The 57152-nt window shown below is 71.4% G+C and carries 55 protein-coding genes and 1 other RNA gene (2 of these 56 only partly in view); 22 read left to right on the top strand and 34 right to left on the bottom strand.

The features are described 5' to 3' along the window. The 6 genes in view from JI751_RS12950 to JI751_RS12925 are tightly spaced (at most 23 nt apart) and all read right to left on the bottom strand, a layout consistent with a single transcriptional unit that may run on beyond the window. A protein-coding gene (locus tag JI751_RS12950) for a DUF4910 domain-containing protein (protein ID WP_307814174.1) crosses the window boundary here: on the bottom strand, positions 1-287 show its 5' end (the start). Its footprint begins 1126 nt before the window's first position; the window shows 287 of its 1413 coding nt (coding positions 1-287); the start codon lies at positions 285-287; its stop codon lies beyond the left edge, outside the window. Next, positions 284-919: a PIG-L deacetylase family protein gene (locus tag JI751_RS12945; RefSeq protein ID WP_201936911.1), complete on the bottom strand. Its 636-nt coding sequence runs from the start codon at positions 917-919 to the stop codon at positions 284-286. The genes JI751_RS12950 and JI751_RS12945 overlap by 4 nt, the downstream gene beginning before the upstream one ends. Positions 920-930: 11 nt before the next feature. Then, positions 931-1764 carry a sugar phosphate nucleotidyltransferase gene (locus JI751_RS12940; protein ID WP_201936902.1) on the bottom strand — a complete coding sequence of 278 codons (834 nt, stop codon included), beginning with the start codon at positions 1762-1764 and terminating at the stop codon, positions 931-933. 23 nt (positions 1765-1787) lie between these two features. Continuing rightward, complete coding sequence (locus JI751_RS12935; protein WP_307814171.1) at positions 1788-3017, bottom strand: class I SAM-dependent methyltransferase; 1230 nt, start codon at positions 3015-3017, stop codon at positions 1788-1790. Next, positions 3014-4981: a thioesterase domain-containing protein gene (locus JI751_RS12930; protein ID WP_201936900.1), complete on the bottom strand. Its 1968-nt coding sequence runs from the start codon at positions 4979-4981 to the stop codon at positions 3014-3016. The genes JI751_RS12935 and JI751_RS12930 overlap by 4 nt, the downstream gene beginning before the upstream one ends. Then, positions 4978-6186 carry an NAD(P)-binding domain-containing protein gene (locus JI751_RS12925; RefSeq protein WP_201936898.1) on the bottom strand — a complete coding sequence of 403 codons (1209 nt, stop codon included), beginning with the start codon at positions 6184-6186 and terminating at the stop codon, positions 4978-4980. Before JI751_RS12925 ends, JI751_RS12930 begins: the two co-directional genes overlap by 4 nt. A 205-nt stretch (positions 6187-6391) precedes the next feature. Between JI751_RS12925 and JI751_RS21890 the strand changes: the two genes are divergently transcribed. Then, positions 6392-7591, top strand: coding sequence for a glycosyltransferase (locus tag JI751_RS21890; RefSeq protein ID WP_201936882.1), 1200 nt, complete (start codon positions 6392-6394; stop codon positions 7589-7591). A 16-nt stretch (positions 7592-7607) separates the two neighbouring features. Here the strand turns inward: JI751_RS21890 and JI751_RS12915 are convergent, their stop codons facing one another. Beyond that, positions 7608-8537: a DUF6492 family protein gene (locus JI751_RS12915; RefSeq protein WP_201936880.1), complete on the bottom strand. Its 930-nt coding sequence runs from the start codon at positions 8535-8537 to the stop codon at positions 7608-7610. A gap of 102 nt (positions 8538-8639) precedes the next feature. Beyond that, positions 8640-9425, bottom strand: a complete 786-nt coding sequence (locus tag JI751_RS12910; RefSeq protein WP_201936878.1) for an SDR family NAD(P)-dependent oxidoreductase — start codon at positions 9423-9425, stop codon at positions 8640-8642. A gap of 128 nt (positions 9426-9553) precedes the next feature. Here JI751_RS12910 and JI751_RS12905 point away from each other — a divergent pair, with 128 nt between their 5' ends. Both JI751_RS12905 and JI751_RS21075 read left to right on the top strand, forming a co-directional pair. Next, complete coding sequence (locus tag JI751_RS12905; RefSeq protein WP_201936876.1) at positions 9554-10591, top strand: NAD-dependent epimerase/dehydratase family protein; 1038 nt, start codon at positions 9554-9556, stop codon at positions 10589-10591. After that, positions 10588-11565 (top strand): glycosyltransferase family 2 protein, encoded by a 978-nt coding sequence (locus JI751_RS21075; RefSeq protein WP_201936874.1) that lies wholly within the window; start codon positions 10588-10590, stop codon positions 11563-11565. The genes JI751_RS12905 and JI751_RS21075 overlap by 4 nt, the downstream gene beginning before the upstream one ends. A 628-nt stretch (positions 11566-12193) precedes the next feature. On the opposite strand, the gene JI751_RS12895 is transcribed toward JI751_RS21075, so the two are convergent. The 3 genes from JI751_RS12895 to JI751_RS12885 are packed head-to-tail and all read right to left on the bottom strand — an operon-like array spanning position 12194 to position 15159. Continuing rightward, positions 12194-13567, bottom strand: coding sequence for an O-antigen ligase family protein (locus tag JI751_RS12895; RefSeq protein WP_201936873.1), 1374 nt, complete (start codon positions 13565-13567; stop codon positions 12194-12196). Then, positions 13564-14274 (bottom strand): hypothetical protein, encoded by a 711-nt coding sequence (locus JI751_RS12890; protein WP_201936872.1) that lies wholly within the window; start codon positions 14272-14274, stop codon positions 13564-13566. The genes JI751_RS12895 and JI751_RS12890 overlap by 4 nt, the downstream gene beginning before the upstream one ends. A 9-nt stretch (positions 14275-14283) precedes the next feature. Next, entirely contained in the window at positions 14284-15159 is an 876-nt protein-coding gene (locus JI751_RS12885) for a hypothetical protein (RefSeq protein WP_201936871.1), read from the bottom strand. Positions 15160-15315: 156 nt separating this feature from the next. On the opposite strand from JI751_RS12885, the gene JI751_RS12880 reads away from it, so the two are divergent. From JI751_RS12880 to JI751_RS12860, 5 genes are all read left to right on the top strand, one after another. Next, positions 15316-16350, top strand: a complete 1035-nt coding sequence (locus tag JI751_RS12880; protein WP_201936870.1) for a hypothetical protein — start codon at positions 15316-15318, stop codon at positions 16348-16350. Continuing rightward, entirely contained in the window at positions 16343-17248 is a 906-nt protein-coding gene (locus JI751_RS21885) for a glycosyltransferase family 2 protein (RefSeq protein WP_201936868.1), read from the top strand. The genes JI751_RS12880 and JI751_RS21885 overlap by 8 nt, the downstream gene beginning before the upstream one ends. After that, a complete protein-coding gene (locus JI751_RS12870) occupies positions 17245-18723 on the top strand; it encodes an oligosaccharide flippase family protein (RefSeq protein ID WP_201936866.1) in 1479 nt (492 codons plus the stop codon). Before JI751_RS21885 ends, JI751_RS12870 begins: the two co-directional genes overlap by 4 nt. Before the next feature lie 3 nt (positions 18724-18726). Next, a complete protein-coding gene (locus JI751_RS21880; RefSeq protein ID WP_201936864.1) occupies positions 18727-19854 on the top strand; it encodes a glycosyltransferase in 1128 nt (375 codons plus the stop codon). A gap of 73 nt (positions 19855-19927) precedes the next feature. Further along, entirely contained in the window at positions 19928-20965 is a 1038-nt protein-coding gene (locus JI751_RS12860; RefSeq protein WP_201936863.1) for a hypothetical protein, read from the top strand. Here the strand turns inward: JI751_RS12860 and JI751_RS21875 are convergent. The 7 genes from JI751_RS21875 to JI751_RS12825 form a co-directional block, all read right to left on the bottom strand. Continuing rightward, a complete protein-coding gene (locus JI751_RS21875) occupies positions 20924-22219 on the bottom strand; it encodes a glycosyltransferase family 4 protein (RefSeq protein WP_201936861.1) in 1296 nt (431 codons plus the stop codon). The genes JI751_RS12860 and JI751_RS21875 overlap by 42 nt on opposite strands. Continuing rightward, entirely contained in the window at positions 22216-23559 is a 1344-nt protein-coding gene (locus JI751_RS12850; RefSeq protein WP_201936858.1) for a nucleotide sugar dehydrogenase, read from the bottom strand. Before JI751_RS12850 ends, JI751_RS21875 begins: the two co-directional genes overlap by 4 nt. Positions 23560-23613: 54 nt before the next feature. Then, on the bottom strand, positions 23614-24189 hold the full coding sequence (locus tag JI751_RS12845; protein ID WP_201936857.1) for a dTDP-4-dehydrorhamnose 3,5-epimerase family protein: 576 nt from the start codon (positions 24187-24189) through the stop codon (positions 23614-23616). Positions 24190-24222: 33 nt separating this feature from the next. Beyond that, positions 24223-25701 carry an exopolysaccharide biosynthesis polyprenyl glycosylphosphotransferase gene (locus JI751_RS12840; protein WP_201936855.1) on the bottom strand — a complete coding sequence of 493 codons (1479 nt, stop codon included), beginning with the start codon at positions 25699-25701 and terminating at the stop codon, positions 24223-24225. A 372-nt stretch (positions 25702-26073) separates the two neighbouring features. Beyond that, positions 26074-27963, bottom strand: coding sequence for an asparagine synthase (glutamine-hydrolyzing) (asnB, locus tag JI751_RS12835; RefSeq protein WP_201936847.1), 1890 nt, complete (start codon positions 27961-27963; stop codon positions 26074-26076). Between the two features lie 43 nt (positions 27964-28006). Further along, positions 28007-28693, bottom strand: a complete 687-nt coding sequence (locus JI751_RS12830) for a LuxR C-terminal-related transcriptional regulator (protein WP_201936845.1) — start codon at positions 28691-28693, stop codon at positions 28007-28009. Continuing rightward, positions 28668-30080 (bottom strand): sensor histidine kinase, encoded by a 1413-nt coding sequence (locus tag JI751_RS12825; RefSeq protein ID WP_201936842.1) that lies wholly within the window; start codon positions 30078-30080, stop codon positions 28668-28670. Before JI751_RS12825 ends, JI751_RS12830 begins: the two co-directional genes overlap by 26 nt. A gap of 433 nt (positions 30081-30513) precedes the next feature. Between JI751_RS12825 and JI751_RS21870 the strand changes: the two genes are divergently transcribed. Both JI751_RS21870 and JI751_RS12815 read left to right on the top strand, forming a co-directional pair. Then, complete coding sequence (locus tag JI751_RS21870; protein ID WP_201936840.1) at positions 30514-31230, top strand: helix-turn-helix transcriptional regulator; 717 nt, start codon at positions 30514-30516, stop codon at positions 31228-31230. Between the two features lie 65 nt (positions 31231-31295). Next, complete coding sequence (locus JI751_RS12815; RefSeq protein ID WP_201936838.1) at positions 31296-32369, top strand: acyltransferase family protein; 1074 nt, start codon at positions 31296-31298, stop codon at positions 32367-32369. A gap of 91 nt (positions 32370-32460) precedes the next feature. Here the strand turns inward: JI751_RS12815 and JI751_RS12810 are convergent, their stop codons facing one another. Further along, positions 32461-33054 (bottom strand): hypothetical protein, encoded by a 594-nt coding sequence (locus tag JI751_RS12810; RefSeq protein ID WP_201936837.1) that lies wholly within the window; start codon positions 33052-33054, stop codon positions 32461-32463. Positions 33055-33375: 321 nt separating this feature from the next. On the opposite strand from JI751_RS12810, the gene JI751_RS12805 reads away from it, so the two are divergent. The 3 genes from JI751_RS12805 (at position 33376) to JI751_RS12795 (ending at position 36024) form a co-directional block, all read left to right on the top strand. Next, entirely contained in the window at positions 33376-33873 is a 498-nt protein-coding gene (locus tag JI751_RS12805; protein WP_201936835.1) for a hypothetical protein, read from the top strand. A gap of 125 nt (positions 33874-33998) precedes the next feature. Then, positions 33999-34325 carry a nucleotide pyrophosphohydrolase gene (locus JI751_RS12800; protein ID WP_201936833.1) on the top strand — a complete coding sequence of 109 codons (327 nt, stop codon included), beginning with the start codon at positions 33999-34001 and terminating at the stop codon, positions 34323-34325. Next, on the top strand, positions 34306-36024 hold the full coding sequence (locus tag JI751_RS12795) for a DNA/RNA helicase domain-containing protein (RefSeq protein ID WP_201936831.1): 1719 nt from the start codon (positions 34306-34308) through the stop codon (positions 36022-36024). Before JI751_RS12800 ends, JI751_RS12795 begins: the two co-directional genes overlap by 20 nt. Positions 36025-36143: 119 nt before the next feature. On the opposite strand, the gene JI751_RS12790 is transcribed toward JI751_RS12795, so the two are convergent. Next, positions 36144-36299 (bottom strand): hypothetical protein, encoded by a 156-nt coding sequence (locus tag JI751_RS12790; RefSeq protein WP_201936829.1) that lies wholly within the window; start codon positions 36297-36299, stop codon positions 36144-36146. Between JI751_RS12790 and JI751_RS12785 the strand changes: the two genes are divergently transcribed. After that, entirely contained in the window at positions 36298-36921 is a 624-nt protein-coding gene (locus JI751_RS12785) for a tyrosine-type recombinase/integrase (RefSeq protein ID WP_201936827.1), read from the top strand. The two genes, JI751_RS12790 and JI751_RS12785, sit on opposite strands and share 2 nt — an antisense overlap. Before the next feature lie 44 nt (positions 36922-36965). Further along, complete coding sequence (locus tag JI751_RS12780) at positions 36966-37433, top strand: tyrosine-type recombinase/integrase (protein WP_201936825.1); 468 nt, start codon at positions 36966-36968, stop codon at positions 37431-37433. A 153-nt stretch (positions 37434-37586) separates the two neighbouring features. Here the strand turns inward: JI751_RS12780 and JI751_RS12775 are convergent, their stop codons facing one another. The 4 genes from JI751_RS12775 to map all read right to left on the bottom strand — a co-directional run bounded on the left by JI751_RS12775 (position 37587) and on the right by map (position 43026). Next, positions 37587-40253 carry an outer membrane protein assembly factor BamB family protein gene (locus JI751_RS12775; RefSeq protein WP_201936823.1) on the bottom strand — a complete coding sequence of 889 codons (2667 nt, stop codon included), beginning with the start codon at positions 40251-40253 and terminating at the stop codon, positions 37587-37589. Positions 40254-40723: 470 nt separating this feature from the next. Beyond that, positions 40724-41641 (bottom strand): nuclease-related domain-containing protein, encoded by a 918-nt coding sequence (locus JI751_RS21865; RefSeq protein WP_201936821.1) that lies wholly within the window; start codon positions 41639-41641, stop codon positions 40724-40726. Between the two features lie 148 nt (positions 41642-41789). Then, positions 41790-42164, bottom strand: an RNA gene (rnpB, locus tag JI751_RS12765) — RNase P RNA component class A. 13 nt (positions 42165-42177) lie between these two features. Next, positions 42178-43026, bottom strand: coding sequence for a type I methionyl aminopeptidase (gene map, locus JI751_RS12760; protein ID WP_201936819.1), 849 nt, complete (start codon positions 43024-43026; stop codon positions 42178-42180). 22 nt (positions 43027-43048) lie between these two features. On the opposite strand from map, the gene JI751_RS12755 reads away from it, so the two are divergent. Next, entirely contained in the window at positions 43049-43273 is a 225-nt protein-coding gene (locus JI751_RS12755; protein ID WP_201936817.1) for a hypothetical protein, read from the top strand. On the opposite strand, the gene JI751_RS12750 is transcribed toward JI751_RS12755, so the two are convergent. Beyond that, a complete protein-coding gene (locus tag JI751_RS12750) occupies positions 43274-43795 on the bottom strand; it encodes a hypothetical protein (protein WP_201936816.1) in 522 nt (173 codons plus the stop codon). Positions 43796-43867: 72 nt separating this feature from the next. On the opposite strand from JI751_RS12750, the gene JI751_RS12745 reads away from it, so the two are divergent. Next, positions 43868-44161, top strand: coding sequence for a hypothetical protein (locus JI751_RS12745; RefSeq protein WP_201936813.1), 294 nt, complete (start codon positions 43868-43870; stop codon positions 44159-44161). A gap of 4 nt (positions 44162-44165) precedes the next feature. Here the strand turns inward: JI751_RS12745 and panB are convergent, their stop codons facing one another. From panB to JI751_RS12710, 7 genes are all read right to left on the bottom strand, one after another. After that, the gene (gene panB, locus JI751_RS12740) at positions 44166-45023 is read right to left on the bottom strand and encodes a 3-methyl-2-oxobutanoate hydroxymethyltransferase (protein ID WP_201936811.1); all 858 of its coding nucleotides are present in this window, start codon (positions 45021-45023) and stop codon (positions 44166-44168) included. A gap of 65 nt (positions 45024-45088) precedes the next feature. After that, positions 45089-45598 carry a hypothetical protein gene (locus JI751_RS12735; RefSeq protein WP_201936809.1) on the bottom strand — a complete coding sequence of 170 codons (510 nt, stop codon included), beginning with the start codon at positions 45596-45598 and terminating at the stop codon, positions 45089-45091. A gap of 17 nt (positions 45599-45615) precedes the next feature. Beyond that, positions 45616-47604, bottom strand: coding sequence for an alpha/beta hydrolase (locus JI751_RS21860; RefSeq protein ID WP_201936807.1), 1989 nt, complete (start codon positions 47602-47604; stop codon positions 45616-45618). Continuing rightward, positions 47601-47930 (bottom strand): hypothetical protein, encoded by a 330-nt coding sequence (locus JI751_RS12725; protein WP_201936805.1) that lies wholly within the window; start codon positions 47928-47930, stop codon positions 47601-47603. Before JI751_RS12725 ends, JI751_RS21860 begins: the two co-directional genes overlap by 4 nt. Beyond that, positions 47927-48442 carry a hypothetical protein gene (locus JI751_RS12720; RefSeq protein WP_201936803.1) on the bottom strand — a complete coding sequence of 172 codons (516 nt, stop codon included), beginning with the start codon at positions 48440-48442 and terminating at the stop codon, positions 47927-47929. The genes JI751_RS12725 and JI751_RS12720 overlap by 4 nt, the downstream gene beginning before the upstream one ends. A 45-nt stretch (positions 48443-48487) precedes the next feature. Continuing rightward, entirely contained in the window at positions 48488-49660 is a 1173-nt protein-coding gene (locus tag JI751_RS12715) for a PQQ-dependent sugar dehydrogenase (protein ID WP_201936800.1), read from the bottom strand. A 40-nt stretch (positions 49661-49700) separates the two neighbouring features. Next, positions 49701-50585 carry a GNAT family N-acetyltransferase gene (locus JI751_RS12710; RefSeq protein WP_201936797.1) on the bottom strand — a complete coding sequence of 295 codons (885 nt, stop codon included), beginning with the start codon at positions 50583-50585 and terminating at the stop codon, positions 49701-49703. 155 nt (positions 50586-50740) lie between these two features. Here JI751_RS12710 and JI751_RS12705 point away from each other — a divergent pair, with 155 nt between their 5' ends. The 5 genes from JI751_RS12705 to JI751_RS12685 all read left to right on the top strand — a co-directional run bounded on the left by JI751_RS12705 (position 50741) and on the right by JI751_RS12685 (position 55577). Continuing rightward, positions 50741-51226: a SigE family RNA polymerase sigma factor gene (locus JI751_RS12705; RefSeq protein WP_201936794.1), complete on the top strand. Its 486-nt coding sequence runs from the start codon at positions 50741-50743 to the stop codon at positions 51224-51226. After that, positions 51223-52452, top strand: coding sequence for a hypothetical protein (locus JI751_RS12700; RefSeq protein ID WP_201936791.1), 1230 nt, complete (start codon positions 51223-51225; stop codon positions 52450-52452). The genes JI751_RS12705 and JI751_RS12700 overlap by 4 nt, the downstream gene beginning before the upstream one ends. Positions 52453-52461: 9 nt before the next feature. Continuing rightward, positions 52462-54501, top strand: coding sequence for an NAD(+) synthase (locus JI751_RS12695; RefSeq protein ID WP_201936788.1), 2040 nt, complete (start codon positions 52462-52464; stop codon positions 54499-54501). Positions 54502-54764: 263 nt separating this feature from the next. Continuing rightward, positions 54765-55151: a hypothetical protein gene (locus JI751_RS12690; RefSeq protein WP_201936786.1), complete on the top strand. Its 387-nt coding sequence runs from the start codon at positions 54765-54767 to the stop codon at positions 55149-55151. A 48-nt stretch (positions 55152-55199) separates the two neighbouring features. Then, entirely contained in the window at positions 55200-55577 is a 378-nt protein-coding gene (locus JI751_RS12685) for a hypothetical protein (RefSeq protein WP_201936783.1), read from the top strand. Between the two features lie 33 nt (positions 55578-55610). Here the strand turns inward: JI751_RS12685 and JI751_RS12680 are convergent, their stop codons facing one another. Further along, positions 55611-56906 carry a sensor histidine kinase gene (locus JI751_RS12680; RefSeq protein ID WP_201936781.1) on the bottom strand — a complete coding sequence of 432 codons (1296 nt, stop codon included), beginning with the start codon at positions 56904-56906 and terminating at the stop codon, positions 55611-55613. A gap of 1 nt (position 56907) precedes the next feature. Further along, positions 56908-57152, bottom strand: the 3' end of a protein-coding gene (locus tag JI751_RS12675; protein ID WP_201936779.1) for a response regulator transcription factor. The gene runs 457 nt beyond the window's last position; only the last 245 of its 702 coding nucleotides appear in the window; its start codon lies off the right edge, out of view; the stop codon is at positions 56908-56910.

Genomic DNA, 57152 nt, shown 5'->3' with positions numbered 1-57152 from the left:
TCGGCGAGGTCGACGACCCGTTGCCCGTCCGGGCCGCGCACCCACGCCTCGCGGACGTTCCACTCGTCGGCAATGGTCCAGTCGAAGACCTGTGTCCCCGACGGGACCCCGGTCCGCTCCAGCGTGGCTCCGTCCGGCAGCACGTCGGCGAGCAGGTCGAGCGTGCCGCGTACGCCGTCGCCGGAGATGCTGCGGCAGATCGGGTAGGCCGCGGTCATCCAGGCCCGCATGCGCTCGGCCGGGGTGGATCCGCCGGTGGGCGACGGGGCGGTCGCCGTCGCGGTCACGGCGCGAGCCCGAGCAGCAGCTTGGAGCAGTAGAACGCCTCGGCGTAGCGGGACCGGCACTCGACGCCGCGCAGCCGCATGAGTCCGAGGAAGACCTCGTCGTCCCACCAGTCGCGACCGAGCTGGCTGTCGAAGCACGCGTCCAGCACCTCGACCTTGCGCCGGGCGACGTCGTCGGTCAGGGCGACGTAGGTGGTGGGCGAGCCCATGTCGCCGTCCCACTTGGCCACCTCGTAGTGGAGCACGACGGCGTCGCGCCACACGGTGCCGACGAGACCCCCGAGGAGCGCGTGGTCCTGGTGGGCGTCGTCACGGCGCGGGGCCAGCACGACGTCGGGCCGGCAGGTGCGGGCGAGGTCCTCGAGCGCCTGCTTCACCTCCGACCAGCACGCGGGCAGCCGGCCGTCGTCGAGGTGGGCGAAGTGGGCCGTCACGCCCGGCGCGAGGAGGTCCAAGGCGAGGCGGGACTCCTTCTCCCGCACCTCGTCCCCGGTCATGACGATGGCCGTGAACGTCGTCGACGCACAAGCCGCGAGGGTGAGCAGGGTCCCGCCGCACCCGATCTCGATGTCGTCGGGGTGCGCCCCGACGCACAGGACGTGGAGCGGCTGGTCGGCGGTGAAGGCGATCACGGCGCGCCGGCTCAGTGCCGGGCGGGCGCGGCGTCGGCGACGACGGGGACGGGGGAGTGCGCTCCGGTGGGAGTCCGCCACAGCGCCCACGGGCTGATGCCGCGGCTGTACATCCCCTCCAGCGCGGCACGCTCCTTGAGCGTGTCCATCGGGGCCCAGAACCCGTCGTGGGGCACGGCCCGCACGAGCCCGTCGCGGGCCGCCTTCACACACCCGTCCATCACGAGGTCGTCGCCCTCGTCGAGGTAGTCGAAGATCGCCTGACGCAGGACGAAGTAGCCCCCGTTGATGCACATGTCCATGTCGGCGACCGGGACCAGCCCGGAGACCCTGCCCGCATCGTCGTACTGCACGACGTGGAAGGAGTCCTGCGGCCTGACCGCGATGAACTGCGCGACGCACCCGGAGTCCACGAACGCGTCCACCATGTCGTTCATCGGCGCGTCCGTGAGGACGTCGCCGTAGTTGGCGAGGAAGAGCTCGTCGCCCTCGAGGTGGGGCCGCACGCGCCGCAGCCGCTCGCCGATCGCGGTGTCCATGCCGGTGTCGATGAAGCTGATCGTCCAGTCGCTGATGTCGGTGCTGAGCATCTCGACGTGGCTGCCGCCCTTGGTGATCACGAAGTCGTTGGACGCGGTCTCGCGGTAGTCGAGGAAGTAGTCCTTCACCGCCTGCCCGCCGTAGCCGAGGCACAGCACGAACTCGGTGTGCCCGAAGTGCGCGTAGTAGCGCATGACGTGCCACAGCACCGGGCGCGAGCCGATCGGCATCATCGGCTTGGGCAGTGACTGGTTGTCGGCACGCATCCGCATCCCGAGCCCGCCGCAGAACAGCACGACCTTCATGGGTGTCCCTTCCTCCCGTCGCCTCAGAAGACCTCGAGGTGGGGGAGGGCGACGACCAGCCTCGCCCCCCACTCGCGGGTGTACTCGAGCTGGTGGGTGATCTCCGTACGCAGGTTCCACGGCATCACCACGATCGTGTCCGGCCGCTCGTCGGCCAGCCGCTCCACGGGGCTGATCGGGATGTGCGTGCCGGGCAGGAAACGCCCGTGCTTGTGCGGGTTGCGGTCGACCGCGAAGGAGATCAGGTCGCCGCGGACGCCGCAGTGGTTGAGCAGGGTGTTGCCCTTGCCGGGTGCGCCGTAGGCGGCCACCCGACGACCGGCGCGGCGCTCGCCGACGAGGAACTCGACGAAGTCGTCGCGGGCCCGGCTCACGCGCTCGGCGAAGCCCGCGTGGCCGTCCACCGTGTCGAGCCCGGCGGCCGCCTCGTCCGCGAGCACCTTCGCCACCGCACCGGTGGGCGCGCCGGCGCGCTCGGTCGGGGCGGACCAGGTTCGCAGCGACCCGCCGTGGCTGCTCAGCTCCTGCACGTCGACGACCGTGAGACCGGCCTCGGCCAGGACCCTCTGCGTCGTCAGCAGGGAGAGGTAGGAGAAGTGCTCGTGGTAGATCGTGTCGTACTCGTTGCCCTCGATCAGCCGGAGCAGGTGCGGGATCTCGATGGTGACGTGCCCGTCCTCGGCCACCAGCGCGCGGAGCCCGCGGGCGAAGTCGACGATGTCCGGCACATGGGCGAACACGTTGTTGGCGACGACGAGGTCGGCACGGCCGTGGATCTCGGCGACCTTGCGGCCGGTCTCCTCGCCGAGGAACAGCACCTCGGTGGGCACGCCGCGGGCGACGGCCGCCTCGGCGACGTTGGCCGCGGGCTCGATCCCGAGCGACCGGATCCCCTTCGCCACGCTGTGCTGCAGCAGGTAGCCGTCGTTGCTGGCCACCTCCACGACGAACGAGTCCCGGTCCAGGCCGAGCCGGGCCTGGGCGAGGTCGACGAAGTCGCGGGCGTGACGCACCCACGAGTCGGAGTAGGAGGAGAAGTAGGCGTAGTCGCTGAAGATGTCCTCGGCCGACACGTGGACCGGGAGCTGGACGAGCAGGCACTGCTCGCACACCCGTACGTGGAGGGGGTAGAAGGTCTCGCCGGCATCGAGCTGGTCCGCGGCGAGGTAGCTCTCGCACGGCGGCGACATCCCCAGGTCGACGAAGGTCCGGCGCAGCTCCGCCGAGCAGAGGCGGCACAGCGGTGCGGTCACGAGCTCCCCCTGGTGGTCACGACGGTGGAGCCATCACCCTCGCCAATGGACGTTGCCACGCGCGGGAGTCGGGGGGAGGGTAGCCAGAAGTGGGTACGACGCCGGGCAGCCGGCGCGTCCGTCGGTGCGGGGCTCGTCAGGGAGACGACGAGGTCGCCCGGGCGGGGCGACTCCCGCTGCAAGGGGAGCTCGTGCCCGAGCGCGGCGCGCAGGGCGGACAGGGGATCCGCGCCGTCGGCACCGACCAGGTGCGCCGTCGGTGTCGCCCGTGGGTTGAGCTCCAGCAGGTGGGCCGTGCCGGCCCGGTCGACCACGAAGTCGAGGCCACACAGGCCGGACAGCCGCAGCGCCGCGACCACCGACTTCGCCGCGTAGGTCATGTCGGCGTGCTCGACGAGCCGCACCCGCGTGGCCGGCCCCGTCGGCCCGACGCTCTCCAGCACCTCCACGTGCACGGCTGCGAGGACCGTCCCCTCGTGGCACGCCACCGCCGAGTTGGCCGGCCGTCCCTCGACCATCGGCTGGATCGAGACGACGGGTCGGGCGCCGAGCAGCAGGGCCCGCAACGCCCACGGATCCCGCTCGGCGACGAGGCGCTTGAGTGCCCGGTGGAGCGGCGGTGGCCGGCTCATCGTCCGCCACGCCCGGCGTGCCTCCGACACACCGGGGGCCATCGTGACGCCACGCCCTCCCCAGCTCCCGTCGGTCTTGAGGACGCCCGGCCCCGGGTGGGTGGCGAACCAGTCCTCGACCTCGGACTCGGACCGCACCACGACCGTCTCCGGGCAGGGGATCCCGGCTGCGGCGGCGACCTCCATGAGCCGTGCGCGTGAGTACACAGATCCGACGTCACCCGGCGCCCCGAGCGAGCGGTCCAGCACCGCGCGCAGCCGCGATCCGGCGGCGGTGCCCGGATCCGCGGCCGTCCGCGCGCGCTCGAGGGCCTGCCGGGTCCGGTCGTCGAAGGGCACGACGAGGTCCGGACGCGAGGCCTCCACGGCGGCGGCCAGGCTCCGCAGCGGTGCCGTGAGCGACAGCCGGTGGACGCGCTCGAGCGACCCGAGGCCGTGGACGGGACTGGTGCGCGGGGCGACCGCCTGCACCGTGCAGCCGGTGGCGACCAGCTGCTCGGCCAGCCGGGCGGCGCCCGGCCATCCGAAGGTCGTCGCCACGAGCACCCGGAGCGGTCGGGGTGCGGTCCCGAGCGCCGCGTCGATCTCGTCGGCGAGCTGTGCGACGGAGGCCGGACTGCTGAGGAGGGTCCGGTGGTCCGCCGCCACCCGGCGGACCGCGAGGTCGGGGAGCCACGGCCGCCACAGCTCGTCGAGGTCGCAGCCGAAGTCGGCGTCCGAGGCGGTGAAGAGCGTGGTCGGTCCGGCGAAGGTGTGCGGCTCCCACTGGGCCATCACGGCGACGTTCGCGTCCTGCACCGACAGCTCACCTGCGTCCGCGGCACGCGCCGACGGCGTCGGGCGCACCCGGCGCACCACGCGCGCCCCGAGCCGTACGGCGCGGTCACCGACCTCGCGCGCCGCGACGCCCGGAGGGCCGGCGAGGGCGGAGCGCAGGTGCACGGACGTACGGCGTGCGGACGCTCGCACGAAGAGCGACGCGGGCCAGAAGCGCTGGTCGAAGAACGTGTCGACGAGACCCACCAGCTCGACCTCGTGGCGGTCCTCGCGCAGCAGCCGGCCGACCTCGAGGGCCACCAGGCCGCCGAAGGAGTACCCGATGAGCCGGTAGGGCCCGGTCGGCTGCGTCGCACGGACGTGCGCGGCGGCGGTGGTCGCCATGGCGCCGACCGACCCGACGGCCGCCGCCCCGCGGACCGGCACGTGGGCGACCACGGTCGGGTCGCCCGCGAGCGCGGCGACCAGCGCGGACAGCTCGTCGGCGTCGCCGCCCGCGCCGGCGAACAGGTGCAGCACCGGACCGCCGCCGCGGCGGACCCCGGTCACCTTCACCGTGCGGCCTCGCGCAGGGCGCGGACGAGTCGGCGCGACGCGAACGCGTCGCCGTACATGAACCGCATGAGCGGGCCGAAGGACACCGCTGCCGGGAGCCCCAGGAAGTAGAGGCCCGGCACCGAGCTCTCGAAGGACCGTGACAGGGACGGCGAGGCACCGACCGTGCGCAGGCCGGCGAGCACGCCCGGCGCGAGGAAGGGCAGCCGGTGCACGTCCGCGCGGTAGCCCGTGGCGCAGATGACGTGGTCGGCGTGCACGACGGTGCCGCACCCGGACGGGTCGTCCCGGTGCCGGCTGAGGGCCAGCCGTACGCCGGTGCCCACCTCGTCGGCGTCGAGCAGGACGCGTCCGGTCAGCACGTCGACGGTCGCCTCGAAGTCCTCCCGCAGGTGCCAGGCCGAGCTCGGGCCGAGATGGCGGCGCACGATCTCGGGTCGCCAGCGCGAGGGGATCACGCGGAACAGGTCCGGTGCGTCGCAGCTCACGCGTGACCGCCAGCCGGGACCGAGCCCGGAGCCGGGTTGGCGCAGGCGCGCCGCGACGGACCGCGGACCACCCGGTGCGCCGCTGAAGCGCACGACCGGTGACCGGGCGACGAGCGTGGGCCGGGCGCCGGCACGGGCGAGGTTCACCGCCACCACGACGGCGGACGCCCCGGCGCCGACCACGGTGACGCGCTGGCCGGCGAAGCGCGAGAGGTCGTGGTGCGCGCTGGCGTGCGTCACGAGATCGGTCGGCAGGTGGGCGAGCTGACGGGGCATCGAGGCGAAGTGGGTGATGCCGGTCGCGACGACGACCCGCCTGGCCACCAGCTCCTCGCCCGAGACCAGCGAGATCCGGAACCGCCGGTCGTCGTGCTCGACGGTGCGCACGTCGGTCTGCTCGAGGTCGGGGACGTGGCGGCGCTGGAAGTCCATGCCGTAGTCGACGAACCGCGCGAGCGGCACCGGCAGGTCGGTCGGGTGGTAGGGCAGGCCGCGGTCGGTGCAGTAGTCGGCCAGCGTCGACCCGGCTCCCGGTGCCGACAGGTTGGAGGCGAAGCCGTCCGACTTGAGGTGCATCCCCCGCGGCATCGCGGTGCGCCACGTGTCGAGCGGTCGACCGAAGATGCGGAAGTCCGCCCCTGTTGCCTGCAGATGCGCGCCGAGGGACAACCCGTAGGGTCCCGCCCCGATGACGGCGACGCTGCTCACGCTCGTCACGTCCTGCTCCTCCCATGGGACGCTGCCACCGCGTCCTACCCCTGAGGGTGGGGGTGCAGGCGGCGCGCGGGCCGCGTACGTCGTCCGGAACACCGACATTTCGGTACGCCGTCGCGGGACGTCCCGAGAACTGGGTACGCGCGGTCGCGCCGTGCGTGGGTGCCCGCCGCGCACCGGCACGATCGTCCGGAGCAGAGGAGGGCCAGTGATCGGACGTGCCAGGGACCGGCGGCGGCCCGGCCGGTCGGAGCGGCCGGGCTTCGTGTGGTTCGCCGCGCAGGACTGGTGGTACCACAACCAGGCCCACTCGGACTTCCAGCTGATGCGCGAGATGGCCCGGCACCGCCCGGTGCTGGTGGTCAACAGCCTCGGCCTGCGCCTGCCCACACCCGGCACGACCAGCCACGCCGGCCGCCGCATCGTCCGCAAGCTGCGCAGCATGGCCAAGCTCGTCCGGCGACCGGTGCCCGACCTTCCGGGCTTCCACGTGATGACGCCCGTCATGCTCCCGCTGTACGGCGACACGGCGGGGGCGCGGTTCAACGCCTGGCTGGTCCGTCAGCAGGTCCGCCTCGTCGCCCGGCTCGTCGGCGTCGGCCGGGCGCCGCACGTGGGCGTCACGATCCCCACGGGCTGGCCCGTCGCGCGGTCGATGCGACGCTCCTCGCTCATCTTCAACCGCTCGGACCTCCACTCGGCGTTCCCGGGTGCGGACGGCGCCTGGGTGTCGGGGCTGGAGGACGCCCTGCTCCGTCACAGCGACCGCGTGCTCTACGTGAGCCACGAGCTGATGAAGCTGGACGTCGACGTGGTCGGGGCTCGCGGGGCCTTCCTCGACCACGGCGTCGACCTAACGCACTTCTCGCCCGACGGGGGAGTGCACCCCGAGCTGGCGGACGTCCCCGCGCCGGTGCTGGGCTTCTTCGGCGGGCTCGACGACTACGTCGTGGACGTGGAGCTGCTGCGTCGTACGGCCGCGGAGAACCCGGACGTCAGCGTGGTGCTGGTGGGCGACGCGACGTGCGACATGGCGCCACTGACGGCCCTGCCCAACGTGCGCTGGCTCGGCTACCGGCCCTACGCGGAGATCCCGTCGCTCGGCCGGGGCTTCGACGTCGCCCTGATGCCGTGGCTCGACAACGAGTGGATCCGGTTCGCCAACCCGGTGAAGCTCAAGGAGTACCTCGCGCTCGGCCTGCACGTGGTGAGCACGTCCTACCCCGAGGTGGAGGCCTACCGCGACCGCATCACCGTCGCCGCCGACCGGGAGCGGTTCCCCGAGCTCGCCCGGCAGGCCCTCGAGGCGCGTCGCGACGGCGCGGCCCTGCGCGCCTCCGTGACCGACTGCTCGTGGTCGGAGCGGGCCGCGGACCTCGCGCGGCTCGCCGACGGCACCGCGGACTGAGCGCGTCCGGGGGGGATCAGGCGTCCGCGCGGGCGCGACGGTCCGCCGACTCCATCACCCAGGCGCGGACCTCGTCGGAGGTGTGCGAGGCCGACTGCACGTGCACCGCGAGGTCGCTCGGCCCGATGGAGTCGACGAAGTCGCGGGCGCGCTCCTCGTCGAGCGGCCAGGTCTCCCACCACGACCGGCAGCGGGAGTCGGACGAGGTGAAGGCCCGGTCGGTCTCCGGGCCGAGGTTCTCCACGAAGCAGCCGTAGAGCATGAACTCGGAGACGTGCAGCTCGCGGGCGACGGCGTCGATCCACGGCAACCCCGTCGCTGCCTCGATGCGACGCTGGAGGCCGCGGACGACGGCGGGGTCCCACGCGATGAAGGGCGCGATGTAGTCGCGGTGGTCCGGTGGCCCGGGAGGCAGCCCCAGCAGCCGTCGCGACACGCGCTGCCAGGCGAGGTGGCGCGCCATGTCGGTGGTGATCGCCTCCGCGCCGCAGTAGAAGCGGACGGAGCCGTCGCGCACGAAGTCGTCGGCCCGCGTCGGCCTGATCAGCCGGACGTCGGAGTCGACCACCAGCACCACGTCGACGTCGAGCCGGGAGACGAGCTCGAGCTTGAGCACCTGCTGCATCACCCAGCCCCGGACCGGCGGCCACGGATGACGGAGGTTGACCGCCTGCACACCGGGCAGCGCGCGGCCCAGACCGGGCAGGCGACGCACGGCGCGCACACCGGCGTACGTCGACACGAAGCGCCGCGGGAGCAGGGTGCGCGTGGTCACGACGCGCAGCCGCGGATCGTCGGGCGCCGCGAACAGGTCCGCGTCCCTGTGCGGCACGACGACGTGGTGCACGACGTCGTCCGGCGTGCACCGGAGCACCGAGGCGTGGAGCTCGCGGTAGAGGTCGACGTCGTCGCGGAACGACGGCGTCAGGACCGCCATGGTCGACATCGGGTGCACCCCCACTTCGGGTCGTCCCAGTGTCGGCACGCCCGCGACGGGCCGATCCGGGGAGGTCGCGCTTCACCCCAGAATTGGGGAGGCCGCCCGGCGTCAGGGGAAGACCGGCCTGTCGGTCGAGCGGTCCTGCGCGCGGTCGACGGGGACGTGGGCGCCGTTGATGCCCGAGGCGCGTGGGCTGAGCAGGAAGCAGGCGGCGTCGGCCACCTCGTCCAGGGTGACCATGCGGCCGCCAGGGAGGTTGTCGGCGACGAAGCGCTCGTGCGCCTCGGGATCGGCGTCCCGGGTCCGCTGCCAGCGGCCGCCCTCGACGAGGACGGCGCCCGGGCTCAGCGTGTTGACCCGGACGCGCTCCGCGGCGAGCTCCGCCGCGAGGGTCGGCGCGAGGTGGATCTCGGCCGCCTTGGCGACCGAGTACGACGACACGGACCGCGGCTTCCAGCCACTGACCGAGGCGATGACCAGTGCGGCACCCTCACCGGAGGCGGACAGCCACGGCAGCGCCGCGCGGATGGCGGTCGCGGCGTGGACGACGTTGAGACCGAGGGTGTGCACCCAGTCCTCCGGGGTCGACGTCTGCAGTCCGCCGCCGCGGGACCCGCCGGCGTTGGCGACGACCAGGTCGAGCCCGCCGCGGTCCTCGGCGCACCGGGCGACGACGTCCGCGAGCGCCGCCTGGTCCGTGACGTCGACCGGGTAGGCGTGGACCACGTGCCCCTCGCGCGCCATCCGGTCGGTGGCCTCGGCGAGGCCCTCCCGGGAGCGGGCGGCGAGGGAGACGACCGCGCCCTCGCGGGCCAGGGCCCGGGCGATGGCCAGCCCGATGCCTCGGCTGCCGCCGGTGACGAACGCGCGCCGGCCCGCGAGCTGGAGGTCCACCTCCCCACTATGGCCGCGCACCGCGTCCACCCGGCTCCCCAAAGTGGGGTAACGGACCCCGGCGGCGGGTGGGCAGACCGCTCGGTCGGGTGTGATCGGACCAACGATCGACGTCGAGGGGGACAGGCATGCGGATTCTGGTGGCAGGCGACCGGGGCTACGTCGGAGCCGTGCTGGTCCCCCTGCTGATCGAGGCGGGGCACGACGTCGTCGGCCTCGACGCCGGCTGGTACGACGGCTGCGACTTCGGGCCACCCGTCGACGGCTACCACTCGCGCACGGGGGACATCCGCGACCAGCGCCCCGAGGAGCTCGAGGGCCTCGACGCGGTCGTCAACCTCGCCGCCGTCTCCAACGACCCGGTCGGGTACCTCAACGCCGACGCCACGTTCTCGGTCAACGCCCGTGGGGCCGCGCACCTCGCCCGCGTCGCCCGCGAGGCCGGTGTGGGTCGCTACGTCTTCTCGTCCTCGTGCAGCCTCTACGGCGCGGCCGGGGACGAGGCGGTGACCGAGGAGAGCTCGTTCAACCCGGTCACGCCCTACGGCGAGAGCAAGGTGCTCGCCGAGGAGCTCATCCGCCCGCTCGCCGACGACAGCTTCAGCCCGACCTACCTGCGCAACGCCACGGCGTACGGGTCCAGCCCGCGCCTGCGGGCCGACATCGTGGTCAACAACCTGACCGGTGCGGCCCACACCACCGGCGAGGTCCGGCTCCAGAGCGACGGCACGGCGTGGCGACCGCTCGTGCACGTCGAGGACATCGCGCGCGCCTTCCTGGCCGTCCTCGAGGCCGACCGCGAGACCGTGCACGACCAGGCGTTCAACGTCGGTCGCGACGAGGACGTCGTGCAGGTGCGGACGATCGCCGAGGCGGTCGCCGAGCACACCGGGGCTCCGGTGACCTTCGCCGCCGGCTCGTCCGCGGACACCCGCGACTACCGGGTCGACTTCGCCAAGATCGGCAGGCTGCTCCCGCAGTTCGCCCCGTCGTGGACGGTCACGACCGGGATCCGGCAGCTGGCCGACGACATGGAGCGCCACGCGCTGACCCGCGAGCAGTTCGAGCGGACCTTCGTCCGGCTGGTGCAGATCCAGCGGCAGCTGGGCGACGGGACCCTCGACGACCTGCTGCGTGTCCGCGACCTGGTGCCTCGATCGGCGTGAGCGAGGTGTCGGTTCCCGGGACCGGCGTACGACCGCGGGTGGCGGTCGTGGTCGTGACCTACAACAGCGCCGACGTGCTGGAGTCCTGCCTGGCCTCGGTCCGTCACGCGGGTGCCGCCGAGGTCGTCCTGACCGAGGTGGTGGTCGTCGACAACGACTCGCGGGACGAGACCCTCGCGCTCGCGGACGGCATCGCGGACCTCCCGGTGCGGGTCGTCCGCCTCGGCGCCAACCTGGGCTACGCGGCGGGCATCAACGCGGGAGTGGCCGCCCTGTCCGCACCCCACCCGGACGCCGTGCTGGTGCTCAACCCCGACTGCCGCCTGCTGCCGGGAGCCCTCGAGACGCTGGCCCGCGGGCTCGTACGTCCCGGCGTCGGGGTCGTGGCCCCCCGGCTGGTCAACCTCGACGGCTCGCTCCAGCCGACGCTGCGGCGCCGCCCCAGCCTCACCGGCGCCGTCGTGGAGTCGCTGCTCGGTGGCCACCTCGCCGACCGCCTCGGCGTGGGCGAGATGGTGTTCCGCGAGGCGCCGCACCGACGCGCGGCCCGCGCCAGCTGGGTCACCGGTGCGGCCCTGCTCGTGTCGTGGCGACTGGTCGAGGCAGCCGGCCCGTGGGACGAGGCGTTCCTCCTCTACAGCGAGGAGACCGAGTACCTGCTGCGCGCCGCCGACCTGGGATGGACCACGTGGTACGAACCGCACGCGGTGATCGAGCACCGGGGCGGTGACTACGACGTCCGCCCGGACATGGCCGCCCTGCTGTCGGTCAACAAGGTCACCCTGTTCCAGCGTCGGCACGGCGTGGTCCGAGGTCTCGCCTACCGGCTCGCGCTCGTGGCCGGCCTCTCGATCCGCTCCCTCGCCGGTGTCGCCACGGCCCGGCCCGCCTGCGCCGCACTGCTCCTGCCGTCGCGGCGGGTCACCTCGCTGCCCCAGGCGCCGCGGCTCAGCGCGAAGCTCTCGAAGCCGTAGGCGGCGGCGAGGCTGGCCAGCACCGCGAGCGCGCCGCCGAGGGCTGCGGCGCGGAGCGGCCCGTCGGACAGCGCTTCCGCGCGCGTCGGGGCCAGGACGAGGTGCACCTCGATCTGCGTGCGCAACGGCGCCTGGAGCTCGGTCTGCCGGTCGGCGAGCACGGTCCGGGCAGCCTCCGAGACCCGCCGGGCGATGTCCTCGGCGTCCCCGGGCGTCGCCCCCAGGCCGCGGACGAAGATGAACGGTCCGTTGCCGAACGCCTGCGGCGTGGCACTGCCGTTGCCCACCTCGTAGGTCGTCGGGCCGCCAGCGGTGACCCCCAGTCGCTCGGCCGTCGAGGCCGTGTTGATCTCGCGGATGACGATGCCGGCAGTGAGGTTGAGGGTGCGGTCGAAGTTGGCCAGCGGGTTGGACACCCACCCCTTGTGCAGGAGCGCCGTCTGGGTCCCGCCGTCGCGCGGGGTCGTGAGGGCGAGCACCGCGCGGGACTCGTACTGCACGGGGACGGTCGCCCAGGCGACGCCGGCCAGTCCCAGGCCGAGGACGAGCACCGGCACCGCGACGTACCAGCGCCTGACGAGCACGGCGACGGCGTTCCAGACGTCCATCGGTCTCCTCCCTCCCGGCCTCAGCCGACCGCGTGCTCGTCGACGGGGTCGCCCGCGACCTCGGTCGCGACCACCCTCAGCAGCGCCCCCGACACGCCCACCACGAGGTACATCAGCGAGTTGACGGTCGAGAAGGCCGCGAAGTCGAAGGTGGCGTAGGTCGGGAGGATGGCGGCCAGGGAGGCACCGAGGGACAGCGCGAGGTCGCGGTCGCGGCTCGTGGTGCCCACCGGTGCGGGCGACACCCGGCTCAGCACGACGACCCGCCGGACGCAGTACATCGCGGCGAACACCATGCCGAGCACGGCCGCCAGCCCGATGATGCCGCTGTCGACGAGGGTGAGCAGGTACTGGTTGTCGAAGACGACCCGCTTGGGGGAGTACCAGGTCCCGATGCCGCGACCCAGCAGCGGATTGGCGGAGATCGCCTCGCGCGCCGTGTCGTAGTCGTGGGTGCGGTAGCGCACGCTGTCGTCGTTGCCCGCGTTGCGGAACAGGCTGACGAGCGCGCCGAGCAGGCCGGGGGAGATCAGCTTGATGAAGACGAGGAACACCAGCCCTGCCGCGACCGTCCACAGACGTCGACGTGCCGTCCACCCGAAGGACAGCACGATGCCGGTGCAGGCGAGCGCCAGGATCGCCGAGCGGGAGGCGGAGAACATCAGGCCGGTCGCGATCAGGGCGACGCAGCCCCACCAGGCGCCGCGCCACCGGCGCCCGCGCGTCTCGGTGAACGCGACGTGCAGCGCGAGCGGCAGCATCATCGCGCTGAAGACCCCGAACTCGATGGGGTGCTGGGTCGTGCCCGACACCCGCGGCAGGCCCTCGCGCACCAGCACGAGGTCGTAGCGCTCACCGAACTGCATGCCGGGGAGCTGGAGGTAGCCGGTGATGTCGAAGAGGAACAGGTACTGCACGATCCCGACGAACGAGACCCAGCAGGCTCCGACGACCATCACGCGCAGCAGGAAGCCGATCCGCTCCCGGCTGCGGACGCCGTCGCAGATCGCCAGGGCCAGGCAGATCATCGACAGCACGATGACCATCGCGTGGTCGCCGCTCGCCCGTTCGTCCCCGTCGAGGTAGGTGAAGCTCGACTTGCCGTAGACGGCCAGCACCACGCAGGCGTAGACGAAGACGGCGGTCCGGACGGGGTTGCTGCCCTTCGCCGCGCCGAGCGTGGTGGTCATCTGCGTGCAGAACCACAGCACGCCGAGGCCGAGCGCCACGATGGTCGAGGCCCGCAACGCCATCGGCAGGTGGTCGAGCACCAGCGTCGCGGGCAGGCCGAACTGGAGGACGACGAAGAGGGCGATGAGGGTGGTGGCGTCGGCCGTGCGGGGCGCACGCGGCCGGACGTGCTCGTCGGTGGACGGCTCGCGGAGCGTCGTCATCGCGCCCCCTCGGGAAGCGGCGTGGCCAGGACCGGGGCGCTGACCGTCCTCGTCGTCGCGCTGCGACGACGTGCCGCTGCCAGGCGGTCGAAGCCGAGGGCTGCCGCCAGCCCGGCCGCGGCCGCCAGGGCACCGGTCGCCACGACGGCCCGGCTCGGGCTCCGGGTCAGCCGGAGGCCCGCGGTGGGGGGCACGATCTCGCTCGTGCGGAGGTAGGTCGACGGTGGGGCCTCGAGGTCGCGCTGTCGTCGTTCGAGCAGGAGCGCCGCCATCGCGTCGACCCGCTCGGTGATGCTCCGCGCGGCCTCGGGCGTCGGGCCGTTGCCCTGCACGAACAGGAGCGGACCCGACTGGAGGAGCTCGGCGTTGGTGTTGCCGTCACTCACGACGTACGTCGTCGTCGAGCCGGCGGGTGCCCCGAGCGCCTCGGCCACCCCCGGGCTGTTGAGCTGCTCGATGAGGATCGCCGTCGAGAGGTTGACGTCGTTCTCGAAGTTGAGCAGCGGGTTGGTGAGGTCGGGCTCCTGGCTCGGCGGCTCCTCGCTGCGCCCGGTGAGCGACGTGGTCACCACCATCACGCTGCCCGTCTGGTACTGCGCGGGGAGCGAGGCGTAGACGAGCGCGGACACCCCGATCGTGGCCAGGAACGCCCCCAGCGTGACGTACCAGCGGCGCACCAGGAGCACCGCGACCTGCCAGGACCCCATCGCGCGTCGTCACCTGCCCCCGCGGGTGCGCCTGGCCGTGCCCTTCTTCTTCCAGGGGGAGGGACTGAGCGCGGGCGTCCCGGTCGGGTCGTCCTCCGCGCGGGGGACGTCCGGCACCAGCACCCGGTCGCGGCCGCGACGGGGCTCGGGCTCGGGATCGGGCTCGGGATCGGGCTCCGGGTCGACGTCGGGCTCCCACGTGGCGAGGCTCTCGAGGGTGAGCTCCTCGTCGCCCTCCTCGGCCCGCCGGCGGGACCGGAGCTGGTGGGCGAAGTAGGCGATGACGATGCTCGACGCGCCACCGAGCACGGTGGCGAGGGCGGCCGTCTTGACCTGCCCGCCGCGGTCGATCTCGGGCGCACCGGGGGGCACCACGTCCACGAGCCGGATGTAGGTGGACTGCGGTGCGTCGAGCTCGACCTGCCAGTCCTCGAGCTTCTCGCGCATGAGCGCCTGCGCCTCCTGCGCCACGCGGGCGGCCGTCGAGCGCGACTCGCTGTCGACCCGGATGTGCAGGAACGGCCCGTTGAGGCCGAGCAGGTCGGGGTTCGAGCGACCGTCGTCGACGACGAGGTGGGTGGAACCCGTCGCGTCGAGCTGCTCGGCGACGTCCTCGATGTTCATCGCGTTGATGAGGATGGCCGACGTCGTGGTGAGGCTGTCGTTGAAGTTGAGCATCGGGTTGGTGAGGTCGGTCGGCACCTTGGGGTCGCGTGACTCCGAGCCACCGAACGGCGTCAGGGTCAGCACCATCGTGGTGCGGGCGACGTACGTCGGCGGGGTGAGCGCGTAGGCGAGCGCGCCGAGCGTGATCGCGACGGCCAGGGCGCGGATGACCACCCGCTTGCGGCGCACGATGCCGGCGAGCGTGACCCAGAACTCCATACGACCTACCTGCCCCCGTCTGCCTTCCTGCGCTCCTCCCGTGAAGTCTCGGTTCGGAGGTCGGGCGGGCAGGGGGTGCGGCCGACTGATCCCCCATTTAGGGGAGGCCCGTCCGGGCGCGTGAGGGGGCGCCGGGAGCCGATCTAGCGTCGCGGCATGCAGACCGTGGACACACTGCGGAGGAACCGGACGAGCCTGCGGGTGGGCGACGTCGTGGAGGTGCTCAGCGCCGAGGAGATCCTCGCCACGCTGGACGAGGCGGGCGAGCTCGACGGCCTCCCGTTCATGCCCGAGATGACGGCCTGGTGCGGCCGGCGGATGACGGTCCACAAGGTGGCCCTCAAGGCGTGCGACTACATCGGCCACTCGGGGATGCGCCGGATGTCCCGCGCGGTGCACCTGACGGCGTGCCGGTGCGACGGGTCCGCCCACGGCGGCTGCCAGACCCGGTGCCAGCTGTACTGGAAGGACGCCTGGGTCAGGCGGGTCGACCCGGCGGACGCCGCCGCCGAGCCGGACCCGGAGCCGGAGCCGGACGGTCCCGGTCATCGCAGGCTCCTGCCGCTGCTGGAGGCCAACACGACGCGGGAGCCGTTCGAGGACGGCGCGACCCGCTGGTCCTGCCAGGGCACCGAGATGCTGCGCGCCACCCCCGAGGCGCTCCCGCTCAAGCGCCTCGGCCAGTACGCCGACGACGTCGCCTCCGGCAACGCGAGCGCACCGGAGGTCACCAAGGCGTTCGCGGTGGCCGTGTTCAACCGCTACCAGGGGGTCAGCACCCGGGTGCTGCCGCCCTACCTGCGCATCCGGAAGGGGCTCCAGTGGCGGTTCCTGGAGGGCGGGGTCACCCACGGCCGCACCCCGACCGAGGAGCTCGGCCTGCGGCCCGGTGAGCTCGTGCGCATCAAGTCGCGCGAGGAGATCATGGCGACGCTCGACGGGGACCTGCTCAACCGCGGGATGGGCTTCGAGGCCGAGATGTCGCGGTTCTGCGGACGGACGGCGCGGGTGAAGGCGCGGGCGACGCAGTGCATCGACGAGCGCTCCGGGCGGATGCTGGTCATGAAGTCGCCGTGCATCATCCTCGAGGACATCGTCTGCGAGGGTGCCTTCACCGCGAACTGCCCCCGGGAGTACGTCTGCTGGTGGCGCGAGATCTGGCTCGAGCGGGTCGAGGAACCCGGTGCGTGACGACCGCCCCCTCGTCACCATCGCCTGTCCCGTCCGCAACGGTGCCGGGACCCTCGGCCCGGTGCTGGAGTCGGCGCTCGCCCAGGACTACCCGCACCTCGAGGTGGTGATCGGCGACAACGCCTCGACGGACGGCACCGAGGAGCTGTGCCGCGGCCTCGCCCGCCGGGACCCGCGTGTGTCCTACCTCAGGCATCCCGCCAACGTCGGGCTGCTCAACAACTTCCGGGGTGTCGCCGAGGCGTCGAACGGCGCCTTCGTGCGGTGGCTGGGCGACGCGGACGCGCTGGAGCCGGACTACGTGTCGCGGACCCTCGCCGCCTTCGCCGAGGACCGGCGCCGGGTGCTCGTCACGACCCAGATGACGTACGTCGACGAGGCCGGCGTCGTCACCACCTCGACGGCTTACGACCCGACGCCCCTGGACTCGCCGGACCCGGTCACCCGGTTCGCCGAGATGCTGCGACTGCTGACCAGCGGCTTCGCCCTCCTCGACCCGCTCTACGCGATGATGCGACGGGAGGTCGCGGTGCTGCCGCGGCGCAACATCCTGCGCGAGGACGAGGTGTTCGCTGCGCGCCTCGCGCTGGCCGGACCGTGGGGCCACGTCGCTGCACCCCTCGCGCGACGCGAGCGGACGGAGGTGGACCCGGCCGGGTTGACCAGGCTGCTGGGTGTCCCGGCGTGGCACCAGCACGCCGCTGACCTGATCCAGGCACGCGAGCTCCTCGACTGGGTCGGTCGCTCCACCCTCGACCCCGGCCAGCGCCGCAGGGCGCGGCAGGAGGTCCTGCGCCTCTACGCCCGACGCAAGAGGAACAAGATCCGGCGCGGCACGGCGAAGCTCCAGCGGACGGTCGGTGGACCGGTCGGCCTGCGGACCTCCGGGGCACAGTGACGCCGTCGACCGGTGTCCGCACCGGGAGCAACAGCCTCGGCGGGCGCGTGGTGCGCGGCGCGATGTGGAGCTCCGCCGGGGTCGTCGTCCTGCGGGCAGGCGGACTCGTCTCGGGCATCGTGGCCGCGCGGTTGCTCGTGCCCGAGCACTTCGGCGTCTACGCCGTGGCCATCGTCGTGCTCACCCTGATCGGGCAGGTCGCCGAGCTCGGGATCCACTCCGCGTTGCTGCGGGCGTCGAAGCAGGACTTCGACTGCGTGGCCCCGACGGCGCTCACGCTGGCGCTCACCAGCTACTCGATCCTCGCGCTCGCGCTCTTCCTCCTCGCGGCGCCGATCGCCTCCGCGTTCGGCACCCCGCAGGCCGATGGCGCGATGCGCGTCCTGGCACTGTGCGTGCTGCTCGGCGCCCCGGCCTGCATCCCCACCGCCCAGCTGCGGCGGGACTTCCGGATGGCCGTGCAGTCGGCGATCGAGCTCGTCGCCTTCGCCGTGTCGACGGGGGTGATGGTCTGGCTGGCGCTGGAGGGACACGGCGCGATGGCACTCGTCTGGTCGCGGGTGGTCGGCCAGGTCGTGGTGGTGGTCGGGCTGCAGCTCGTGGTGACCCGGCGCTACCTGCCGGGGTTCCGGGCCGACGTCGCGAGGGACATCGTGCGCCTGGGCCTTCCGCTGGTGGGCGCGACGCTCGTCGGCACCGTGGTCGCGGGCGTCAACGTCTTCTTCATCGGTCGGTCGGTCGGCGCGAGCGGGGTGGGCCTGTTCACGTTGGGTGAGAACGTCGCGGCCTGGCCGGTGGGGCTGTTCCTGCCCGTCCTGCTCAACGTCGGGCTGCCGCTCTTCGCGCAGATCAGGGACGACCCGCCGTTGGTGCGGCAGGTCTTCGCCCGGTGCGTCGAGCTCATGATGTGGGCGTTCCTGCCGGTCTGCGTGCTGCTCGCCGTCCTCGCGCCGTCGCTCGTGGAGACGCTCTACGGCAGCCGGTGGGCGGGCGCGGTGGTCGTCCTCCAGGTCCTCACCTTCTGCAAGCTGGGGGAGATCCTCTGCAAGCTCTGCGTCGACGTGGCGGTCGCGGGTGGCCTGACCCGGCGCTACCTGCTCGTGCAGGTGGCCTGGCTCGCGGTGCAGGTGCCGGCCGTGTGGTGGGCCTCGGGGCAGGACGTGCGCGCCGTCGTGGTCGCCAACCTCGCGGTCATGCTCGTCGTCGTGGTGCCGGCGCACCTCGCGCTCGTACGTCCGCTGGTGGGGGAGCGCGCCGGTCGTGTGTTCCTGACGTCGGCACTCCCCGCGGCCGCGGCCGTGGCCGCCGGGCTGGTGGCGGTGGCCGCCGGAGGAATGGGCACCCGGCCGTGGACCACCCTGGTGGCGGGCGGGCTGGCCGGCGGTGTCGCCTACCTCCTGCTGACCGCGCGCTGGGTCCGGTCCGCGCTCGTCCGGGCCCGGAGCCTGCGCGACATGCAGGGCTCCTGGGGGTAGGCCGTGGGCGACAGCGTGGTGGCCGTGCTGACGTACCGGACGTGGGCCGACGGGCACGCCGACGGGCACTTCAGGTCCGGGCAGGCGATCGTCAAACGACTCGTCGACGACGTCGAGGTCGAGTCGGTGACCGTCGTCGACCCGTTCCGCAACTGGCTCCGGACGCTGGCGCCTCACCCCGACCTCGACGGGTGCTTCCCTCCGGGAGTCGCGCGCCGGCTGACCCGGCCGGGCCGATGGTCGCGGGGCGACCCGGTCGGTCCGGACATGCTGCCCGCCTACCGGCGCCTCGAGCGACGGATCCGCCGCACCGCACCGCCGGGCTCGGTGCTGGTCGCGTGCCATCCCGTGCTCGCGGCGGTCGCTGATCCGGCGGCCTGGCGCGACGTCGTCTACTTCGGCTGGGACGACTGGGCCACCGAGGACGACGGGCTCTTCGCCGCGGCCGGCGGAGCGATCCGGTGGAGCTACGACGAGATGGCCCGGCGCGACGTGAACGTCATCACCGTCTCGCGCACGATCGCCGACCGCATCGGCGCCGGACGGTCGACCGTGGTGCCCAACGGGGTGGACGTCTCGCAGCTCGACGACGACACCCCCGCCCCCGACTGGTTCCGCGCCCTGGAAGGTCCGGTCGCGCTGTGGGTCGGCTCGCTCGAGCGTCGCGTCGACACCGCCGCCCTCGCGGCCTGTGCACGCGAGCTCGGGCGGGAGTGGACGATCGTCCTGGTGGGTCCGGTCGCCGATCCCGGCGTCGTCGACGAGCTCGCCCCGCTGGACAACGTGGTGGTGCGCGGATGGCACCCGCGGGGCGAGGTGCTGGCGATGATCCGTGCGTCGCGCGTGTGCCTGCTCCCGCACGTCAGGTCGCCGCTGACCGAGGCGATGAGCCCGCTGAAGCTCTACGAGTACCTCGCCGCCGGCAGGCCGACCGTGTCCACCGACCTCCCGCCGGTGCGTGGCGTCTCCGACCGGGTCCTGCTCGTGCCGCCCGGCGGTCCCTACGCCCCGGCGGTGCGCGCCGCGTCCGAGATGCCGGAGCCGAGCGCCGAGGAGCTCGACGCGTTCCGCGCCGAGCACGACTGGAGCGCTCGCTACGAGCGGTTCAAGACCGCCGTGCTGAGCGGGTGAGCGGGTGTTTTTACCTCATTTGGGGGCGCCCGCCCGGGTTGTCGACCACGTCCGGGGCGACCACGATGGACGGATGGCACTTCTGGTGAAGGCTGCCCTGTCCGTCGTCCTCCTGCTCGGTCTGTCGCCGTCGGTGGGCCTGCCGGGCGACGGTCCGCAGCCGGGCGCGCAGGCGTCCGCCGCGGTCGGGGCAGGCTCAGCGGGCCAGTCCCGCTCGGCCGCCCGGGCCTGCACGGGCCCTCGGGGGGAGCCGGGAGGCCCTGATGCATGGGGCGGCTGCTGGCCGGGACCGGCCTCGACCGGCGTACCGTCCGGCACGGCGCTGACCAGCTACTCCGGCGACCGGACGGTGTCCACCCGCGGTGCCGTGGTCGACGGCTGGGACGTCAGCGGCTGCATCGTCGTCACCGCCCTCGACGTCACCATCCAGAACTCGCGTGCGGGCTGCGTGCACATCGAGGGCCAGGCCCGCTACTGCCGCACGAGCGAGTCCTCGACCGAGCGGTCGTTGACCGGCTGCACGGCGGTGCCGAGCCTCGGCAGGAGCCGGGCGGGCCGCTGGCCGCGCACCCTCGTCAAGGACAGCGAGATCCGGTGCCCCAACGGCCCCGGCGAGTCCGGGTTCGGCGACCGCAACCTGCGCATCCTGCGCGTCGAGGTCACCCACTGCGAGAACGGCTTCAGCCTGGACAGCTTCGTCACCGTGAAGGACAGCTACGTCCACGACCTCTACAACGCGATCGAGGGTGACCCGCACACCGACGGCACCCAGGTGCTCGTGGGGCGCAGCGTGCGGCTGAAGCACAACGTCTTCCACGCCTTCTCGCCGGGCTGCTCCTACCCGAGCGACGCGAACTGCAACGGCAGCTCCGCGGTGACCTTCGGCGGCCAGCCCGACTACACGTCGGTCATCCACAGCTCGGTCCAGCGCAACCTGCTCGCCGGCGGGTCCTACACGCTCTACTGCCCGATCGCCCGGCCGCGGAACTTCTCGGTCGTGGACAACCGGTTCAGCGAGGTCTACGGGCCCAAGGTCGGGGAGTACGGACCCTCCGACGGCTGCCACCGCTCAGGCGTCACCTGGCGAGGCAACAAGCGCATCGACTACTGAGGCGTCGGCCGCCGCCCGCGGCGCCGGGATCACCACCGGGGTGCGCTCGATCCCGACGAGCCGGTCGAACACGCCGACGTACGGCGCCTCCTGGTGCTTCCACGCGAGCTCGTCCAGCACGCGCCGACGACCTGCCCGGCCCATCCGGGACCGCGCCTCCGGGTCGTCGAGCAGGGCCACGAGCGCGTGCGCGTAGGACACCACGTCGTCGCCGTCGGCGTAGACCGCGGACTCCCCGGCCGAGACCCGGGTCTCCACGAGGTCGAAGGCCACCACGGGCAGCTCGAAGGCCATGTACTCCATGGTCTTGTTCATCGTCGACACCTCGTTGAGCGGGTTGCGCGGGTCCGGGCTCAGCCCCACGTCGGCCGACGACAGCACCGACAGGACCGTCTCGTCGGGGACGCGACCGGTCATCACGACGTGGTCGCGCAGCCCCAGCCGGTCCCGTCGCTGCACGAGCTCCTCGAAGCAGTCGCCGCCCCCCATGAGGACGAAGGTGACGTCGTCGCGACCCATCTCGTGCACGACGTGCGCCGCGGCGTCGATCGCCAGGTCGACCCCGTCCTGCGGTCCCATCACCCCGAGGTAGGCCACCAGGTGCGTGCGCCCGCCGCGCCACGCGGGGTCCTCCGGACCTCGGCGCAGCCGCTCCGGGTCGGGGCCCGTACGGACGACGGTCACGGCCTCCGACGGCTTCCCACCACGCTCAGTGGCGACGCGGGCGTAGGACGCATTGGTCGAGGTGACCGCGTCGGCGGTCCGGAACGTCGCCCGCTCGAGCGCCATCAGGCCGCGCAGGGCCGGGCCGTCGGTCCCGTTGAAGCGCGAGCGGAACAGCTCGGGGCACAGGTCGTGGTGGTCGAAGACGAAGCGGGTCCCGTCGCGCATCCGCAGCCACCGGGCTATCGGCCAGAAGATGTCCGGCGGGTTGCAGGCCTGCAGCACGTCGATGCGGCCGCGGCGCCGGGCCTTCGCCACCAGGCGGGCGGTGGCCAGGAACGAGTGGGCGTACTCCACGACGTAGCCCCGCGCGCCCCCGGACGACGGCCGTGATCGGTAGGTGTGGACCTCGACCCCGTCGATGACCTCGAACGGGCGCGAGTCAGGCCCCGCCGGGCAGACCACGGTGACGTCGTAGCCGGCCCGCCGCAGCGACTGGCACTCGAGCCACACGCGCCGGTCGAAGGGCACGTGCAGGTTCTGGATGATGATGAGCACACGGGGTGCCCGGTCGGCCGGGGCGGCCGTCACCACGCGATCCCCTCGTAGCCCGGGAGGGCCTCGACCTCCGCGCCGAGCCGGCCGTTGAGGTCGAGCACGGCCCGTGGCGCGGCCGCGACCAGCGCGCTCGCGAGCTCCGGGTCCGAGTGCGCGACCAGCACGACCTCCGCGCCGTCGAGCGCGGCCTCGGGGGTGCAGGCGAGCAGCCGGTCGAGGTGGGGGAGCCGGGCCTGCACGTGCCGGCGGTTGGCGCCGACCAGCCGGTCGGGGTTGATGATCGGGTCGTAGACGGTCAGGTCGAAGCCCTTGCCGATCAGCCGCTCGGCGAGCTCGACGTTGGGGCTCTCCCGCAGGTCGTCGGTGTCGCTCTTGAAGCTGAGGCCCAGCAGGGCCACGCGCCGGCAGTCCTGCGCGATCACCCAGTCGACGACCTGCCGGATGACCAGCTCGTTGGTCTGCTCGGTGCCGAGGAGCAGCGGGACGTCCCGGCCCTCGAAGCGGGCCAGGTGCTGCAGCGAGCGCAGGTCCTTGGGCAGGCACGAGCCGCCGTACGCGAAACCGGGACGCAGGTAGGCGGGCGAGAGGTTGAGCTTGCGGTCCTCACAGAACACGGCCATCACCTCGCGCACGTCGACGCCGTGGGGCGAGAGCACGCGGCCCATCTCGTTGGCGAACGAGATCTTCGCGGCGTGGAAGGCGTTGCACGCGTACTTCAGGCCCTCGGCCGTCCCGACGGCGACCGGCCGGGTCCGGACGTCGAGGAAGGCGAAGAGGTCGGCCATGGCGGCCAGGGTGGGTGCGCTGTCGGTGCCCACCACGACGAACGGGGGGTCGTAGAAGTCGTCGACGCCGGTGCCCTCACGCAGGAACTCCGGCACCATCGCGGTGCCGACCGACCAGCCCCGCGGGAGCGGGCCCGAGAAGTGGGGCGCGACCACCTCGCTGACCGTGCCGGGCGGCACGGTGCTGCGGACCACGACCGAGTGGTGGCCCGAGGCCGGGGGCGTCGCGACGTCCATCGCAGCGCGTACGTCGTCCACGGCACGTCGGACGTAGGTGAGGTCGGTCTCGCCGTGGGCACCCGACGGCGTACCGACGCACAGGAGCGAGACGTCGGCGCGCTCCATCGCCTCGACCGGGTAGGTGGTCGCGGTCAGCAGCCCGCGCGCGACGGCGTCGGTGAGCAGCTCCTCCACCCCTCGCTCGACGACGGGACTGCGACCGGCGCGGACCTGCTCCACCTTGTGTGGATCGACGTCGACGCCGACGACGCGGTGGCCGCTCGCGGCGAGTCCAGCGGCGGTCACCGTCCCGACGTAGCCGAGACCGAAGACCGCGACGGTCAGGGAGGTCGCGTCCTGCGAAGTCATGGGTCCATCACACGTGCTGTGCCGTGCGGACGGGACGGCACGGACGGCACCTACTCAATGTTGGTGACCGGTCCAGGGACGGATCTCGCCGAGGCGATCGCGCACGTCCGCGAGCCGGGGGGCGTCGCGGTCTGCGTCGGACTGGAGCGTGACCGGCAGCCGCCAGGGGATCGCCAGCCCGGGGTCGTCGTGGGCGATCGTGAGGTCGTCCGCCGGGTCGTGCGGGCGGTCGATCCGGTAGCTGGTGTCGGCAGGCTCGCTGAGCGCCTGGAAGCCGTGGGCGCACCCCGCGGGCACGTAGACGGACACCTGGTTGTCGCCGGTGAGGTCGAAGGTCTCCCAGCGCAGGTAGGACGGCGAGCCCGGTCGCAGGTCCACCACCACGTCGAGGACGGCGCCGGACGAGCACCGCACCAGCTTGTTCTCGCCGTCACCGACCCGGACGTGCAGACCTCGGACGACGCCCCGGTGGGAGCGCGAGAGGCTGTCCTGCACGAACGCGTGCGGGTCGATGCCGGCACCCGACGCCACCTCGGCGTCGAAGGTCCGCGAGAACATCCCGCGGGGGTCCGGGTGCGGGCTGGGCGTGAACACGAGGAGGCCGGGGATCCCGGTGCGGGTCACCTCCATTGCTTGACCTCGACCTCGACGTCGACCTCGATGTCAGTAGGCACCGCGGTGCCCCAGGACTGCCCGGACCGTGCGCAGGAGGATCTGCGCGTCGAGTCGCAACGACCAGTTGTCGACGTACCTGACGTCGAGCCGGACCGCCTGGGCCCACGACAGGTCCGAGCGCCCGGAGACCTGCCACAGCCCCGTGAGACCCGGCTTGACCACCAGGCGGCGCGTCGGGTCGACGTCGTAGCGCGCCACCTCCTCGGGCAGCGCCGGCCGCGGTCCGACGAGCGACATGTCACCTCGCACGACGTTCCAGAGCTGGGGGAGCTCGTCGATGCTCCACCGTCGCAGCCATCGGCCGAGCGAGGTCACGCGCGGGTCCTCGTACATCTTGAAGAGCACGCCGTCGACGTCGTTGGCGCACGCGAGCGAGGTGCGCTCGTGCTCCGCCGAGACCGTCATGGACCGGAACTTGTACATCGTGAAGACCTGGCCGTCGCGTCCGACGCGCACCTGCCGGTAGAGCGCGGGCCCCGGCGACTGGAGGCGTACCGCCGCCCCGACCGCCAGCAGCGCGGGCAGGGCCAGGGCGAGGCCCACGGTGGCGGCGCACCGCTCGACCACCTCCTTCACCCAGCGCCGTGGCCCGCGGAGCGCGGCCGGAGCCACGTGCACGAGGTGGAGCCCGCCCGTGGTCAGGAAACGGGTCCGGTCGGGGGTCACGTCGAGGAGCCCGGTGCTGACGCAGAGCTCGGTGCCGACCGCTGCGAGGGCCCAGTGCATGCGACGGACCTGCGCCGGTGCCAGCCTCGAGCCCGGGAGCACCACGAACGCATCGGCCGCGTGCTCCTCGGCGATGCTCGCCGCGTCGCGGAGACCGACGTAGGTCGGGACCTCCCCGAGGTCCACCTTCGACGGGCGCGTGAGGCAGGCGGCGACGACCCGGTGGTTGTCGGCCGCCTCCAGCTCTCGCAGCGCCTCGGCGACGTCGCGCGGGTGCCCGGCGAGGACGAGTCGAGGTCGACCGGGCCCGACCAGGTCGTGCAGCGCACTGGCCGCACTCAGGACGGCGACCAGCCCGACGAGCGGAACCACGTCGAGCGACGGGACGAGCGGGGCGGCCGCGAGCACGACCACCGAGAGCCGTACGCCCGTGCCGACCACGCGGCGTACCTGCCACGCGCGGCCCTCGCCGAGCCCCTGGCGCCGGTAGAGCCCGGACGCGAGCAGGACGAGGGGCCAGGCGAGGGCACCTGCTGCCGCCGCCGGAGGGACGACGCCGGACGCTGCGCCCGCGGTCCCGAGGACGAGAGCGATGGTCCAGTCGACGGCCATCGCCCGCCGGCCGACGCGGACGGCGCGCGAGCGGGCAGACCGTCCGGAGGACGGGGGCGGACCAGTGGGTGACGGTGCACCCTCCTCGAGGCGGGGGCCGCGTGGCCGGGGGAGCCTGGGCGTCGGGACCACGACGTCCGGCACTGCGGTGCGGGGCGTGACGTCGCCCACCGACACCTGTGCCGTCATCGCTCCGCTTCCTCCCCACACCGCCCGGTGGATGCCGCGGACACCCCGCTGCCGCGCCTGCAGCGAGCCTAGGTACGAGCCGGTGCCCGGGCATGCCGCATATGGACGAAAGCCGTGCGCGGCCGCTGGACAGATACCCAGTCGGCGGGATGGGCACAGCCGCGTGCGCCACCTACTCTCGAAGGTGGTGCTCGTCACCGATGGCTCGCCTTGGGAGGTGCACTTGCTGTGCAACCGCCCGTGGCGGTTGCACACACACCAACGGGGCCCCCAACCCCGTTCGACCGGCGCGAGCCAAGGCGCGACGGCCCAGGAGCCCCCACCTGGGCCGTCGTGACCGCTACCGCACGCCGGTGGTGGTGGCGGGGACAGTCAGGGGTGGGTCGCCGGCCGGGTGGGAATGTGGTCGCCCCGAGGGCCCGGCACCACGGGCGTCGAGCCGAAGAAGCACTCGTGCCACATCTCGAGGCACAGCAGCGTCCACAGCCGGATCTCCTCGTTGGCGCCGCGCTCGTGACGGTCGAGGAGGTCGCGCACGGCCGCGCCGTCGAGGGTCTGGGCGACCCACGAGCCCGACCCCGTGAGCCGGTCGCGGGCGGTGTCGCGCAGCCCCGAGCGGAACCAGGAGTCAAGCGGGACGCGGAAGCCGACCTTGGGGCGGTCGACCACCTCGGGGGGTAGCAGCGGACGTGCGACCTCGCGCAGCACCCACTTCGTCGTGCCCGACCGCACCTTCACCGAGGTCGGCAGGCGGAACGCGAGCTCGACCAGGTGGTGGTCGAGCAGCGGCGGGCGCAGCTCGAGCGAGGCCGCCATGGACATGCGGTCACCCCGCTCGAGGAGGTTGTCGGGCAGCCACTGGCGCAGGTCGTGGCGCAGCATCCGGTCGACGGCGTCGACCCCGCTCGCCGGGGCCGCTCGCCGGTCCGCTGGTGGCGCTGTCCCGAGGAGTCGCCGCCGTTCCTCACCGGTGAACGGGGCGAACCAGGTGTCGTGCTGCTCCGCGACGTCCCCGGCAGCGATCGCGCGCAGGGCCGTGCGGGCGCGGGCGTGCCGCCCCAGGCGCCGTTCGACCGGCCCGGCCAGACCGGTCCGGAGCCCGGCGGGCAGTCGGGTGGCGTGCTCCGCGAGCTGCGCGAAGCGGTACTTGGGATAACCGGCGAACAGCTCGTCGCCGCCCTCGCCGGACAGCACGACGCGGACGTGCTCGCGGGCGGCCCGGGCCAGTCCGTACACCGCGACGTCAGAGGCCTCCGAGATCGGGGCGTCCCGGTGCCAGGTCAGCCGTCCCCACAGCCGTTCGAAGTCGCCTGCGTCGAGGACGACCTCGTGGTGACGCGTGCCGAGGAGGGCGCTGACGCGGCGCGCCCACGGCAGCTCGTCCTGCGGGTGGTCGCCGAAGCCGGCCGAGAACGTGTGCACCGGCTCGTCCCCGACGACCTGTCGTACGTGCGCGACGATCAGGCTGCTGTCGAGGCCTCCCGACAGGTAGGCGCCGACCGGCACGTCCGCGACGAGGGCGGCCCGGACGGCCTCACGGATGCCGTCCCCGACCGCTTCGACGGCGTCCTGCGGGCTCCACGTGCCCTCGCGGTCGCACTCGGGCGGCGACCAGTAGTGGGCCTCCTCGACGTGGCCGCCGGGCATGATCGCGAGCCGGTGGGCGGGTCGTACCTTCTTCACGCCCTCGAAGAGGGTGTCGGGGGCCGGCACCGAACGCGACCCCAGGTAGGCGTGGAGGCTGCGGTGGTCCACCTCGGGACGCGGTCCGACGGCGAGCAGGACCTTCGCCTCGGAGCCGAAGGCGATGCCGCCCGGCACGTGCCGGTAGTGCAGCGGCAGGACGCCCAGCCGGTCGCGGACCAGGTGGGTGGTGTCGGTGCGCAGGTCGTGCGCGACGAACGCGAACTGTCCCTCGAGGCGCTCGACGAAGCTGATCCCCTCGACGGCCAGTCCGGCGACCACGACCTCGGTGTCACCGGACGTGCGGAAGGGGTAGTCCAGGTGGGCGCGCAGGGCCGCGTGGTTGAAGATCTCGCCGTTGAAGGCCAGCACCCACCGGCCGTCGGCGGACTGCATCGGCTGGTGGGAGTGCTCGACGTCGATGATCGGCAGGCGCGTGTGGGCGAGCCCGATGTCGTCGCCGACCCAGACGGCGCTCTCGTCCGGACCCCGGTGCTCCATCACCCGGGTCATCTCGTGGAGCGCCTCGACCGGGACCGGCCCAGCGGCGAACACGCGGATGCCGCCGACGCCGCACATCAGCGTCCGCCGTCCCGCGCCCGGCCGCGACCGTCGGCGGTGCTCATGCGCCGCGCTTCCAGCCGACCTGGTTGGCCATGCCGACGGCGGCCAGCTGCGAGGACACCTCGAGCTTGCCGAGGATCGACTTGACCTGGGTGCGGACCGTCGCCTCGGACACCACGCTCTCCTCGGAGATGGCTCGCACCGTCCGGCCCTCGATGAGCGCGCCGAGCACCTGTCGTTCCCTCGGGGTGAGGAGGTCGAGCCGGCGCCGGAGGTCGTCGTTGGTCCTGCGGTCCTGCATCCACGCGTCGAGCAGCTCCTCGAGCTCCTCGCGCTTGATGACCGGAAGCCCCTGGTGCAGGCGCCGCACCGTGGCCAGGGCCTGCTGCAGCGCGCCGCTCTTGGGCAGGACCTTGCGTGCACCGAGTCGCATGCAGCCGCCCCAGCGTCCGCGGTCCTCGGACGCTGTCAGCACGACGACGTTGGCACCGGCCTGGGCGAGCGGCCCGATCAGGTTGACGCCGTCACCGAACCTGCCGAGGTCGAGGTCGAGGAGCACGGTCCGCGGGTTGGCCCGGAGAGCCAGGGAACGGACCGTCGCCATCGAACCGCCCTCGTCGGGCAGCTCGAGGCGTCGCGCGTCGTAGCCCTCGAGCGACAGTGCGAGCTCCAGCGACTCGGCGAAGAGCACGTGGTCGTCGATGATCAGGACGCGGTGGTCAGCCCTGGCGGCGCTGTGCGACATGGGTGTCGCCTTCCGAGATGTTCTCCACCGACTGTCGGGGCGCCGGGAGCGAGATGACGAATCTCGACCCGGCCTCGGCGGGTGCGTCGACGAGCTGAAGCGTGCCGCCGTCCCGGGCGACCAGGCGCTGGGCGAGATTCAGCCCGATACCTTCCCCGGGGGAGTCGTCACGCCGGTCGCCCCAGTCGAAGATCCGCTCGCGCAGCTCGGGGGGCACCCCGGTGCCGTCGTCGGTGACCGAGATGTCCACCGTGCCGTCCTTGCCGGGGGCGACGTCCACGCGACTCGTGTCGCACCCTCCGTGCGTGGCGGCGTTGTCCAGCAGGATGTTGATCACCTCGGCCAACGCGTCCTGGCGTCCTTCCACCAGGCCTCCGCAGCCCTGCATCTCCACCCGACGTCCCTTCGACCGCTGCATGTCGAGCACCGGGCTGAGCGCGTCGGCCACGTCGACGGTGGTCGCGGCCTCCTCCTGCGTGGAGAGCAGTCGTTGCATGCGCTCCAGCTCACTGCGCACCGACCCCAGCAGGTGCGAGCGCACGTCGACCGGGACTGCGGGGTTGTCGAGCATCTCGGAGCCGTTGACAAGCCCGGCGACGGTGCTGCGCAGCTCGTGCATCCGCTCGCGCATGTCGCGCGTGCTCGCCTCGACCGTGTGGTGGATCTCCTCGCGCGTGCGCTGGGAGCTGCGCTCCGAGGCACGCTGCACCGCTGACCACGCCGCGCCGATCCAGGCGGCGCCGGCGGCTGCCAGGCCGACGAGGACCATCCCGTCCGCGTCGGACGCCGGGACGAGCCGAAGCACGAGCACCGCGCACACGAGCACAGCCGTCACGGTGAGCAGGGTCGAGGTGCGCCGCGGGACCGCGACGACCGCGACCACGATCGCGACCACGGCGAGGTGCGTCGCTGCGACGAGGCAGACCATGGCCACCGCAACAGGACGGACCGGCACTGCCAGGGGGACGAGCAACGACAGGTGGGCAGCCGCGAGCTGGCCCATGCCGATGCCGATCGCGAAGCTGTCGTCCGCGAGGTGCCGCTCGTCCCACACCTCGTACAGGGCGACGAGCACGAGGGCCACGCCGACCAGTCCGAGAACCGCGAGGGTGACGAGCACCGGCGCGCTCCTCGGCGGTGGCAGGGCGATGGCGGGCAGGCCCACCAGGACCGCCTGGGCCGCGAGCATCGCCCCCACCGCGGACGCGAGCCCCCAGCGCGCCCTGCCGAGCCTGCGCCACCCGCAGGTGGCTGCGATGACAGCGCCTGCGACGAAGACGCCGCTCACCACGCCCTCGGCGGCCGAGTGCGACGCCCTCTGCTCGACGGTCCATGCTGCCGATGTCAACGCGGCGAACGATGCCACCGCGACGATGCCCGCACCCATCCCGTGATGTCGTTGCGTGCGTGCGTAGAACCCCTCACCCATCTTATTTCCCCCCCAGGAAATCCCCGTGCCCCAAAGGGCCGCGTGCTTCGTCGTGCCCTATCCGAGATTGGTTCCAGATCGGTCGACGTGTCCATCGATTGTGTGGGTCTACCCAGAATGGGGCACACGTGGTCTGAACCGGTTGATGGCAGCCCAGCAGCAGCGGGCGTCAAGTCGACGTCAAGGAACCTGCGCGTTCGTGTCTCACGCTCCCCGGGCTGAGCGTGAGCGCACCGCCTCGCGGTTCGGTGAGCCGTGACGAAAACTGTTGACGCGCGATGCGGCTTCCCCAATTCGGTGCACGTTCCCCAAACCCCGTCCATCACGACCTCCGCGGGCGTCAGCGTGTGCTCTCGACAGTCGACCGGGGGCGCAGTGGCGAGGAGGCGTGGTGGCCGGACCCGTGCCTGTCTGCGTCGTCTCGCCCTACCTGCTGGTCGCCGAGGCGGTCGCGGCGGGGCTCCGATCGGTGGGGATGCTGGCGGAGGTTCGGTCGTGGGAGGCGGCGGTGCGCGAGCGCGACCCCGACGACCGCGATCCGCAGCTGCCGCACCACCTGGTGGTGATCCTCGAGGGCAGCGAGCACAGCAGTGTCGTGGACGAGGTGAGCCGCATCGTGGAGGCGGGTGTGGTCGGGGTCCTGGTCGCGACGCCCGCGCCCGGGCTCGTCCCGTGGGGCGAGCTGCTCGAGGCCGACACGTTCGACGTCGTCTCGTCGGTGCGCTCGGTGTCCGACTTCGGCGCACTGGTCGAGCACTTCGTCGCCGGCAGGTCGCCCATGAGCCCGCAGGTGCGCGCGGCGCTCCGGGACGCCTGGCAGTCGGCCGACGACCGGCGCCAGCGCCTGCGCCTCCTCCTCGACTCCCTCTCGCCGCAGCAGCGACGCGTGCTCGACCTGCTGGCGTCGGGACGCGGCGTGGACGAGGTGGGTGAGGTCATGGGGGTCGCCCGCGGGACGGTCCGCAGCCACGTGAAGGCGATGCGGGCCAAGCTCGGGGCTCGCACTCAGCTGGAGGCCGTGGCGATGCTCAAGGAGCTCGACGACAGCGGCGAGATCACGGTTCCGCAACCACGCCGCGCGACGTCGGGAAGCCGGACCCCGGCCTGACGTCCGCGCCATTCTACCGCGAAAAGGTGACGAGGGTGGCGGTGTCCCGACCGTAGCGTCGTGGGGTGGACCGTGTGGCCGAGTCGCTGCAACGCCAGCCATGGCGCCTCCGGTGGCGTGCGCCGCTCGACGGCGTGCGCGGCGGCGCGATCCTCCTCGTGATCGCCGGACACGCCCACCTGCCGCGCACCGTGGGAGCCGGCCAGACCGGCGTACGGCTCTTCTTCTGCCTCTCCGGCTTCCTCATCACGGCCTTGGTCGTCCAGGAGCTGCGGGACACGGGGCGCCTGGACTTCCGCGACTTCTACCGCCGCCGGGCACTGCGGCTCCTGCCTGCCCTGGTGGCGAGCACCGCGCTCGTGGTCGTGGTCGGCATGGTCGTGGGCGGGTGGTTCGCGCAGTGGCGCGACGTGCTGGCGGTCCTGCTCTACGTCGGCAACTGGCGGCTCGTCGACGACGGTCTGGGCGGTCTCGCAGGGACGTGGTCGCTGTCCGTCGAGGAGCAGTTCTACCTGCTGTGGCCGGCGCTCCTGGTGCTGCTCGCCCGGGTGTCCACCCGTGTGCTGTGCCTCGTCGCCGTCGGGGGAGTGGCCGCATCGCTGGCCGTACGCCTGGCCACCTGGTCGGACGGCGACCCCGCGATGCTGTCGTACGGCACCCAGATGCACGTCGACGCACTGCTCGGCGGGGGACTGCTGGCGGTCGCGCTCGTCGGCCGTCGTACGCCGATCTGGTCGGGCTGGTGGGCGGTGCCCGCCGCCCTCGTCATCCTGGTCGGCGGCACGGCCGAGGGAGCGTCCTTCTACCTCGTGACCGGACTTGCGAGCCTCGTCGGGGGCCTCTGGATGGTCGCCGTCGGAGCGCTGGCCCGAGACGGTGGGCCGCTGTCCTGGTCGTGGCTGGGCTGGCTCGGCAGACGCTCGTACGGCATCTACCTCTACCACTGCCCGGTGGTCTTCTACCTCGACCTGCAGCACCCCCAGCTGCAGTGGTGGTGGCGGCTCCCGATCATCCTCGCGTTCGGACTGGGCCTCGCCGTGATCTCGTGGCGCTGGGTCGAGCAGCCGTTCCTCCGGCGCAAGCACCGGACGGAACGACCAGTGGCCGCTCCCGCCCCGCTCGCGCAGGTCGACGGCTGACGGGGAGTGGGTCGGCCTGTAGGCCGAGTTCTGCAGCCCGCGGGGTGCGGCTTGTCAGCCCGGTCGGACCTCGTCGAGCACCTAGGACGTGCTAGCCGATCCAGATGGTGCGGGACACCGATCCAGTGAGGTCGCTGCTGGACCGTGTCACCGCGCGCACAGCCACTCTCTGGCCTCGATACCGTGCCGGCAGGGTCACTGACCCTGAGTCGTCCGTCGACGTCTTGCTGATCGTGCGCCACGAGCCGCCGGGTCGACGAGACTGCAAGCGAACTGAGGCATACGAGGTGCCGAAGTAGCCAGCCGGCCGCTCGTCCTTTGCCGTCACGTTGAAACGAACCACCTGTCCCTTGGCTGGCGACTTGGGTACGGCCTTCAGAGTCGTCTTGGTCATCGGCAATCGGAACGTCACGAGGGCCGGTGCAGCGGTGATAGGCACGCAGTCGTAGTCAGGGTCACACGCCTCGCCAGTGCCTTGGACTCGGTAGGTGCCGGCCAGGTTCGGGGAGTCGCACAAGGAGAACGAGTCGGTTCCGCTTGCGGCCGAGCCGTAGACGTACGCGCCGGAGGTCTCGTTACCGTCTGGCGCAAAAAGCTGCAGATCCATGTTCCAGTAGCTGGTGTATCCAGCGGGCAGCGCGGCCGCATACGTGAAGTCGTAGTCACCGCAGCTGTCGAACAGCACGCCTCCCGGCATGCTCACACTCACTTCGCTTGCGGCGTGTGCCGCCGGCGCGAATGCTAGCGGGCCCAGGAGGCCGGAAAGGGCAAGAAGAGTAATTCGACGCATAGGCCGACGTTACGTTCGGCCAGTGCGTCCAGTCATACGTTTGCGCGCGCTTGCACCCCCACGGGTGGGTTCTCCGCGGAGTTCGCGATTCGGCCTCATGCGCAGGGTTGCCCTGACACGATGGCCCGCGCGTCGCGGCATCCGTTCGCGGCCATCGTTGGGGGAAGTCAACTGAGCTTCACCTATGTCTCATTCACACAGGACCGAAGGACAGGTATGCGCATCAACAAGAAGGCCGTTGGCATCGCCGGCGCGGTGATCGCGGTCGCGGCACTCTCCGGGAGTGGCACTGCGGTCGCCGCTGGACTGATTACCACCAATCAGATCAAGGACAGTGCAATCACCACGGGGAAGGTGAAGAACGGGACGTTGACCCTGAAGGACTTCAAGGCAAGCGAGCGCGCCAAGCTAGTCGGTCCTGCCGGCCCTGCCGGGGTGACCGGTATGACGGGCCCCGCCGGTGCGAGTGCAAGCGCCAGCCAGGCGATCGTGCAGGGGCCGACCGTCACCGTTGCGGCCTACGACATCGGCTACGCCGACGCGTATTGCCCGGCAGGTAAGAAGATCACCGGCGGCGGCTACTTTGCGAGTGTCGCCATCCCGGCGTCCAGCGGTCCGGCGGCACCGTCTCCGACGACGGGATGGCGAACGGTCATCAACAACAGCGACAACCCAGTCGCTGTGGACGTGTACGCGTTCGCCGTCTGCGCCTAGGTCGACCCAAAGACAAGAGCCCCGACCCTGGGAGGGCCGGGGCTCTTGTCTGCCGGCCGGAGACCAGCGGTTGCGTCTGAAGCAAACGGCACTGCCTGGTCTGAGGGTGCGATTAGTCTGCGGTCATGCCTGCTGACCTAGTGATGACACAGCTGCGCGCATTCGTTGCCGAGCGGGACTGGGATCAGTTCCACAGTCCATCGAACCTCGCCAAGTCGATCTCCATCGAGGCCGGGGAGCTGCTCGAGTGTTTTCAGTGGTCGGATGCCAGCGACCTCGACAGGACAGTGGCCGAGCTCGCCGACGTGATGACCTACTGCTTGCTCCTCAGCGACAAGTTGGGGGTCGACCCCAACGGAATCGTGCTGGCGAAGCTGGAAGAGACGAAGAGGAAGTATCCGATCGAGAAGGCCGCTGGCCGAAGCACGAAGTATGACCGGCTTCCGGATTGAGAAGGGGCCGTTCGCGGCTACTCAGATAGAGGCGTGGATGGGACTCGACCCGCGCTTTCGCAACTGGCCCGTCGTGTACGCGCTCGACGGTGATGACCAGATCTATGTCGGCGAGTCGCTGGGTGTCGCCAATCGTTTCCGCCAGCATCTCGCATCGAAGGACAAGCGGCACCTTAAGGGCGCCCGTGTCGTGCTCGACTCGACGTTCAACAAGTCCGTGTGTCTAGATCTGGAAGCATTCCTGATCCAGAGGCTCTCCGGCGATGGGACGTACCAAGTCACCAACCGCAACGTCGGCATCTCCGATCGTGACTACTACGGTCGCGAGGAGTATCAAAAAGTCTTCGCCGACATCTTCGAAGAGCTGCGCCGCGACGGTCTCTTCAGCCGTTCGCTCCCGGAGATCGAAAACTCCGACCTGTTCAAGTTGTCGCCGTTCAAGGCACTCACCGATGACCAGGAGATCGTCGTCCTCGACATCCTCGAGGGGCTGTTTGACGACGTCGAAGCCGGAAGGCCCAGCCAGATCGTGGTGCAAGGTGAGCCGGGCACCGGCAAGACCGTTGTGGCCGTCTACCTGATGAAGCTGCTCAGCGACATCAGGGCGTCTGATTCAAAACAGCAGGTCGAATCAGAGTCGCCGCTCGCCGAGTTCTTCGCAGAGGGCTACCCGGAGCTCCTCCACAACTTTCGGATCGGGTTCGTCGTCCCGCAGATGTCATTGCGAAAGACGATCCAGCGCGTCTTCAAGCGCACCCCAGGGCTCAGCGCACCGATGGCGATGTCTCCGTTCGAGATGGGCAACAGCAGGGAACGATTCGATCTCCTCATCGTCGATGAGGCCCACCGCCTCCGGCAGAGTGGGAACCAGCCGGCCGGGCCCTTGTACAAGATGTTCTCCGACATCAATGTGAAGCTGTTCGGACGCGATGACCCCGACCTCACCCAGCTCGATTGGGTGAAGGCCATGAGCACACACCAGATCTACCTGTTGGATTCCGCGCAGAGCATCCACACCGGCGACGTCCCGAGCCGTGCGCTCGATGCCTTAACGACAACGAGCGACGCGTCGCATCGCCGCTACCGACTGACCTCGCAGATGCGCGTCCAGGCTGGAGAGGACTACGTCGGCTATGTACGTGGCGTACTGAGCGACATCCCGCCAGCGCCGCGACGATTTGCCGGGTACGACCTTCGCTTCTTCGATGACTTGGGCCAGATGCGCCGACTGATCCTGCAACGTGATCGGGAGGTCGGACTCGCGCGCTTGGTCGCAGGCTTCGCCTGGCCATGGATCAGTCGAAAGGACAAGGCGGCCTACGACATCGACATCGACGGCGTCCGGGTGCGCTGGAACGGCACCGACGTGGATTGGGTCAACTCACCGGGCTCGGTCGACGAAGTGGGTGTCATCCACACCATCCAGGGCTACGACCTCAATTACGCGGGCGTCATCATCGGACCGGACCTGCGCTACGACGCAGTCCGTGGCGAAATCCGTTTCGACCGCCGGAACTACTTCGACCCCACCGCTGCGAACAACATGCCGCGACGCGGGATCTCGTTCACCGACGAGGACATCCTCGGGTTGGTGGAGAACATCTACGCCGTGCTGCTGACGCGCGGAATGCTGGGAACGTACGTCTACGTGTGCGACCTGCCATTGCGTGAACGCCTACGGCCCTACTTCCAACACTGATCAAACCTCCAGCGTTCGGCGCGCGTCCAGGCAGCTGACCTTTGAGGTTCGACCACTAACGGCCCTCTGACCAACGCACCAGCTGATGCGTCGCCGCCCTTCGCCCTCGGACCGGTGCATCACAGGGCGCAGTGACGCCCCTCGCGCCAGAGTTCTTCAAGATCGGCCGCCACCTCGTCACCACGGTCGGCGACGTACGGCGGTTCATCCGCGAGCAGCGCCGTCAGCAGCAAGGCGCTCTCTGACAGCTCACCGACCTCGTTCCGAGGAGCCATGGCCAACATCCAGAAGCGGCCGGACGGCCGGTGGCGTGCGCGCTACCGCGACGAAGCCGGCCAGGAGCACGCAAAGCACTTCACCCGGAAGCTCGACGCCCAGCGGTGGATCGACGAGGTGACGACCTCGCTCGTCATCGGCCAGTACGTCGATCCCCGCGCCGGCAAGATCACCTTCAAGGAGTACGCCGAGCAGTGGCGCGCCGCGCAGGTGCATCGACCCACCAGCGAGGCGTACGTCGAAGGCGTGCTCAGGCGGCATGTCTATCCGATCTTCGGTGCCCGGCCGATCGGCAGCGTCCTGCCCTCGGAGGTGCAAGCGTGGGTCAAGCTCCTCGGCACGGGGGACCGGGCCGCCAAGCGCAAACCGCTGGCGCCCGCGACGGTCGGTGTGATCCACGGCGTGGTGTCGGGGATCTTCCGGTCGGCGATCCGCGACCGCAGGATCATGGCGAACCCCTGCGAAGGCACTCGGCTGCCGCGGGTCGAACGTCGGCGGGTCATGCCGCTCACCACCGCTCAGGTCGAGACGCTGCGCGAGCACCTGCCCGACGACCTCAAGGCACTGGTTACCTTGGCCGCCGGTACCGGCATGCGCCAAGGAGAGAGATCTTCGGCCTGACCCGCAACAGACTCCGCCTGCTCGGCGCCAACCCGGTTGTGACCGTGGACCGTCAGTTGCTGACGCGACTCAACCGCGTCACGGAGTTCGGCCCGCTCAAGACGCGAGCGAGCTACCGCACGATCCCGTTGCCGGCGACCGTCGTCGACGCACTCAACGGTCATCTGGCAGCTCGTGACATCGGCGATGAGGACCTTGTCTTCACCCTCGACGGCCGTCCGATCACCCGCCAAGCCTTCGGCCACGTCTGGCGTCCCGTCGCGAAGGTGGCTGGACTGAACCAAGCCACCGGACCCGGGATGCACGCTTTGCGCCACTACTACGCCTCGCTGCTCATCAGGTACGGCGAGTCGGTCAAGACCGTCCAGGCGCGCCTCGGGCATGCTTCCGCGTCCGAGACGCTCGACACCTACAGCCACCTGTGGCCGGACTCGGACGATCGGACACGGGAGGCGATCGATTCTGTGCTCGGGCGGCCTCAGGGGAGTGGAGTCGAAGTGCCCGGCGCATAGAACCCAATGTTCTTAGGGTCGTCGAGTACGTACGGTCCTGCTCATGAAGGATGACGAAGACGGTGAACTACGCCGAGTCGAAGACTCGCTTCGGCAAAGTGCTCGACATCGTCGTCGACGATCGTGAGGAGGTCGTCGTCCCGCGTCCCTCACTCACAATCGCCTCCACTTCGAAGGGTTACCGGCCGAATCAAGGACGCAGACCCATCGCGGCGGGCGTATGGACCGAACCACGACGGTCTTGTCGAGCTTCCTGATCCCGAGGCGGGTGCGTCCACGGAGCGTCACTGTGCGGGCGCCTCTGACGCTCTTCTTAGTGGCAACCACAACGCGGGAGATTCCGGATGCGACGTCAGAGCCGACAACCTTAATGCGGTACGACCGGGGTGCGGCGCGCGGATTCCACTCGTCCGTTTCGACGCTGCGCCTGGCCGATGCGATGTCGGACAGTGCGGCCTTCTGCAGCGAGGGCACGGTCTCGTCCAGGATGATGTCGTCGGTGTAGTTCACATTCGGGTCCCCGGCTCCTCTGAACCGCACATACATCGTCTTTGGAAGGCGTTCAGCACCCGAAGACCTCAATGTCCATGGGACCGAGGTTGCCAATGGCAGCGTGGTCGTTCCACCCTGAGCACCGAAGCCTCCGTCGTTCGAGACAAGGGCGTGGCTCGCAAAAGGTGGCCACACCACAGACAACCGCACCTCAGGGTCGTTAGTGGCGATGTCCCCGTTGTTGATTGAAACGCCGATCTCGCCCAGGGGCGGGGCGGGGCGCACGTCCACCGTGGTCGAGGTCGTAGACGTGAGACCGGCAGCATCGGTCACCCGCAGCCCCACAGAGTGCGGACCGGCCGACTCGAAGCTGGTGCTCGCGGCTGCACCGCGCGCGTCACCGAAAGTCCCGTTCCCGTCCAGGTCCCACTCAATGAGCGACAACGCTCCGTTAAAGTCGCGAGAGCCCGAGGCGTTGAGATTCACGCTCTGCCCGGTCATAATCACGCCCGGCTTAGCACCGAAGGCAGCCGTCGGCGGGATAGCGACAGTCAATTGGTGGGTTTGACTCATGGTGGACAGCCCGCCGCGGTCAACTGCGCGCACAGCCACCGTGTGCACGCCGTCAGTGAGAGCCGATAAGGGATCGCTCGCGCATCCACCAGTGGCGCAGGCTGTTGCCGGGACCGTCGCAACGACATTTCCGTCGACGAGAATCTCGTAACGCACGGTGCCCGATGTGACATCTACGGCCGGGGTCCACCGGAGCGCCGCATCGGCCTCCGTCGCGACAGTCGAACCTGATGGAACGGAAAGGTCGAAGGACGGTGGCGGCACGGTGTCGACAACTAACGTCCTAGCACTGCTCGTGCTGGCGTTCCCAACTCGATCAGTTGTGCGCAGACGCCACGAGTAGGTGCCGTCGGGCACCGGGGTTGCCTGCCAAGACGTGGCCGAACCCGGTAGGACATTAGAGCTGGAGAAGCCCTCGACAATGACCTGATGCGATGCCAGTCCGGACCCTTCACCATCATCGGTTCGCCACGAGAAGTTCGGCGTGTTTGTCGTCGCGAATTCGACCGGATTTGGGTTCAACTCGAGTGCTGTAGGTGCTGCGATGTCTCGAACTGCGACCAGCGTTGCGGCGCCAGCGTTGATGGCGCGCCAGTAATAGACGGTTCCGTCTGCGTATGCCGGTGCCGAGCCCGCTGAAGCCGCCCAGGGTGTGGTCAGCTCACGAACGGTTCCAGTGTCCACGTTGAAGACCTGAGATCCCGCGAAGAGCCGCCTGCCGGCCACGATGAGGCCGCTGGGTGCTCCAGGCAACGTCGAAGACGTTGCCCACTCCGTGGCCCCAGTCGCTCGGTCCAGCGCAATCACTTGACCGGGGAAGTTGCCGTCGGGATGAAAGTAATAGGAGACGAACACTTTGTCGGCCGAGACGGCTACCTCGTACGGGTATTCCTGTTGGCCAAGCAAATGCGTCCACAGGACGGAACCGGTCTGTACGTTGCGTGCGACAACCGTGAAGCGCCCAGGCGTGTCGACGTTAGGTTCCCTGAGGTAGTAGGCAACGCCATCGTCCGCGACCGGTTGCCCGTAGAGCGACGTCCGCGTATCCCGCCACAGCTCTGCGCCGTCGGAGAGCGATCGGGCGACCACTTCTCGGGCGCTCCAGTAGGTCTTCTGAGGGTCGTGCCCGATGACGACGCCGGCGTTCACGAGCGGGGCGCTGTTGTTGCCGGGCGCACCATCGAGCCCCGAGACGGCGACGCGAGACTGCAGGGCTCCGTCTTCTGCTGCGAAGGAGAACGTGCACCCGCGCACCACACCCTCGTACTCGCCGCACAGATCGTCACGGCCTTGGGCGTAGACGTGCCCCTCGGCGACGACAGGTCCTCCCCAGACCCCTCCGTTGTCCATGTCAGTGCGCCAAGCTTGAGTGCCGTCCGCGACTCGGTATGCGGCAATGCCATAACCGGTGCCCACGTAGACGCGCTGCCCGTCCGTTGCGGGGCAAGTAGGGCCTGCTGGCGCGAAGGTGCCCGTCGTCCAAATCTCGCGGCCGTCGGACGTATCGAATGCAGCAAGACGAACCTGCGACGGGTTCGGAGCAACCACCATCGAAAAGAGGCGTCCGCCGGCTTTGACCACGCAACTTGGTGCGCTCGGTGAGACAGTGGTCGACTGCCACGCAACTCCGAATGACGTTCCCGGATCAAACGTGCTGGCGGGATTGCGGCCTGCGCCACCCCGCACCGAGGTCCAGTCCTCGGCGGATGCCCACGGCGCGATGGTCAGAGACGTAACAAGGGCCAGCGCAGCCACAACTAGACGGCTAGCAGATCGAGACATTGAGGAACTCCGCGTGGTGTGTCGACGACAGCAGGCTTCACCACGGGCGCAGGAGCCCGAGTCGCTGCCTCCGGCACCATAAGCGTGACCGCGCTGCTCAGTCCCGCAAACGATCAAACCAAGGGAAACCTGAGGTGTGGCTCGACAAGATCCCAGATTGTCTACCGTTCTCAGGATGCGCGGAGCGCTAACCGTCAAAGTGGGACACATGCGGCCCGCAGCTACACGGCGAGTGTAGGCGGTGCGGACGTATGGGGGTGTCACGGACCCTCAGAACAAGGCGACGCTGCCCATTGCTAAAAACGGCGACGAGGGCCGCATGAAGCCTCGAACATCGCAGTGCCGTCCGCGTTTCGGAGTTGGGCGTCTCGACCGTCGCCGCCGCCTGCCCCATCGGGCAGACGACCCTGGGTGCTGAGTCTGCAGTGAATTGGTTGTGCGAGTCAGGCGGGCGGGAGGGCTTCAGCAATGGATCGGTGCAGAGTGGCGACGTTGAGCTGAAGTGGCTCTGGCACCGTGAGACGCGAGTAGAGCTTCTTTGGCCACAGGACCTCCACTCCGCGGGTCGTGAAGGATCCTTCGATCAGCGGCCAGTCGGCATCGATGAAGCAGAGGACCCCGGTGACAGGAACGCCCTTTCCGACGATGGCGCGCACGAGGCCAACCTGCTTGAGGACGCCATCCACAAGATTGGTGCGGTCGCGACCACCGACCAGCAGCTTCTCTGTGCGGGGACGGAGGAGTCCGCCCTCGACCTTCAGCGTCGGACGGTGGCTCGGGTAGCGCTTGGGGTCGATGACGCAGACGCCGGTTGAGGTGACGGCGATGTGGTCGATGTTGGCGCGGGTGCCAGGGATGCGGCGGTCGTGGAGGACCCGGAGCGTGTCAGAAGCGAGCTCGTTGAGCTTCTGGCCCAGTCGCTCCTCGCCGATGGCACCGGTGTCCCAGGCCTTCGTTGGTTGCCGTTCGTCGGACAGGGCAAGGATCAGGCCGCCGAGCTTGGGGTGCTTCTCGCGGACCTTCGCTTCGTCCTTGGCCCGGCGGCGCTCGTACTCGCGGCGGGCTGAGGCGCCTGGCGTGCCGGAGTCGAGGGGATCTTGGTTTCGTGACGGGCGCGGAGCGCCCTCCTCAACCAGCGGTTCTGCGCGAGCGCTCCTCTCGACCAGCGGGGGAGAGGGGTCTCGTGACGGGTGCGGGGCGCCTTCCTCGACCAGCGGATCAATACTGCAGGCGAGGCAGCGGACGGTCTTGGTTGAGCGCTCGTAGATCGCCTCCACGCGGGCCGCCAGTTCGGCTTCGCAGACCCGGCACACGCCGGCGTACCGGAGCTTCGCCCGCTTCTCGTCGGGACCTTCGGACACACCGCGACCCTAGGTCGGGACGCGCCGGTTCGATGGCGATTCAGGCCGATCAACGACGGTAGTTGAAGACGGAAGAGTTTTCTCTTGCGGACTATCTGCGGACTACAGCGGTGTTGTGATCACGTTTTCGCAGGTCAGAGGCCTGTAGGGAGTGGGTCGGCCTGTAGGCCGGGTTCTGTCCCGCTTGCGCGGGGGCGACCATCCATCTGCGACGACCGTTGCCGGCCGCCTGGTGCGATCTACCCGGATGCTCGGGCGGGCCGCCCTCGAACGCATCCTGTCTGATCTTGCTCCGGGTGGGGTTTGCCTAGCTGCGCCGGTCGCCCGGCGCACTGGTGGTCTCTTGCACCACCGTTTCACCCTTACCGGTGCCATGCCGAAGCACGGACCGGCGGTCTGTTCTCTGTGGCACTGATCCCGCGGGTTGCCCCGGGTGGCTGTTGGCCACCACCCTGCCCTGTGGAGCCCGGACCTTCCTCGACTCCTCACCGAAGTGCGGAGCCGCGGCCGCCCGGCCGACCCACTCAGGGAGAACTCTAGGGGTGGGTCAGGACCTCGGCGCCATCCTCGGTCACGAGGAGGGTGTGCTCGAACTGCGCGGACCGGCGCAGGTCCTTGGTCACGACCGTCCAGCCGTCGTCCCACATGTCGTAGTCGGGGGTGCCGAGGTTGAGCATCGGCTCGATGGTGAAGGTCATCCCGACGCGGATCTCGTCGTCGAAGCGCGGGTCGTCGTAGTGGGGGATGATCAGGCCGGAGTGGAACGCGGTCCCGATGCCGTGGCCGGTGAAGTCGCGGACGACGCCGTAGCCGAAGCGCTTGGCGTAGGCCTCGATCACCCGGCCGATGATGTTGACCCGGCGTCCGGGCTTCACGGCCTTGATCGCCCGGTCGAGCGACTCCTTGGTGCGCTCGACGAGCAGCCGGGTCTCCTCGTCGACGTCGCCGGCGAGGAAGGTGGCGTTGGTGTCGCCGTGCACGCCGCCGATGAAGGCGGTGATGTCGATGTTGACGATGTCGCCGTCCTCGACCACGCGCGAGTCGGGGATGCCGTGGCAGATCACCTCGTTGACGCTCGAGCACAGCGACTTCGGGAAGCCGCGGTAGCCGAGGGTCGAGGGGTAGGCGCCGTGGTCGCAGAGGAACTCGTGGCCGATCCGGTCGAGCTCGTCGGTGGTGACCCCGGGGACGACGTGCGAGCCCACGAATTCACGGGCCTGGGCGGCCAGCCGGCCGGCGACGCGCATCCGCTCGATCGTCTCGGCGTCCTTGACCTCGTCGCCGGTGAAGCGCTCCGGCGCCGGGCGGTCGACGTACTCGGGGCGGACGATGTGGGCAGGCACCGCGCGGCGCGCTGACACCTCTGCGGGGGATACGACTGGCACCACGCGAGTGTAGGTTCCGGCTATGAGCGAGAACGAATACTGGTTCTGCCTGACGCATCACACGGTCGAGGGTCGCGACGGCTGCAAGAACGCCGACCGGCTCGGTCCCTACGCCTCGGCGGAGGAGGCCTCCCGCGCCCTCGAGAAGGTGCAGGAGCGCAACGACGACTGGGACAACGACCCGAAGTGGAACGACAACGGTCCCGCCTCCGGCGACGGCCTCACCGACGGCACCCCGGACAGCTGATCACTTCTTCTTGCCCTTCTTGCCCTTCACGGGCGAGGCGGCCTGAGCGAGGTCCGCAGCCACGCGCACGCTCTTCAGGGCGCGCTTGGTGTTCTTGTCCAGCGTCCTGGTCAGCTCGGCGATCGCCGCCTCGTACTGCTGGCTGACGCGCGCGGCGGTCCCGGCCGCGACGCGCTCGGCGGTCTCCTGAGCGACCCGCTGCACCAGGGCCGCCGTGCTGGCCGCCTGCGCACCCGCGTCGAGTGCGCGTCCGGCGACCGTACGTCGTGCCGCGGGGGCCACCGGCTTGGGTGCGGGCGGGGTGGGGGTCGCGGCGCTCGAGGTCCTCTTCGCAGCTGACTTCTTGGCCGGTGCCCGCTTGGCCGGGGTCTTCTTCGCCGGTGCCTTCTTCGCTGTCGTCTTCCTGGCGGTGGACTTCTTCGCTGTCGTCTTCGCGGGCGCCTTCGTGGCGGCGGTCTTCTTCGCAGGTGCCTTCGCGGCGGCCTTCTTCGCCGTCGTCTTCTTGGCAGGGGTCTCGCTCACGGTGGCTCCTCGCGTCGTCGGATGACGATCGTCCCCTGCTGGGCCGCCGTTGTCACCGGCTAGCGTGGCGGAGTGCCGCAACCGCCCGTCCGTGAGCCCCTGTCGCCCTGGCCGTTCGCCGGGATGATCGGGATGGCGTGCGTCGCCTTCCTGATCGGCGCGACCCCGGTGGTCGTCGGCACGCCCTGGTGGGTCGTCGTCGTGCTGGGCGTCGTGTGGGTGGTGGCGTTCCTGCTCGCGATCCAGTGGTTCACGGCTCGGCCGCGCACGGTCATCGTGCTGCCCGTCGTCGTCGCCCTCGTGTGGCTGGGGACCGTGCTCGGCGGTGCCGCCTGGCTCGGGTGGGGACTGGCCTACACGGGTTAGCCGGTCAGAAGGTGTGGTCGGGGCCGGGGAAGGTCCCGCCGCGGACGTCGTCGGCGTACGCCCTGGCGGCCTCGAGCAGCACCCCGTGCACGTCGGCGTACTGCTTGACGAAGCGCGCCATCTTGCCGGTGCGCAGACCGAAGGCGTCCTGCCAGACGAGCACCTGGCCGTCGCAGCCCGCGCCGGCGCCGATGCCGATCGTCGGGATCACCAGCTCCTTGCTGATCTGCTCCGCCACGTCGCCGGGCACCATCTCCATCACGACGGCGAACGCGCCGGCCTCCTGGACGGCCCGGGCGTCGGCGATGACGCGGTCGCTGGCGTCGCCGCGGCCCTGGACGCGGTAGCCGCCGAGGGTGTGCTCGCTCTGCGGGGTGAAGCCGATGTGCGCCATCACCGGGATGCCGCCCTTCGTGCACTTCTCGATGACCGGGGCCATCTCGGCGCCGCCCTCGAGCTTGACGCAGTGCGCGCCCGCCTCCTTCATGAAGCGGACGGCGGTGAGGTAGCCCTGCTCGGGCGAGGCCTGGTAGCTGCCGAACGGCAGGTCGCCGACGACCATCGCGCGCCGCACCGAGCGCGACACGGCGCGGGTCAGGGGGAGCAGCTCATCGACGGTGACCGGCAGCGAGGTCTCGTTGCCGTAGACGTTGTTGGAGGCCGAGTCGCCGACGAGGAGCAGGTCGATGCCGGCCTCGTCGAAGGTCGCCGCGGTGTACATGTCGTACGCCGTGAGCATGGTGATCTTCTCGCCGCGCTCCTTCATCTCGCGCAGGTGGTGGGTGCGGACCCGCTTCGCGGGAGCCCCCTGCTGCGAGGCGGTGGACGGACCCGAGCCGTAGGGAGCAGTCTCTTCAGCCATGTCCCGAGGCTAGTCCCGAACCCGTCGGTAGGACCCTGTGTCGGCTGTCACACGACGCGGTCCGGTCAGGGCAGCAGGGTCCGTGCGCCCTCGAGGTTCTGGGCCTTGACGTAGTCCTCGTCGTCACCGGAGTAGCGCTTGCAGGGCCCGTTGAAGCTGACCTTCCACGTGCCCGGCGTCTTCGCGGCCAGCTGCTGCGCGATGTCGAGATCCACCTCGTCCCGCGCGACGGTGACGTGGTCCTCGACCTGGGTCTCGTCCTCGAACCCGGCGTCGACGAGCGCGGCTCGGACGGCCTCGAGCTGCGCGGCCGCGTCGCCCTCGGGTGCGGTGATGGTGCCGCCGCCGGAGAACCGGTGGCCGACCCCTCCCGGGCACGAGCCCCACGATCCGTCGACGAGCACCTTGGTGCCGCCGAGTGCGTCCTGCACGACCGGCACCGCCTCGGTGACCACGTCGACGACCTCCTGCTCCCGGTCCTGGGCCGAGACGTCGTCACCGCCCGTCGAGGACGAGCACGCCGTGGCTGCGACGAGGAGGGCGCCGAGCGAGAGGATCGTGAGTGCGGTCCGCATGCGACCCAACGTAGCCGTCACGGCCATCGCGGCGGCCAGACCGTGTCCCAGGCGTCGTCGAACGCCTCCCCGGCCCGGTCGACGGCGTCGTTGACGCCGTCCCGCACGCCTTCGTAGGTGTCGACCACACCGTCGCGGACGCCCTCGTAGGTCTCCACGACGCCGTCGCGCACGTCGTTGTAGGTGTCGACGACCGGCTGGACGACGTGGTGCTGCACCTCTCCGCCGACCCAGTCGTAGAGGTAGTCGTGTGCCTCCTGCGTGCGGCCCCCGGTGTCGACGACCGCGTCGGAGTTGCCGGACACCACGTCGGCCATGCTGGCGAGGGCGGGGTTGCCGTCGTCGAAGTAGTTGGTGTGGTTCTCCATGAAGCCGGTCGTGACGAGGCCGGTGCCGTGGAACTCCTGACCGTTGTCCACCGCGAAGACCGTCGCACCGAAGTCGTGCTGCGCGGGGTCGGCGCCGAGGCCCAGGCTGTCGTCCCACGTGCCGGGGAACAGGCCGTCCTCGCCGCCGAGCCACGACACCGGGTCGTTGTCGGCCGCACCGACGAACACCTGGCCCTCGGGCATGTTGAGGTCGGAGGCGTGGTGGACGCCCTCGCTCGCGCCGGGGCTGCCGATCAGGACCAGGCTGTCGGCCTCCATCCCGCCCGCGGCGGCGTACGACGACGTGGTCGAGCCGTAGCTGTGACCGATCACGGTCAGGTGGGGCTGGTCGCCGCCCGTGTGGGTGCTGTTGAGACCGTCGACGAACTGCGAGAGCGCGACGCCGCCGGCCTGGGCGTTGGCCTCGGTGACGGTGTGGCCGACGTCGCCGCCGGAGTCGATGAGGTCCCACGGCATCTTCGACTCGGGGTTGAAGTTGGGGGAGTCGTAGCCGATCCACGCGATCGTGGAGACCGATCCGGCGCGCGGCGGGACCTCTCCCGCCATGCTGGCGGCCGTCTCCTGGTAGAGGTTGAGCGCCTGGAGACCGTTCTCGTCGATCTGCGTGCCGTCCTGCATGATGCCGGGCACGTAGACGGCGGTGTGGTCGGCGGTGTCGGGGTCGCCGTAGGCCACCGCGGCGATGCCGTCGCCTCCGAAGGCGTGCGGCTGGTAGGCCATCACGAAGGCGTCGATGTCGAGCTCGGCGTACTCCGCGGTGCGGGCGTTGGCCACGGCCACCTCGATGGACCGGGCGTTCTCGAGCCAGCGCTGCTCCGACGCGCTGAGCTCGTCGCCGGCAGCCTGCTTGCCGAGGAGGTATTCGATGTCGCGCTGCACGGCCGAGGTGTTGGCCTCGTCGCGATCGCCGGTCGGGATGCCGTTGGTGTTGCCGACCAGGTCGGGGTCGCTGATCATCAGCGCGTTGCGCTCGGCCTGGGACAGACCGTTCCACCAGGCGTTGACGGCGTCGGTGTCGGTGCCGAGGCGGGTGAGCTGCGCCTTGAGGGCCTCGGTGTCGGTGCGGCCGCGGTCGGCCGCGGCGGAGAGGCCCTCGGCCAGCTGGTCGACGGCGCCCAGCGCCCGGACGCAGGCCTGCTCGTCGGAGTCGACGCGGTCGCGCCAGGTTTCGAGGTCGCGCTGGTAGGCCGCGAACCGGCTCCGCAGCTGCGCGGCGTCGGCCTGGAGTCCGGGCACCTGCTCCTCGGTCGCTCCCTCGATCCGGCGCAGCAGGTCCTCGCGCTCGTTGTTGAGCGTTTGGCGTCGGTGCATCAGCTCGGCGTGCTCGGCGCGACGCACGCGCATCGCGGTGAGGAACACGTCGATCGCGAGCGCACCCCGCTCGAGCGCGGCGCCCACCGCGTCGGTGTCGGTGGCGAACCGGGTGACGGCGTGGTCGGCGGCCTCGGCGGCGTCGCCGCTGAAGTCCGCGGGTGCGCCGTTGGCGCGGGCCCACTCGGCGACGTCGCTGACGGCCGTCGCCGCGGCACGTACGTCGGTGAGGACGGCGCCGGAGGCCTCGGTGACCTTCAGCTCGGGCTCGGTCGGCAGCCAGGCCGGGACGGCGATCGTGGTCACGGGCCCACCGCCTGGACGGGCAGCGTGCCGCGGTCCTCCCAGAGCAGCAGCTGCTGCGTGGCCTCGACGCTCTCGGCGTCGGTGACGAGGAAGTCGTACATCGTCTGGGCCAGCGCGTCGGCGTGGCCGGAGGCCTGGTCGCGCAGGACGAGGGTGCGCTGCTCCCACGTCGTGAGGAACGCGTCGGCGGCGCCCTGGACGGCGTCGCCGAGGAGGGCGGGGTCGGCCTGCGCGAGGTTCTTGCGGGGACCGTTGAGGCCCTCGGACTGCTCCTCCCACGCCGTCCGCGCCTTCTGCAGCGTGGCGGTCCACATCTGGATCGTCATCCCGCGACCTCCTCGGAGACACGGACCTTGGCAGTGCGGACCGTGACCACGAGCGAGGTGGGTCGCACGGTGGCGGCGGCCTCGAACCCGCCGCGGCGGCGGGCGACCAGCCGGGGGCGGTCGCCCGGGACCGGCCGGGCCTGCCAGCCGAGCCCGATCAGCGCGTTGCCGGCGCTGCGGAGGAGGGTGATGTTGTCGCCGCGGCCGAGGTCACCGACGACGGCGACGGCTTCGTACCAGGTCTGGTCCCACTCGTCGGTGTGCCACCGCCCCTCGCGGGTCGCCGTGCGGTCGCCGAGGTCGAGCCGGGCGAGCAGGTCGTCGACGAGCCGCTCCACGCCGGCGGCGAGGGCGTCGCGGTCGACGGCAGCCAGCTCGGGCGCGACCGGCGCCGGCGCGTTCTGCGGGAGGACCACGATGTCGACCTCGGGGTGCCGCTCGCGCAGGACGCGCAGCATCGGGTCGTCGAGCGTGGGATCCGGGGGACCCGGCGGAGTCGCGGGAGGCGTCATGCATCCCTTCTTCCCGCGACCCGGGGCGGCTCAAACCCGCGGGCTCTAGCGTGGGGATATCCGCAGGATCCGGTCGCCGTCGCCGTTGTCGGTGGTGACGAGCAGGTCGCCGTTGCGCGCGGACGTCACCGAGCGGAGCCGGCCGAACCGCGTGAGCGACCTCGGTCGCGTCTCCGAGACGAGCGCACCGTTGTCGTCGAATCGCAGGAAGATCATCTCGGCGTCCTTGAGCACGGCGACGGCCAGCGTCCCCTCCAGCGCGCCCCACTGGGAGCCGCGCACCCAGGCGGCGCCGGAGGTGGCGATGGTCGGGGTGCCGGACGACCAGGCCGCCTCCTGCTGGGTGCCGGGGAGCGACTGGTCGGTCATCGGCACCTCCTCGTTGTAGCCGGGGACCGGGTTCCACCCGTAGTCGCCGCCCCTCACGAGCAGGTTGACCTCGTCGTCGCGGTAGCTGCCGTGCTCCACCGACCACAGCGACCCGTCGGCGCGCTGGGCGAGTCCCTGGACGTTGCGGTGGCCGTAGGTCCACACGAAGCGCCGGGCCGTCGTGGCGTCGGCGTAGGGGTTGTCGGCCATCGGCGCGCCCGTACGCCGGTGCACGCGCAGGACCTTGCCGCCGAGCGAGTCGAGGTTGCGCGGGTTGGTGCCGACCGCCGCGTCACCGGTGCCGATCAGCAGCGCGTCGCTGTCCCGGTCGAGCAGCAACCGGCAGCCGCCGTGGCGCCCGGACGTCGAGGGGAAGCCGGAGATGACGGTCTTGCGGTTGCTGAGCGTCTTCCACCTCGAGTCGATCCGCCAGCGGGTGACCTGCACGTGGTTGCCACCCTTCGACGACCCGTGGCACGCCCACAGCGTGGGCGGTGTGGTCTCGACGGCGAGCGACAGCAGGCCGGTCTCGCCCGAGACCCAGACCTGCTTGGCGAGGTTGGCGAGGGTGCGCCGCTTCCCGTTGCGTACGACGCTGAGGCGGGCGCGGTCGCGCTCGGACACGATCAGCCGGCCACCCGCACCCTGCTGCACGTCCCACGGGTGCTGGAGCCCGCGCGCGACCGTACGGACCCGGAGCGCGGGTGCCTGCCGCTCGGCGACGGCCGGCCTCGCCTGGTCGGCCGCGGCGGCCGGACCGGCGTCGGACGGCGGCAGGGGTGCCAGCAGCGCGACGGCCAGGGCAGCGACGGACAGGGTCAGCGGGGTGGCACGGCGGGAGGAGCGCACCTCCACGACGCTAGCCGTGGCCACCGACGAAGGTAAAGAGTCAGTCCGCCAGCCGTCGCGCCAGCTGGATCCCGGTGCGGGTCGTGGCGTAGCCGAGCCGGGTGTTGAGGGCCCGCATCGCGGCGTTGCCGTCCTGGGTCCAGGTGTAGACCTCCTCGACCCCGTGGTCGGCGGCCCACGCCAGCGCCCGCATCTTGAGGTGCACCGCGAGGCCGCGGCCGCGCCAGTCGCCGCGCACGGCGGTCAGCCCGTTCTCGGCGCGGATCGGGGTGTCGGCGTCGCGATCGAGACCGGCACAGCCGACGACCTCGCCGTCGTGCAGGGCGAGGAACTGGGGGTCGGCCAGCCACGTGGTCGCCCAGCGCGACGGGTTCACGTCGAGGGGCGTGTCCACGGCGAAGCCCGCCAGTGCCTCGCGGCCGAAGCGCTCGTAGGCCGCCGCCCACAGCCCGGGTCGCTCCTGCTCGGTCACGACCTCGACGCCCTCCGGTGCGGGCGGCACCGCGATCGGACCGGTGATGCGGAAGGTCTGCTCGACCTCGCGGTTGACCTCCTCGAAGCCGAAGCGGTGCGCGAAGGCCAGGGCGCCGTCGTCGTCGGCGCCCGAGCGGAGGACGGGCGTGCCGAGCCCGACGACGTGCTGGGTGAGCCGATCCAGCAGGGCGGTCCCGACGCCCTTCCGGCGGTGCTCCGCGAGCACCCGCGGGATCACCGTCCCGCCGCCGGCCGTGTCCGACAGCGCAGCCAGCCCGTGGCCGACCACGGCACCGTCCTCGCGGGCCACGAGCAACAGCCGGTCGGGGGTGTCGCCCCGGCGCAGCTCGTCGAGCGACTGCGTCCGCTCGTAGGGGATGACCGCGATCCTGACCCGCCGCCAGTCCTCGTAGTCGGCGTCGGACTCGCAGCGGGTGATCTCGAGGGCCATGACCGCACTGTGGACGCCGGCCGCCGGGGTAGTCCACCGGCTTTTGGTCGTCGTACGGGCCCTGGGACAGCCATTTCCCGGTGGACTACTCCGGCGCGCGACTCGTCCCAACCATTTCGGGGTCCCGTGCAGTTGAGTGTGCGAGAGGGGGTCGCGTGGACGAGCAGGGATTCACCGAGTGGGCGGCGGGGCGGCAACGCCAGCTGCTGCGCTCGGCGTACCTCCTCACCGGTGACCTGCACCGCGGCGAGGACCTCGTCCAGGAGGCGCTGACCAAGGTGGCGCTGCGGTGGTCGCGGCTCGCCGACGGCAACCCGACGGCGTACGCCCTCCGGATCATCGCCCGCGACAACATCTCGTGGTGGCGGCGCCGTCGCGACGTGCCGACCGACTCCTTCCACGACGCCGGGTCGAGCGACGAGCCGGAGATCGCGCTGGTCGTACGACGCGCGCTGGCGCGCCTGACGCCCGGCCAGCGTGCCGTGGTGGTGCTGCGTCACTTCGACGACCTGACCGAGCGCGAGACCGCCGACGTGCTCGGCGTCTCGATCGGGACGGTGAAGAGCCAGAACGCCGCCGCCCTCGCGCGGCTGCGCACCGGAGCGCCCGAGCTCATCAGCCTCATCGGGAGGACACCGTGACCGACCTCCAGCACGTGCTCCGCGAGGCGACCGACCACGTCGCGTCGCCCGACCTCGCCGGCCGCGCCCTCGTCGCCGCGCACCGCACCCGCGTACGCCGTGCCTCCGCCGGTGCGCTCGCCGCCGTCGTGCTGCTCGGCGGCGGTGCGGCCTGGGCCGTGCAGGACCGGGTGCCGCACGCGGAGGTCGTGGACACGCCCGTCCCCACGCCGACAGCGACCCCGACGGTGCGCGGGACCGACGAGGCGGGAGGCACCCAGCCGGTCTGGGACCCCTTCACCGTTGTCGACGAGCCGCGCTTCGACTCCGTCCTCCGCAACGATCTCGACCCGCCTGCGAGCCCGCCGTCGGTCCTCGACCAGCCCGTCCCCGCGGCCGTGCTCGCCTGGCCGGAGGAAGGGCGCGACCTGAGGCTGCTGAGCCCGGGCGGTGAGTGGCGTGCGGTGCCCGGCACCGCGTCGGTCGCCGCCTCCACCCTGCGGCCCGTGATCTCGCCCGCCATCTCGAGCGACGGTCGTCTCGTCGCGTTCGCTGCCGAGGAGGGTCTCTGGGTCGTCGACGTGGCGACGGGTGAGCGCCGGGTGCTGGCCTGGCCCGAGGAGATCGCCGCGCCGTCGGACACGCTGCCGGCCGTCCAGTGGATGGCGGGCGACGACGCCGTGCTCGTGCACCACTGGGACACGCCCTGGATCATGGGCCTCGACGGGAGCGACGAGGACGCGTCCTACCTCGGGCGCTACACCGCGAGCGTCGCGGTCGACCCCGACGGTGCGCTCCTCCAGCGTGACTTCCGCTCCGGGAGCCTGCTCACGTGGCGCGACGGCGAGGTCGTGCACCGCACCGACGACGGCATCGCCTGGGGCGAACGGATGGTGGCCGGGCCCGGCATGGTGGCGCTGACCGGCGGCCTCGGCGGCGGCGCGTACGCCGGTCCGGTCGTCGTCGACACCGCCACCGGCGCACTGGTGGCGTACGCGCCGATCGAGGAGCCGAGCTCGGAGTACAGCGACAACGGGCACCTGACGGCGCAGGGGTTCCTCGACGAGGACACGCTCCTGCTGCTCGTCGCGCCCGTGCGGTTCGGCAAGGAGACGCGTGGCGGGGACGAGTGGCACCTGGTGGCCTGGGAGTTCCGGACCGGCGGGTTCCAGATCGTGGCGAGTGGCGACACCCGGATGCGGGACGTCGCGGTCGCGGTCGGCCTCGTCGCGACGCCCACTCCCTAGAGTGAGCACGTGGACTTCTACTCCGCCTACGCGCAGGGCTTCGCGCGCATCGCCGCGTGCACGCTGCCGGTGCACCTCGCCGATCCCGCCGCCAACGCCGCCGAGGTCATCGCCCAGGCGAGGGCCTGCCACGACGACCACGTGGCGGTCGCGGTGTTCCCCGAGCTCTGCCTGTCGGGCTACTCCGTCGACGACCTCTTCCTCCAGGACACCCTGCTCGCCGGGGTGCAGGACGCGATCGCGGAGATCGTCGCGGCGAGCGCCGACCTGATGTCGGTCCTCGTCGTGGGTGCGCCCATCGCGTGGCGCTCGCGGGTCTACAACTGCGCGGTGGTCATCCACCGCGGCGAGGTGCTCGGCGTCGCGCCCAAGGCCTACCTGCCGAACTACCGCGAGTTCTACGAGCGCCGCTGGTTCGCGCCGGGCGACGACATGGCCGGCGAGTGGATGGAGATCGGGGGCGAGACGGTGCCGTTCGGGCCCGACCTCGTCTTCACGGCGTACGACGTCCCGGGGCTGTCGATGCACGTCGAGATCTGCGAGGACATGTGGGTGCCGGTGCCGCCGAGCGCCCGCGCCGCACTGGCCGGCGCCACGGTGCTGGCCAACCTCAGCGGCTCGCCGATCACGGTCGCCCGCGCCGAGGACCGCCGGCTGCTCGTCCGCAGCGCGAGCGCGCGGTGCGCGGCGGCGTACGTCTACGCTGCGGCCGGGCAGGGTGAGTCGACGACCGACCTGAGCTGGGACGGCCAGACGATGGTCTACGAGTGCGGCGACCTGCTCGGCGAGGGCGAACGGTTCCCCGACGGCCCGCGCCGCACGGTGGTCGACGTCGACCTCGACCGGCTGCGCCAGGAGCGGTTGCGGCAGGGGAGCTTCGACGACAACCGGCGCACGCACGACACGGCCGACGAGTTCCGCGAGGTCGAGTTCGCCCTCGGCCCGCCCGAGGGCGACATCGGCCTCATGCGCAAGGTCGACCGGTTCCCGTTCGTGCCCGACGACCCGGCGCGGCTCGAGCTCGACTGCTACGAGGCCTACAACATCCAGGTCTCCGGCCTCGAGCAGCGGCTCAACGCCATCGGCACGCCCAAGGCGGTCATCGGCGTGAGTGGCGGCCTCGACTCGACGCACGCGCTGATCGTCGCGTGCAAGGCGATGGACCGGCTCGGTCGGCCGCGCAGCGACGTGCTCGCCTTCACGATGCCCGGCTTCGCGACCGGCGCCACCACCAAGTCGTACGCCACCCGGCTCTCGCAGGCACTCGGCGTCACCTTCGAGGAGCTCGACATCCGGCCGGCGGCCGAGCAGATGCTGAAGGACATGGGCCACCCCTACGCCGACGGCGAGCGCGTCTACGACGTCACCTTCGAGAACGTCCAGGCCGGGCTGCGCTACGACTACCTCTTCCGGCTGGCCAACCAGCGCGGCGGCATCGTCGTCGGCACCGGCGACCTGTCCGAGCTCGCGCTCGGCTGGTGCACCTACGGCGTCGGCGACCAGATGTCGCACTACACGGTCAACGCCGGCGTGCCGAAGACGCTCGTGCAGCACCTGATCCGCTGGGTGATCAGCCACGGTGAGTTCTCGGCCGAGGTCGGCGAGCTGCTCGGCGAGATCCTCACCCAGGAGATCACCCCCGAGCTGATCCCGACCGAGGACGGCAAGAAGCCGCAGGCCACGCAGGACACGGTCGGCCCCTACAACCTGCAGGACTTCACGCTCGCCCACGTCGTGCGCCACGGCTACCGCCCCCGCAAGATCGCCTTCCTGGCGTGGCACGCGTGGAAGGACGCCGAGGCAGGGGAGTGGCCCCCGGGCTTCCCCGACGACGCGCGGGTGTCGTACGACCTCGCTGACGTGCGGACCTGGCTCGAGGTCTTCGTGAAGCGGTTCTTCGCCAACCAGTTCAAGCGGTCCGCGCTGCCCAACGGCCCCAAGGTCAGCGCCAGCGGGACGATGAGCCCCCGCGGGGACTGGCGGATGCCGTCGGACGCTCGCGGGACTGCGTGGCTGGCCGAGATCGAGCGGGACGTACCTGCCTCCTGACGCTGCGCACGCAGCGGTGGTCCACCCACATTCCTGACGCCGAGAAGGTGGGTGGACCACCGCTCAGTCGCGCGTCGCGGTCGCCACGCCGACGGGCGGTGGCCCACCCACATGCGGGCGCCACGAAATGTGGGTGGACCACCGCTCAGGAGGGCCAGGAGGCCTTAACCCACCTTTAGCCACCGGCTGGAGCGCGGTTAGCCGCGCTCGCACGAACCTCGTCCCACGACGTCGCAACCGGCGTCGGACGACGAGGAGGAACCGTGCAGAAGAAGAAGGCAGTCATCGGTGGGGTCGCAGCAGCGGCGGTCGTGGTCGGGCTGGGCTCGTGGTGGGCGGTCGACGCTGCCGTCGAGACCCAGACCACCGAGCGCGGCACCTGCGGCGGTGCGACCTGGGAGCTGAGCGCCGAGGCCGAGGACGGCGGCACCGAGGTCGGTGCCGAGCTGCAGTCCGTCGGACCCGGCGAGCTCTGGGACGTCGAGGTCCTCCGCGACAACACCTCGCTCCTGGCCGGCGAGCGGACCACCGACGAGGACGGCGAGATCGACGTCGACGTCTTCGCCTCCGGCAACCCCGGCGACGCGACCTACGAGGTCACGTTCACCCCTGCTGACGGCGAGCCCTGCACGGGCTCGCTCGGCGGCTGACCCACCGATCCACACCCACACCCACCCGAACCACCCGAGGAGAACCCCATGAAGAAGACCATCGCCGCCACCACGCTGCTCGCCACCGCCGCTGCCGGCGCGACCGTCCTGGTCGCCACCCCCGCCCACGCCGACGTCGAGCGCCGCGGCACCTGCGCCGGCGCGACCTTCGAGCTCAACGTCGACCGCGAGCGCGGCGGCTACGACGTCGACGCCGACCTCGACGGCGCCAAGGCCTTCAGCACCTGGAAGGTCGCGATCCGCCACAACGGCAACCTCGCGGTCACCCGCACCCTCAAGGCCGACGGCGAGGGCGAGCTCGACCTCGACACCTTCCGCAGGAACACCGCCGGCAAGGACACCTTCAAGCTCACCGTGACGCCACTCGGCGGCAGCGCGTGCTCGCTGAAGGTCACCGCAGCCTGACGGAGAAGCACCCCGCTCGACCAGGAGCCCGGGTCAGGCCGTCCGCAACGTGACGGCCACCCGGGCTCCTCCCATGTCCGAGGCACCCGTGGTCACCTCACCGCCCGCGTCCTCGGCGGTGCGGGCCGCGATCGAGAGGCCGAGCCCGGTCGAGCCGGCGCCGCTGGCCCCCCGGCCGGTGACGTCGAGGCCCGCCGGCAGGCCGGGACCGGCGTCGTCGACGACGAGGTCGACGCGGTCGGCCGCGGCCGTGAGCGTGATGCGTACGCCGGCCTCGTCGGGGGTGTGCGAGAAGACGTTGTCCAGCAGCACGTCGACGAGGGCCTCGAGGTCGGCGCGGCTGGCGCGGACCAACGGCCCGGAGGTCGCCAGGTCGGTCTCCCACGAGCGGCCCTGGTCCTCGGCGAGCGGCGCCCAGTGGCGTACGCGCTCGGCGAGCACCGACACCGCGTCGGTCTGCGGGTCGAGGCCCTCGCGCTCGGAGCGCCGGGCCTCGCGCACGATCTCGTCGACCGTCGCCTGGAGTGAGTCGAGGTCGCTCCCGAGACGCTCGCGCAGGTCCGGGTCGGCCACGCCCTCGACGCGCAGCCGCAGCGCGGTGACGGGGGTGCGGAGCCGGTGGGAGAGGTCGGCGACGTTCTCGCGCTCGCGGGTGAGCAGCAGCTGGATCCGCCCGACCAGGCGGTCGACGGCACCGGCGAGCTCCTGCACCTCCGGAGGTCCGTTGACCGCAGCGAGTGGCGCGGCGGCGCCGGGGCGGCCGAGGGTCTGGGTGTGCTCGGCGAGCTGCCGGATCGGCTGCACGAACGAGCGGCCGAGCCGGTCGACGACCACCAACGAGCCCGCCAGCAGTGCGAGGGCGAGGACGACCAGGAGGCCCCAGGCGACGCCGACGACCGAGTCGAGGCCGGGCTCGTCCACGATCACCCGGATCACCGGTGTCTGCGAGGGGAGGGCGGAGTTCCCGCCGCGCGAGACCGGCACGAGGATCTGCGAGCCGTCGTCGACGTCGTCGACCCGCGCGCGCCCGGTGTTGCGGGCGTCGAGGACCCGCGCGTCCTCACCGGGGTCGGGGCCAATCGCCAGTCCGGTGGGGTAGAGCACGGTCACCTGCGAGGTGCTGTCCGCGTTGAGCCGGTCGACGTACTGCCCGACGATGCCCTCGTCCTGTCCCGACACCACGGTCTCGACAGCCTGCACCTCGAGCGCGGCGCGTGCGAGGCGGTCCTCGAGGGCATAGCTGCGCACGAGGATGGCCATCGGCACGAGCAGCGCCAGCAGCACCATCGAGATCGCCGCGGCCGCGGTGACCAGGAGGCTGCGGCGCACGTCAGGTGCCCCGGCGGGCGTCGGGCGGTGCGGTGAGGCGTACGCCGACGCCGCGCACCGTGGTCAGGTAGCGCGGCTCGGCCGCCGTCTCGCCGAGCTTGCGGCGCAGCCACGACAGGTGCACGTCGACGGTCTTGTCCGAGCCGCCCCACGGCTGGCGCCACACCTCGACGAGCAGGTCGCGCTTGGTGACCACCTCGCCCGGGCGCTCGGCCAGGTGGGCGAGCAGGTCGAACTCGCGCGGCG

This window comes from Nocardioides baculatus (genome assembly GCF_016735675.1).
In the GTDB taxonomy this organism is placed as follows: Bacteria; Actinomycetota; Actinomycetes; order Propionibacteriales; family Nocardioidaceae; genus Nocardioides; species Nocardioides baculatus.
Note: the sequence above shows the minus strand (reverse complement) of the source record. Positions and strands in the feature narration are given on the sequence as shown.

Bases quoted from the DNA above. Each gene is read 5' to 3' on its own strand.
- JI751_RS12710 (WP_201936797.1), bottom strand. From the start codon at position 50,585: ATGGCCCTCGAGATCACCCGCTGCGAGTCCGACGCCGACTACGAGGAC.
- JI751_RS12885 (WP_201936871.1), bottom strand. From the start codon at position 15,159: ATGGAGTTCTGGGTCACGCTCGCCGGCATCGTGCGCCGCAAGCGGGTG.
- JI751_RS12785 (WP_201936827.1), top strand. From the start codon at position 36,298: ATGGCCAACATCCAGAAGCGGCCGGACGGCCGGTGGCGTGCGCGCTAC.
- JI751_RS12895 (WP_201936873.1), bottom strand. From the start codon at position 13,567: ATGACGACGCTCCGCGAGCCGTCCACCGACGAGCACGTCCGGCCGCGT.
- JI751_RS12940 (WP_201936902.1), bottom strand. From the start codon at position 1,764: ATGAAGGTCGTGCTGTTCTGCGGCGGGCTCGGGATGCGGATGCGTGCC.
- JI751_RS12800 (WP_201936833.1), top strand. From the start codon at position 33,999: ATGCCTGCTGACCTAGTGATGACACAGCTGCGCGCATTCGTTGCCGAG.
- JI751_RS12840 (WP_201936855.1), bottom strand. From the start codon at position 25,701: ATGACGGCACAGGTGTCGGTGGGCGACGTCACGCCCCGCACCGCAGTG.
- JI751_RS12725 (WP_201936805.1), bottom strand. From the start codon at position 47,930: ATGACGATCCAGATGTGGACCGCCACGCTGCAGAAGGCGCGGACGGCG.
- JI751_RS12795 (WP_201936831.1), top strand. From the start codon at position 34,306: ATGACCGGCTTCCGGATTGAGAAGGGGCCGTTCGCGGCTACTCAGATA.
- JI751_RS12850 (WP_201936858.1), bottom strand. From the start codon at position 23,559: ATGACTTCGCAGGACGCGACCTCCCTGACCGTCGCGGTCTTCGGTCTC.
- JI751_RS12685 (WP_201936783.1), top strand. From the start codon at position 55,200: ATGAAGAAGACCATCGCCGCCACCACGCTGCTCGCCACCGCCGCTGCC.
- JI751_RS12860 (WP_201936863.1), top strand. From the start codon at position 19,928: ATGGCACTTCTGGTGAAGGCTGCCCTGTCCGTCGTCCTCCTGCTCGGT.
- JI751_RS12915 (WP_201936880.1), bottom strand. From the start codon at position 8,537: ATGTCGACCATGGCGGTCCTGACGCCGTCGTTCCGCGACGACGTCGAC.
- JI751_RS12720 (WP_201936803.1), bottom strand. From the start codon at position 48,442: ATGACGCCTCCCGCGACTCCGCCGGGTCCCCCGGATCCCACGCTCGAC.
- JI751_RS12890 (WP_201936872.1), bottom strand. From the start codon at position 14,274: ATGGGGTCCTGGCAGGTCGCGGTGCTCCTGGTGCGCCGCTGGTACGTC.
- JI751_RS12790 (WP_201936829.1), bottom strand. From the start codon at position 36,299: ATGGCTCCTCGGAACGAGGTCGGTGAGCTGTCAGAGAGCGCCTTGCTG.
- JI751_RS12905 (WP_201936876.1), top strand. From the start codon at position 9,554: ATGCGGATTCTGGTGGCAGGCGACCGGGGCTACGTCGGAGCCGTGCTG.
- JI751_RS12845 (WP_201936857.1), bottom strand. From the start codon at position 24,189: ATGGAGGTGACCCGCACCGGGATCCCCGGCCTCCTCGTGTTCACGCCC.
- JI751_RS12735 (WP_201936809.1), bottom strand. From the start codon at position 45,598: ATGCGGACCGCACTCACGATCCTCTCGCTCGGCGCCCTCCTCGTCGCA.
- JI751_RS12880 (WP_201936870.1), top strand. From the start codon at position 15,316: ATGCAGACCGTGGACACACTGCGGAGGAACCGGACGAGCCTGCGGGTG.
- asnB (WP_201936847.1), bottom strand. From the start codon at position 27,963: ATGTGCGGCGTCGGCGGCATCCGCGTGTTCGCCGCTGGGCCGGTCCCG.
- JI751_RS12755 (WP_201936817.1), top strand. From the start codon at position 43,049: ATGAGCGAGAACGAATACTGGTTCTGCCTGACGCATCACACGGTCGAG.
- panB (WP_201936811.1), bottom strand. From the start codon at position 45,023: ATGGCTGAAGAGACTGCTCCCTACGGCTCGGGTCCGTCCACCGCCTCG.
- JI751_RS12825 (WP_201936842.1), bottom strand. From the start codon at position 30,080: ATGGGTGCGGGCATCGTCGCGGTGGCATCGTTCGCCGCGTTGACATCG.
- JI751_RS12805 (WP_201936835.1), top strand. From the start codon at position 33,376: ATGCGCATCAACAAGAAGGCCGTTGGCATCGCCGGCGCGGTGATCGCG.
- JI751_RS12830 (WP_201936845.1), bottom strand. From the start codon at position 28,693: ATGTCGCACAGCGCCGCCAGGGCTGACCACCGCGTCCTGATCATCGAC.